This window comes from Bacillus sp. B1(2022), from assembly GCF_040259625.1.
GTDB lineage: Bacteria > Bacillota > Bacilli > Bacillales > Bacillaceae > Bacillus > Bacillus velezensis.
Genome location: NZ_JANIFO010000016.1, coordinates 1 through 55,235, shown reverse-complemented (window position 1 = coordinate 55,235; position 55,235 = coordinate 1). Strand labels below are relative to the sequence as shown.

Here is a 55,235-nt window from a genome sequence, read left to right as displayed (position 1 = left end):
GCCGAACCGGCCGCCTAATAAATACGCTTCAATTGCAAAATCTATGCATCCTTCACTCAGAATGCCGTTTTCGTCTTGAAGAAAGGGAAACAAAGGGGTAAGACATGCTTTTACGGACTGAATGATCTGCGTCAGTGACAGCTCCTTTAGTAAACTCTTCTCAAGCTCAAAATCCTTCTGCCGTTTCACGTCTGAAAAAGATAATACTTCTGCCATTGCCAGCCACGCTCCTTTTTACTGTTATTTTGAAAGGAAAAGGGAAAAAGCATGCTTTGTTGATAGTGGAAATCCTCCCAAATGAAGGAGTTTTATGTTAACTGGAAGAAGAAAGAGCTGAGGTGACGTTATGAAAAAGCTGTTTCAATACAATTGGACGGTGCGTGACGAGTGGTTTATGATATGTGAAAAGCTGAGCCGGGAGGAACTGACGAAAACCCGGACGGGCGGAATGAAGAGCATCTTGCGGACTTTATTTCATATCATTGATGTCGAGATCAGCTGGGCTCGTGCCATTTTAGGTAAAGATGATGTTTTACCTGCTGAGTCTGACTATACGAGCATTCAGGATCTCAGAAAACTGTCTGGACAGTATCGGGAGGATGTCATTCATGCGGTCTCCCGCAAAGGACCGGATCTTGTTAAGCCGGGCTGGATGGACCAAACCTTTCCTAAAGAAGATATTCTCCGCCACATCCTTGCGCATGAGATTCACCATATGGGACAACTGTCGGTTTGGGCCAGAGAAATTGGAGTAGAACCGGTTTCGGCTAATGTGATCAGCCGTCCGCAGGAAAAAGCCGCAAAAAAACAGCACCTCTGACGGGATGCCGTTTTTATATTTTAATGCTTCTTGTTACGGAGTATGTATTAATGTATTCATCCAGCACGAGGCCGCCTTTGTCCTCGTAAAAACCGGCAACCATGAAGCCTGCGTCAATCTGACCTTTAATTTGATCCTCCAGCGTATGGCCGAATTCAAGCGCTTCATGATTATCAATAAGTTCCTTTACCTTTTTCTTACTCAGATCTTTTTCATCCGAAAACGGAATGGAATACTTTACTTTTAGTACGCCTTCCTGCTCTAAATCCATATCAAATAAGAACACGACGGGATTTACAAAACCGGAGACTAAAGACCCGCCTTTTTTCAATACGCGATGAGCTTCTTTCCATACCGGAAGAACCGTATCAACAAAGCAATTCGATACCGGGTGCACGATAAAATCAAATGACTCATCATCAAAACAGCTCAGATCATTCATGCTGCCTTTGACAGTCCGAAGCGTAAGATCGTCCCGCTCGGCAACCATTCTGTCTTGCGCAAGCTGTTTTTCCGAATTGTCAAAGATGGTCACGTCCGCTCCTGCAGCAGCAAGGACCGGCCCTTGCTGTCCTCCTCCTGAAGCGAGACAAAGAACCTTCAGACCGTCTATGGGCGGAAACCAATCCGCCGGCACATCTTTTCCGGGGGTCATTCTGATGCTCCAATTGCCTTTTTTCGCTTCACCAATCGTATGAGAATCAACCGCAACCGTCCATTCATTGCCTGTTTCGACTTTTTTATCCCATGCCTTGCTGTTATGTATGACTAACTTATTCATTATAACTGCGCTCCTTATTGGTAATGAATAGAGTATAACAAACAATTCTAGAAAAACATCGGATAACCTCTTGAATATGAGAAAAAAATACAAAAAAACCACAACCAAGAAGTTGTGGTTTTTGCCATCCAAAACGATTAACGTTTTGAGAACTGAGGTGCACGACGAGCGCCTTTAAGACCGTATTTTTTACGTTCTTTCATACGAGCGTCACGAGTCAGAAGACCAGCACGTTTAAGTGTTGCACGGTATTCTGGATCTGCTTCAAGCAAAGCACGAGCGATACCATGACGGATTGCTCCAGCTTGACCAGATAAGCCGCCTCCATGTACGTTTACTAAAACATCATAAGTACCAGCTGTTTCAGTTAAAGTTAATGGTTGTTTGATATCTTCGATTAGAGCTGGAGATGGAATGTGCTCGCTGATTTCACGATTATTAACGACGATACGACCTTCACCTGGAACTAAGCGCACACGCGCTACAGAACTTTTACGACGGCCAGTACCGTAATATTGAACCTGTGCCAAATTGGTAACCTCCTTTTTAATTAACCGCGAAGTTCGTAAACTTCAGGTTTTTGTGCTTCATGTGGATGCTCAGAACCACGGTATACGTTCAATTTCTTGAACATTTGACGACCTAGAGAACCTTTTGGAAGCATGCCTTTGATAGCAAGCTCAAGCATTTTCTCAGGGTAGTTTGTACGCATTTCAAGAGCAGTTCTTGATTTTAATCCGCCTGGATGTTGAGTGTGACGGTAGTAGATTTTGTCAGTTAACTTTTTACCAGTTAACTCGATTTTTTCAGCGTTGATGATGATCACATGATCTCCAGTATCAACGTGCGGTGTGTAAGTCGGTTTGTGTTTCCCGCGAAGGATAGATGCAACTTCTGTAGAAAGACGTCCTAAAGTCTTGCCAGCAGCATCAACAACTAACCACTTGCGTTCAATAGTACTTGCGTTAGCCATAGGTGTTGTACGCATTGAATTTCCCTCCTAAATGATCTGTCATTTTCAATAATCTTCGATTACGTTCTATTTCACAACACAATAAGTTCCGGGGCTTATCGTGGGGTTGAAATACATACCATATGATATCTTATAACTTTATGCAGACTCTGTCAAGAAAATGTTACACCTGGTTTAGTTGTCATAGCAAACGCTCCATAAATACAGCCCGTGCCCCGGTGCGGTGCGCCCCGCGGCTTCGCGATCTTTCGCTTCGAGCATTGCTTTTACATCATCGGGAGAAAATTTTCCAGCTCCTGTATCCAATAACGTTCCGGCAATGATTCTGACCATATTATAGAGAAAACCGTTTCCGGTGATCCGCATCTGCAGGCCGTCTCCGGTCTCAGTCCAATCCAGCTCGTAAATCGTTCTGACTTTATCCTGAACCGCGGTATCAGCCGCGCAAAAGCTTGTGAAATCATGTGTCCCGACGAGGTGCCTTGAAGCTTCCCTCATTTTCTGCACATTAAGCGGATATGCAAAATGGTAAGCGTAATGTCGTTTAAATACGTCCGGGTGTTTCTCCGTATATACAAAGTAGCGATATTCCTTTTGGACCGCGCTAAATCGTGCATGGAACCCATCATCCGCAATCTCTGCTGTTTTGACGGCAATATCATCAGGCAGCAGGGCATTGAGCGCAAACGGCCATTTCTCACCCGGGATGGACAGCGGCGTATCAAAATGAATGACCTGCCCGGCAGCATGAACATCGCTGTCCGTGCGGCCGGATGAGTACACAGGCACTCTGCCGTCCGTTTTATGGATGACGGCCAGCGCTTTTTCCAATTCACTTTGAACGGTCCGTTTTCCAGGCTGAACCTGATATCCGTTAAATAAATGCCCGTCATAAGCAATGGTACATTTCACTCTCATTCAGCAGCACCTCTAACTTCTTAAGAAAAACAATAACACGGCTAATACGATGATGAGCAGAATAGCTCCGGTATCCTTTCCGGTCCAGACGAGCTTTCTGTATTTCGTTCTCCCCTCACCGCCCTGGTAGCCTCTCGCCTCCATGGCGACCGCGAGCTCTTCCGCGCGTTTAAAGGCGCTGACAAACAGCGGGACAAGCAGCGGAACAACCGCTTTGATTCTGTCTTTCACCGGGCCGCTTGTAAAGTCCGCACCCCTCGCCATTTGCGCCTTCATGATTTTATCTGTCTCTTCCATCAATGTCGGGATAAATCGCAATGATATCGACATCATCAATGCGAGTTCGTGTACGGGCAGCTTCACCTTTTTAAAAGGATTCAGGATCTGCTCCATTCCATCCGTTATTTCAATCGGCGTTGTTGTCAGCGTCAGCAGCGTCGTCATAAAGATAAGGTAAACGAAACGGAGAGAGATAAAAATCCCCTGTATAAGTCCGCCCTCATACACTTTAAACCAGCCAAGCTGAAAAATGACAGATCCTTCATGCGTCATGAAAATGTGTAATAAAAAGGTAAACGCCACAATCCAGATAATCGGCTTAAGCCCCTTCAGCAAAAAGCTGAACGGCACGCGAGTCAAGGCGATCACCCCGAATGTAAACAAACCGAGCAAAGCGTACGTCTGTACGTTGTTTGCCAAAAAAACGATACATACAAAAAGAAAGATGCTGACAAGTTTTGTTCGCGGGTCCAATCGGTGAATAAGCGATGATCCGGGAACATACTTTCCGATAATCATGCTGTCCATCATTGGTCCTTTTCCTCCTGAAAGAAAGCCTTAATTTCACTGGCGGCATCCTGCAGGGTCAGCATGGGTTTTTCATACTTGACTCCGAGAGCCTTCTCAAGCCGTCTCTGAAACTTCACCGATTCAGGAAGATCCAGTCCCATTTCGGCCATCTCTTCACCTTTTACAAACAAGTCACGCGGACTCCCCGTCGCTTTAATGGTTCCTTTGTGCATGACGATCATTTCGTCAGCATAGCGGGCGGCGTCCTCCATGCTGTGGGTGACGAGAACGGTAGTCAGGTTTCCCCGCTGATGAAGCGCATAGAACATGTCCATAATGTCCTGGCGCCCTCTCGGATCAAGACCGGCCGTCGGTTCATCCAAAACCAGCACTTCCGGCTCCATCGCGAGAACGCCGGCAATCGCCACTCTGCGCATCTGGCCGCCGCTGAGCTCAAATGGTGAACGATCCAAAATGTCTTCCGGAAGGCCCACAAGCCCCAGCATTTCTTTTGCTTTCCGTTCAGCGTCTTCTTTTTTTACACCAAAATTCATCGGCCCGAATGCGATGTCCTTCAGCACAGTCTCTTCAAACAGCTGATGTTCGGGAAATTGGAAAACGATTCCGACTTTTTTTCGCAAAGTCTTAAGGTCTTTATTCTTTTTACCGGCTGCCAGAATCGTGCTCCCGAGTTCAAGCTGTCCTTTAGTCGGTTTCAGCAACCCGTTTAAATGCTGCAGGAGCGTCGATTTGCCCGACCCTGTATGCCCGATGACGGCAACGTAGCTGCCCTCTTTTATCACGGCATTGATATCATACAGAGCCAGCCGTTCAAACGGTGTCTTCATTTGATAGCGGTGTTCTACATCTTTGATTTTAATGTCCACAGCTCATTCACCAGCCCTTCCTGAGTCAGATGGTTTTTCGTTAACGCCAGTCCGCTTTCTTTCAAAAGCAGGCTGAGCTGGAATGAGAAAGGCAAATCAAGACCGATGCGAACCAAGTCTTCGTTTAATTTAAAAATCTCTTCAGGCGTGCCCTCTGCATATTTCCTGCCGCCGTTCATCACAATGATCCTGTCCGCCCTTGCGGCTTCTTCCAGGTCATGTGTTATCGAAATGACGGTGGCCATGCCCTGATCTTTTAAGCGTCTGACAGTATCAAGGACTTCTTCTCTCCCAATCGGGTCAAGCATGGATGTCGCTTCATCCAAAATCATAATATCAGGACGCGCGGCAATAATCCCCGCGATCGCCACTCTTTGTTTTTGACCTCCGGAGAGATGGTGCGGCTCTTGATCAAGAAAATCCTGCATATTGACTTGTGTGACAGCCCAATCTACTCTCTCAATCATTTCTTCGCGCGGAACACCATTGTTTTCTAAACCAAAAGCCACATCATCGCGAACAGTCGTTCCGACAAATTGGTTATCGGGATTCTGAAAGACCATCCCTATTTTTTTTCGCACATCCCACACGGTATCCTCAGTCAGTTTGATGCCGCCGACTTCAATTTCTCCGGCCTCAGGCAAAATCAGCCCGTTCAGCGCTCTGGCCAAAGTCGACTTCCCTGAACCGTTGTGGCCTACGATAGCAAGCCATTCTCCTTCGTAAACCTCCAGACTCACACCGTCCAGCGCCGGTCTTTCTGCATCTTTGCGGTAGCGGAATAGAATGTCTTTTACGGATATAAGCTGTTTTTGATCCACGGGCGCCTGACCTCCTCTCAGCTATAGCTCTGCTTTTCTGTCTCATGATAAAAAGTTCTGATATCTAAAAAAAGGGCATAGATCCAGTTAGAAACTGTCCCGCCCTTCTTTAGATACACAAAAATATGTGATTAAACCAATTCGATGATTGCCATTGGTGCACCGTCACCACGGCGAGGACCAAGCTTCATAATACGTGTGTATCCGCCTTGGCGCTCCTCGTAACGAGTTGCAATGTCAGAGAATAATTTTTGAAGTGCATCTTGGTTATTTTCTTCATTAGCAACCTCGTTGCGAATGTATGCAGCTGCTTGACGACGAGCATGCAAGTCACCGCGCTTACCAAGAGTGATCATCTTTTCAACAACAGAGCGAAGTTCTTTCGCACGTGTTTCAGTTGTTTCAATTCTTTCGTTGATGATCAAATCTGTTGTAAGATCACGAAGCATAGCTTTACGCTGTGAACTCGTACGTCCTAGTTTTCTGTATGACATGTGATGTCCCCTCCTTTAATGGAATGCTGTTTCTAAATAAAAAACACACGAAAATCCTAGTTCACATGGAAACTAGATCAATCGTCTTTGCGAAGGCCGAGTCCAAGTTCTTCTAGTTTCGCTTTCACTTCTTCAAGTGATTTGCGTCCCAGGTTGCGAACTTTCATCATATCTTCTTCCGTCTTGTTCGCAAGTTCTTGAACCGTGTTAATGCCCGCACGCTTCAAGCAGTTGTAAGAACGGACAGAAAGGTCAAGTTCCTCAATCGTCATTTCAAGAACTTTTTCTTTTTGATCCTCTTCTTTTTCAACCATGATTTCAGCATGCTGAGCTTCGTCAGTTAAACCGACGAATATATTAAGGTGTTCAGTTAAAATCTTTGAACCGAGAGCAATTGCTTCCTTCGGTCCAGTGCTTCCGTCAGTCCAAACATCAAGTGTAAGTTTGTCATAGTTTGCAACCTGGCCTACACGAGTGTTTTCTACCTGATAAGATAAACGAGAAACTGGCGTAAAGATTGAATCGATCGGAATCACGCCGATTGGCTGATCGTCTCTTTTGTTCGAATCAGCAGGTGTATACCCACGTCCTCTTTGTGCAGTAAGGCGAACTCGGAAACTCGCATTCTCACCAAGAGTCGCGATATGAAGATCCGGATTAAGGATTTCAACATCGCTGTCGTGTGTAATATCAGCTGCTGTGACAGTTCCTTCGCCCTGTACATCAATTTCAAGCGTCTTCTCTTCATCAGAGTAGATTTTCAATGCAAGCTTTTTAATGTGCAAGATTATCGTTGTAACATCTTCCACAACGCCTTCGATTGTCGAGAATTCGTGCAGTACACCATCTATCTGGATCGATGTTACAGCGGCACCAGGGAGTGAGGATAAGAGGATACGACGTAAGGAGTTACCCAGAGTTGTACCATATCCACGCTCAAGCGGCTCTACGACAAACTTACCAAATTTGGCATCGTCGCTGATTTCAACCGTTTCGATTTTTGGTTTTTCAATCTCGATCATTACTTAAAACCCTCCTTCAAAACGTCGAAACCTCGAATAGAATCATATGAGATTCCATCCGAAATTCCCCATTGTTTAGTCCCGTATGTGCTCAGGCAACGAGTCGGTGCATTCGTTTCATAAATAACTGTATCATAACCCATTATTGACAGGGACACAAAATCTATACAAACAAATTACACGCGGCGACGTTTTGGTGGACGGCATCCATTATGAGGAACAGGAGTTACGTCTCTGATAGCTGTAACTTCAAGTCCGGCAGCTTGTAAAGCACGGATTGCAGCTTCACGGCCAGAACCTGGTCCTTTAACAGTTACTTCAAGAGTTTTAAGTCCGTGTTCGATTGAACCTTTAGCAGCTGTTTCAGCAGCCATTTGCGCAGCAAAAGGAGTAGATTTACGAGAACCTCTGAATCCTAGAGCTCCGGCACTTGACCAAGAAAGAGCATTACCATGAGTATCAGTGATCGTAACGATCGTGTTGTTGAAAGTTGAACGAATATGAGCGATTCCTGACTCAATATTCTTTTTCACGCGACGTTTACGCGTGTTTTGTTTACGAGCAGCAGCCATTGTTTAGGTACCTCCCTTACTTATTTTTTCTTGTTAGCTACAGTACGACGCGGACCTTTACGAGTACGCGCATTGTTTTTAGAGTTTTGTCCGCGAACAGGCAAACCTCTGCGATGGCGGATTCCGCGGTAGCTTCCGATTTCGATCAGACGCTTGATGTTAAGAGAAACTTCACGGCGAAGGTCACCTTCTACTTTCAGTTTGTCAATAACATCACGGATTTTACCAAGTTCTTCTTCAGTAAGATCACGCACACGAGTATCTTCAGAAACACCAGCCTCTTTCAAGACTTGCTGAGCCGTTGTGCGGCCAATTCCGAAGACATATGTTAAAGAAATAACAACACGTTTGTCACGTGGGATATCTACACCAGCAATACGAGCCATTCTCTGGGCACCTCCTTATTAATTATCCTTGTTTTTGTTTATGCTTTGGATTTTCACAGATCACCATTACTTTTCCTTTTCTGCGAATAACTTTACATTTCTCGCAGATTGGTTTAACTGATGGTCTCACTTTCATGTGTTTCCAACCTCCTTCAGTTTCCGGAGTGCTTTATTTGTAACGGTACGTAATCCTGCCACGAGTTAAGTCATATGGAGATAATTCTACCGTAACTTTGTCTCCAGGTAAAATGCGAATGAAGTGCATGCGGATTTTACCAGATACGTGAGCCAAAACCGTATGGCCATTTTCGAGTTCAACTTTGAACATCGCGTTTGGCAGTGTTTCGACAATCGTACCTTCCACTTCAATTACATCGTCTTTCGCCATTCAAGTGTTCTCCCTTCTTCAAATCAGTAACTTGCTCTCTGACAAATTTCAAAAGAGAAAATCTCAGTTATCCGTTTGTCACACGCCCTGTTTCGTTTATACTGTTCTGAACTTCCGGAGATACGCAATCATAAAGGGTAAATGATTGATATTCTTTTTCTAAGGAGAATGAAATGTACGCTTTTCTCCGTCTGCTTTAGTACACGATGATGAATCTTCATTCCGATGACAGCAGCTAGCCGGTTTTTCTTCCGACCAATTGTAAACCTACAATCTGCCCAGGTGCGGAATGAAAAACATGTGTCATGGAATTCATTTCATCATCTAGACTTTTGTCAGTATATCAAAACCCGTTTCCGTAATCGCAATCGTATGTTCAAAATGAGCACACTTTTTCCCATCTACCGTTACAACCGTCCAGTTATCAGCCAATGTTTTCACATATCGGCTGCCAGCGTTAACCATCGGTTCTATAGCGAGAACCATACCAGGCTTCAGCCTAGGTCCTTTGTTTGGCGGACCGTAATGAGGAATTTGCGGATCCTCATGCAAGTCTTGACCAACACCATGTCCGACATACTCCCTAACAACTGAAAACTGCTCATTTTCGACATACGTTTGTATTGCGTGGGAAATATTCGACAAACGTTCACCTGGTTTTGCTTCCTTCAAGCCTTTATATAAAGACTCCTCTGTTACTTCCAGCAGTCGTTTATCATCATCACTGATGTTTCCTACCGGATATGTCCAAGCAGAGTCACCATGATAACCATTTAATTTAGCACCGATATCAATGCTGATAATGTCACCGTCACGCAAAACCCTTTTACCGGGTATTCCGTGAACGAGTTCTTCATTAACTGATACACAGATGCTCCCGCGAAACCCATTATACCCCTTAAAAGATGGGATTGCACCCTGCTTCTCAATAAAACGTTCGGCAATTTGATCCAATTCTTTTGTCGAGATTCCTGGTTTAATGTGCTTTTTCATCTCTTCATGAGTCAAAGCCACGATTCGCCCTGCTTCCCGCATGATGCCAAGCTCACGAGGGGTCTTACAGATAATCATTTGCTCAATCCTCCAAGAAGCTCTTTCACATCTTTGTACACGTCGTTAATGTCCTGCTGGCCATTGACGTTGACAAGATACCCTTTCTCAGAATAAAAATCGAGTAAAGGCTGAGTCTGCTTCATGTTGACCTCAAGCCGTTTTGAGACGGTTTCCTCATTATCATCTGCCCGTTGATAAAGGTCTCCTCCGTCTTTATCACAAACACCCGGCGTTTTCGGCGGATTGAAAACCAAATGATAGGTTGTGCCGCAAACACTGCAAATTCTGCGTCCAGTCAAACGTTCCATTAAAGAGTCTTTGTCTACTTTAATGTTAATGACATAATCAATCGGCTTGCCGTATTCCTCAAGAATATTTTCAAGAGCTTCAGCCTGAGCGACTGTTCGCGGAAATCCGTCCAGAAGAAAACCTCTTTCACAATCATCTTTGCCGAGTCTTTCTTTGACAATGCCGATTGTGACTTCGTCCGGTACGAGCTCGCCTTTATCAATATAAGACTTTGCTTCGAGTCCGAGTGGTGTTTCTTCTTTCATAGCAGCACGGAACATATCTCCCGTTGAGATATGAGGTATCCCATAATCCTCAACAATTCGTTCTCCCTGTGTGCCTTTACCGGCTCCAGGAAGTCCCATTAAGACTAAGTTCATTCGGATTTCCCCCGTCCTCTCTTATTTAGAGGAATGGTTAAAACCAGTCCTCTAATTTTTCATAAATCCTCGGTAATTACGTTTCACTAACTGGCTCTCCAGCTGCTTCATTGTCTCCAAGGCTACCCCGACGACAATTAACAATGATGTTCCGCCAATCTGTGCACTTTGAGGCAATCCAGCGAATTGAATGAAAAAGATAGGAAGAATGGAAATCACGGCTAAGAATATAGAACCCACAAACGTAAGTCGATACAAAATGCTCGTAATTCTATCTTGAGTCATTTTCCCTGGACGAACCCCCGGGATATAGCCACCCTGTTTTTTTAGGTTATCAGCCATTTGTTCAGGGTTTACCTGCACAAAAGCATAGAAGTACGTAAAGGCGATAATTAATGCGACATAAACCGCCATGCCCACCGGATGTGTATTGTCAAAGTTGGCTTGAATCCACTTTGTCACATTGTTTTCTCCGAAAAATGACGCGATAGTACGCGGCGTAATAAGAAACGCAACCGCAAAGATTACCGGAATAACCCCTGCCGGATTCACTTTAAGCGGAAGGTGAGTTGACTGGCCTCCGCCAACAGGTGAACGACCTTGCCCTTTTGCATATTGAATCGCGATTTTGCGTACGGCCTGCTGAATGAAAATAACACCAACAATAACGGCCAAAATCGCAATCACCAGTAAAGCGATTTTTACAATATGAATAAACAGCTGATCGCTGCTGCCGACAAATTGAGTCTCATAAATCTGCCCAACAGTTTTCGGAATACTAGCCACAATCCCCGCGAAGATGATGATCGAAATTCCGTTACCTACTCCATTGGAAGTAATTTGTTCTCCCAGCCACATTAAAAAAGCAGTTCCTCCAGTGAGTACTAAAGCAATAATCAGATATGTCGATATGCCGGATTTTTCAATCAGCATACCGTTTGCCAGGTTGTTAAACCCGTAAGACATACCTAATGCCTGGATAAAACCAAGCACAATCGTAAAATATCTCGTGAACTGAGCTAATTTACGGCGGCCGACTTCACCTTGCTTAGACCACTCGGTAAACTTCGGCACAACATCCATCTGAAGCAGCTGAATGATGATTGAAGCAGTGATGTAAGGCGTAATTCCCATCGCAAAAATGGAGAACTGATAAAGCGCACCGCCGCCAAATGTATTAAGGAGATCAAAAACCCCCATCGAACTTTGTGTCTGCAACGCCTGAGCATTTACATATGGCACAGGGATAAATGCACCTATGCGAAAGACGATAAGCATGAGTAATGTAAAAATGATTTTATTCCGAATATCACTCACACGCATAAAGTTGGAGATTGTCTTAAACAAGTTAGATCACCTCAGCTGTACCGCCAGCAGCTTCAACAGCTTCTTTCGCAGAAGCAGAGAATTTATTGGCTTTTACAGTTAATTTTTTCTCTAATTTACCGTTGCCAAGAATCTTTACTCCTGCATTAAGTTTGCTAATAACACCAGTCTCAAGAAGAAGTTCAGGAGTGACTTCCGTTCCTTCCGCAAAACCGTTCAATTTGTCTACGTTCACAATAGCGTAATCCTTACGGTTGATGTTTGTAAAACCGCGTTTAGGAAGACGTTGGAATAAAGGCATTTGTCCCCCCTCGAATCCAGGGCGTACACCGCCGCCAGAACGAGCGTTTTGACCTTTGTGACCTTTACCAGCTGTTTTACCGTTACCAGAACCAATACCACGACCTACGCGATTGCGTACTTTACGTGAACCTTCTGAAGGCTTTAATTCATGAAGTTTCATTAGGACACCTCCTTAGCCTATAATATATTTTTATTGTTCTTTAACAGAAACTAGATGAGATACTTTATTAATCATACCGCGGATCGCAGCGTTATCTTCATGAACGACAGTTTGGTTTGTTTTCTTTAAACCAAGTGTTCTTACAGTAACGCGCTGATCTTCTGGGCGACCGATTACACTGCGTTTGAGGGTAATTTCTAATTTAGCCATTAATGTTCCCTCCTTATCCTAACAGTTCTTCTACAGATTTTCCACGAAGCTTCGCAACCTCTTCAGCACGTTTAAGCTCACTTAAACCTTGAAGTGTTGCACGGATCATGTTGATCGGTGTGTTAGAACCTAAAGACTTAGAAAGGATATCAGCAACGCCAGCAAGCTCAAGTACCGCACGTACAGGGCCTCCAGCGATAACTCCAGTACCTTCAGAAGCAGGTTTCAACAAGATATTGCCTGCACCGAAACGTCCGATGATTTCGTGTGGAATCGTAGTTCCAACCATTGGTACTTCAATCAAATTCTTTTTCGCATCTTCAACAGCTTTGCGGATTGCTTCAGGTACTTCTTGTGCTTTACCAGTACCGAAACCTACGTGACCGTTTTTGTCACCGACAACGACTAGAGCTGCGAAACGGAAACGACGACCACCTTTAACAACTTTCGCTACGCGGTTAACCGTAACTAAGCGTTCTTCTAACTCTAATTTGCTTGGGTCAATACGACGCATAATCATGTGTCCCTCCTTTTTTTATTAAAATTTCAGTCCGGCTTCACGAGCTGCATCGGCCAGAGCTTTTACACGTCCATGGTATAAGTATCCGCCGCGGTCAAATACTACGTCAGAAACACCTTTCTCAGAAGCGCGTTTCGCAACGAGTTCACCGACTTTAGCAGCAGCAGCGCTGTCACCAGTGCTTTCCACGTTCAAATCTTTATCGAGAGTAGAGGCACTAGCAAGTGTAACGCCATTTACATCATCGATGATTTGAGCATAAATGTGTTTGTTTGAACGGAACACATTCAGACGAGGTCTTTCAGCTGTGCCTGAAAGTTTAGCACGAACACGGGCATGTCTTTTTTGACGAGCAGCATTTTTGCTAGTTTTCGTAATCATCCTTAGGTCACTCCTTTCTTCACTTTAAGCGGTCTTACTTAGCAGATTTACCTTCTTTACGGCGAACAACTTCACCTTCGTAGCGGATTCCTTTACCTTTGTAAGGCTCTGGAGAACGTACAGCGCGGATGTTGGCAGCGATAGCTCCTACACGCTCTTTGTCTGTACCTTTTACAACTACTTTAGTTTGAGAAGGAACTTCGATTTCGATGCCCTCTTCAGGAACGATCTCAACAGGGTGAGAGTATCCAACGTTTAAAACAAGTTTGTTTCCGGATTTAGCCGCACGATAACCGACACCGACTAATTCCAAACCTCTTTCAAATCCTTTAGATACGCCTTCAACCATGTTTCCAAGCAGACTGCGAGTCGTACCATGCAGCGCACGGTGCTCTTTGTGATCAGAAGGACGAGTAACTGTAAGCACGTTGTCCTCAATTTTGATTTCCATATCAGGATGGAAAGTACGAGTTAATTCTCCTTTTGGTCCTTTTACAGCTACAGTGTTGCCTTCGTTCAGCGTTACTGTAACTCCAGAAGGGATCTCAAGCAGTTTTTTACCTACACGAGACATACTAAAACACCTCCATTCTTGTTAAACTTCTTACCAAACGTATGCTAGAACTTCTCCACCAGCTTGTTTTGCACGGGCTTCTTTGTCCGTTAAAACACCTTGTGATGTAGAAATAATCGCGATTCCAAGACCGTTAAGTACGCGAGGTACTTCATTTGATTTAGCGTATACACGCAAACCTGGTTTGCTGATTCTTTTAAGACCAGTGATAACGCGCTCGTTGTTTTGTCCGTATTTCAAGAAAACGCGGATGATACCTTGTTTGCTGTCTTCTACGAACTCAACGTCACGAATGAAACCTTCACGCTTTAAAATGTCAGCAATTTCTCTTTTCAATTTAGAAGCAGGAATTTCAAGCTTCTCATGACGTACCATGTTTGCATTGCGAATACGAGTCAGCATATCTGCAATTGGATCTGTCATAACCATTATATAATTACCTCCTTCCCATTCTTGGGGATTACCAGCTGGCTTTTTTCACGCCAGGAATTTGTCCTTTATATGCAAGCTCACGGAAACAAATACGGCAAAGTTTAAATTTACGAATGACTGAGTGCGGACGTCCGCAGCGTTCACAGCGAGTGTACTCTTGCACTTTAAACTTTGGTGTACGTTGTTGTTTCGCAATCATTGACTTTTTAGCCACGATTTCGCCTCCCTTTCATTGATTATTTCTGGAACGGCATACCTACTTGAGTTAATAGCTCACGAGCCTCTTCGTCAGAGTTAGCAGTCGTTACGATAACGATGTCCATTCCGCGAACCTTTGTTACTTTATCGTAGTCAATTTCAGGGAAGATTAACTGTTCTTTGATACCAAGAGTGTAGTTTCCGCGACCGTCGAAAGATTTCTTAGAAATCCCGCGGAAGTCACGTACACGCGGTAAAGATACAGAAATAAGTTTATCAAGGAAATCATACATGCGCTCTCCGCGAAGAGTTACTTTCGCACCGATAGGCATTCCCTCACGAAGACGGAATCCAGCAATTGATTTCTTCGCACGAGTAACGACAGGTTTTTGACCTGCGATAAACGTTAATTCTTCAACAGCACTGTCGATTGCTTTTGCGTTTTGAACAGCATCACCGACACCCATGTTGATTACGATTTTTTCGATTTTTGGCACCTGCATAACAGAGTCGTAGTTGAACTTCGTCATTAAAGCAGGTGAAATTTCTTTATTGTACTTTTCTTTAAGGCGGTTCATGAGATAGACCTCCCTTCCTTTAAATACTATTTATCTAAGACTTGCCCAGATTTTTTTGCAACACGAACTTTTTTGCCATCTTCCACTTTGTATCCTACGCGAGTCACTTCACCTGTTTTAGGATCGAGCGGCATAACGTTTGATACATGAATTGGCGCCTCTTGATTAGAAATACCGCCTTGAGGGTTTGCTTGAGTTGGTTTAGAGTGCTTCTTCACCATGTTTACGCCCTCAACTAGAACGCGGTCCTTTTTAGGGAAAGCAGCAAGGATCGTACCTTGTTTGCCTTTATCTTTACCAGAGATAACCATTACTTTATCGCCTTTTTTCACATGCATCCTGATCGCACCTCCTTGAGTAAGGCATTTATTTCATTAGATAACTTCTGGAGCCAGAGAAACAATTTTCATGAAGTTGTTTTCACGTAATTCACGGGCAACCGGTCCGAAGATACGAGTTCCACGCGGGCTCTTGTCGTCACGGATGATAACACATGCATTCTCATCGAAGCTGATGTATGATCCGTCAGTTCTGCGTGCTCCGCTTTTTGTGCGAACGATAACAGCTCTTACGACTTCACCTTTTTTGACAACGCCTCCTGGTGTTGCTTGTTTAACCGTGCAAACAATTACATCACCAATGTTAGCCGTTTTACGTCCAGAACCGCCAAGAACTTTAATAGTAAGTACCTCACGCGCACCGGAGTTGTCAGCAACTTTTAAACGAGTCTCTTGTTGAATCATTATTTGTTACCTCCCTTCGGAAAAAGAATTCCGAACTTTATTAGATAATAACAGCTTCTTCGACAACTTCTACTAGACGAAAACGCTTAGTTGCAGATAATGGACGAGTTTCCATGATCTTTACGATGTCTCCGATTTTAGCTTGGTTATTTTCATCATGTGCTTTGAATTTCTTTGAGTATTTTACGCGTTTACCGTAAATAGGATCCTTTTTGTATGTTTCAACAACAACAGTGATGGTTTTATCCATTTTGTCAGAAACAACACGGCCTTGGTAAACTTTGCGTTGGTTACGTTCGCTCATGCTCACGACCTCCCCTCAGTGATTATTTGTTGGCAGCAATTTCTCTTTCACGAATCACAGTTTTCATGCGCGCGATAGCTTTGCGCACTTCACGAATGCGAGCAGTATTTTCAAGTTGTCCTGTCGCTAATTGAAAGCGAAGATTGAAAAGTTCTTCTTTAAGAGACTTTACTTTTTGTTCAATTTCAGCAGTGGTAAGGTCACGAATTTCATTAGCTTTCATTTGATTCACCACCAATTTCTTCACGTTTTACGAACTTCGTTTTAATTGGCAATTTGTGAGATGCAAGACGAAGAGCTTCACGAGCTACCTCTTCAGACACACCAGAAATTTCAAATAAAACTTTGCCCGGTTTTACAACAGCTACCCAGCCTTCAGGAGCCCCTTTACCGGAACCCATCCGTACCTCAAGCGGTTTAGCAGTGTAAGGTTTTGAAGGGAAAATTTTAATCCAAACTTTACCGCCACGTTTCATGTAACGAGTCATCGCAATACGTGCAGCTTCGATTTGGCGGTTTGTGATCCAAGAAGCTTCAAGAGCCTGGATACCGTACTCACCAAAATGTACTTCAGTACCGCCTTTAGCGCGACCGCGCATTTTTCCGCGATGCTCTCTGCGATATTTAACGCGTTTTGGTAATAACATATTATTTTCCTCCTTCCTCAGTTTTCTTCTTAGTAGGAAGAACCTCTCCACGATAGATCCAGACTTTTACACCAAGCTTACCGTAAGTTGTGTCAGCTTCAGATGTTGCATAGTCGATGTCAGCACGTAAAGTGTGCAATGGAACAGTTCCTTCACTGTAGTATTCAGAACGAGCAATGTCAGCTCCGCCAAGACGGCCGGAAACCATTGTTTTCACACCTTGTGCTCCAGCACGCATAGTGCGTTGGATTTGTTGTTTCTGCGCACGGCGGAAAGAAATACGGTTTTCTAGTTGACGAGCGATGTTGTCAGCTACAAGCTGAGCATCAAGATCTGCTCTTTTGATTTCAAGAATGTTAATGTGTACACGCTTGCCAGTAAGGCTGTTAAGGGCTTTACGAAGTGCTTCAACTTCAGATCCGCCTTTACCGATTACCATACCAGGCTTAGCAGTGTGGATCGTAATGTTAACGCGGTTTGCTGCGCGCTCGATTTCTACTTTAGAAACAGAAGCGTCAGAAAGGCGTTTGCTAATGAATTCACGAATTTTTAAATCTTCGTGCAGGAAGTCAGCGTAATCTTTACCAGCGTACCACTTAGATTCCCAATCACGAATGACTCCGATACGAAGACCGACTGGATTTACCTTTTGACCCACTACTTATCCCTCCTTCTTTTCTGATACAACGATTGTAATGTGGCTCGTACGTTTGTTGATTTGGCTCGCACGTCCCATAGCACGCGGGCGGAATCTTTTTAACGTTGGGCCTTCGTCAACAAATGCCTGAGAAATAACCAGATTGTTAGCGTCCATCTCGTAGTTGTGCTCAGCATTTGCGATAGCAGATTTTAAAACTTTTTCGATGATCGGAGAAGCAGCTCTCGGAGTTAAGTTCAGGATAGATACTGCTTCGCCTACTTGCTTACCTCGAATCAGGTCCATTACTAGACGTGCTTTACGAGGAGCAATACGGACTGTTCTTGCAACAGCTTTAGCTTGCATTTAAAAGCCTCCTCTCTTAGCGTCTTGTTTTTTTATCGTCACTGGCGTGGCCTTTGTAAGTACGAGTCGGTGCGAATTCGCCCAACTTGTGGCCTACCATGTCTTCAGAAATGAATACAGGCACGTGTTTACGTCCGTCATATACTGCGATAGTGTGACCGATAAATTGTGGGAAAATAGTTGAACGGCGAGACCAAGTTTTTACAACTTGTTTCTTGTCCGTTTCATTTAATTTCTCGATTTTTGTCATCAAGTGTCCATCGACAAATGGTCCTTTTTTCAAGCTGCGAGCCATTTTGGAACCTCCCTTCGTGATTGCACTACGGTCCGAAATGAACCGTAGACAACCCCGTTATTTATTTTTACGACGACGTACGATAAATTTATCAGATTTGTTCTTTTTCTTACGTGTCTTGAATCCAAGAGTCGGTTTGCCCCAAGGAGACATTGGTGATTTACGTCCGATTGGCGCGCGACCTTCACCACCACCGTGCGGGTGATCGTTAGGGTTCATTACAGAACCGCGGACTGTAGGGCGGATGCCTTTCCAGCGAGAGCGTCCTGCTTTACCAACGTTGATAAGTTCGTGCTGCTCGTTACCTACTTGACCGATAGAAGCGCGGCAAGCAGAAAGGATCATGCGAACTTCACCAGAGTTAAGACGTACAAGAACGTATTTGCCTTCTTTACCAAGAACCTGAGCAGATGTACCAGCTGAACGTACAAGCTGTCCGCCTTTACCAGGTTTTAATTCAATGTTATGCACAACTGTACCAACAGGAATGTTGATAAGCGGAAGTGCGTTACCTACTTTGATGTCAGCTTCAGGGCCGGACATGATTTCAGTACCTACTTGAATTCCTTTTGGTGCAAGAATGTAACGTTTTTCTCCGTCTACATAGTTGATTAGTGCAATGTTAGCTGAACGGTTTGGATCGTACTCAACTGTAGCAACGCGTCCAGGTATACCATCTTTATCGCGTTTGAAGTCGATAACACGGTATTGGCGTTTGTGTCCGCCACCTTGGTGACGTACAGTCAATTTACCTTGGTTGTTACGTCCGCCTTTTTTGTGAAGGGGCGCAAGCAAGGATTTTTCCGGCTGGTCAGTCGTGATTTCAGCAAAATCTGAAGTTGTCATGCCACGACGTCCGTTAGAGGTCGGTTTATACTTTTTAATCGCCATTTTGAATTTCCCTCCTTCTTTTTACAGATAATTAAGCTTCAAAAATTTCGATTTCTTTGCTGTCTGCAGTAAGTTTTACGATCGCTTTTCTGCGACGGCTAGTCATACCAGTGTAGCGGCCGACACGTTTTGATTTCCCTTTGTAGTTCATGATGTTGACTTTGTCAACTTTCACTCCAAAGATACTTTCAACTGCATCTTTCACTTCTGTTTTGTTAGCTCTTACATCAACTTCAAAAGTATATTTTTTTTCAGTCATTAAATCAGCAGAACGTTCAGTAATGACGGGGCGCTTAAGAACATCACGAGGATCTTTCATTATGCAAGCACCTCCTCTACTTTTTCAACCGCAGCTTTTGTAATCAGAAGCTTCTCGTGGTTGACAACGTCTAACACGTTGATTCCGTTAGCTTGAACAACTGTAACTCCAGGGATGTTGCGTGCAGAAAGAGATACTGCTTCGTTTGCATCCGCAGTTACGATTAAAGCTTTTTTCTCAACAGATAATCCTTTAAGGATAGCTGCCATTTCTTTTGTTTTAACCGTATCAAGAGTAAGATCTTCAAGAACAATAATGTTGTTGTCGTTCACTTTAGAAGACAATACTGATTTGATTGCCAAGCGGCGAACTTTTTTAGGTAATTTGTAAGAATAGCTGCGTGGTGTTGGGCCGAATACGACACCACCTCCGCGCCATTGCGGTGAACGGATTGAACCTTGACGGGCACGACCTGTACCTTTTTGACGCCATGGTTTGCGACCTCCGCCGCGTACTTCAGAACGATTTTTTACTTTGTGAGATCCTTGACGTAAGGAAGCTCTTTGCATAAGAATAGCGTCGAATACTACGCTCTCATTTGGCTCAATTCCAAATACAGACGCGTTTAATTCGATATCACCAGCAGTAGAACCGTTTTGGTTGTATAATGCTACTTTTGGCATGATCAATTTCCTCCTTTCCTAAGAGACTTATTTAGATTTAACAGCACTTTTAACAGTGATTAAAGTTTTTCTCGCACCAGGTACGTTACCTTTAATCAAAAGAAGATTGCGCTCAGCATCTACTTTTACGATTTCAAGGTTTTGGACAGTGATTTGATCTCCGCCCATGCGTCCAGGTAATAGTTTACCTTTGAATACACGGTTAGGATCTACAGGTCCCATTGAACCAGGACGACGGTGGTAGCGTGAACCGTGAGACATAGGTCCGCGAGATTGTCCGTGGCGCTTGATTGCACCTTGGAAACCTTTACCTTTAGATACTCCTGTTACATCTACGATTTCTCCTGCAGAGAAAATTTCAACCTTGACTTCCTGACCAATTTCATACGCATCCATATCCACGCCGCGTAATTCTTTAACGAAGCGCTTAGGAGCAGTTTCCGCTTTTGCAACGTGTCCTTTTTCCGGTTTGTTTGAAAGCTTTTCACGCTTATCGTCAAAACCAAGCTGGATCGCTTCATAGCCATCATTTTCAGCTGTTTTCTTTTGAAGAACAACGTTTGGAGCTGCTTCAATAACAGTTACCGGGATAAGATCACCGTTCTCTGCGAATACTTGCGTCATACCAATTTTTCTTCCTAAGATTCCTTTGGTCATTCGTCACACCTCCTATTAAGATCATTCTATATTTTAGAATTAAAGTTTGATTTCGATATCGACACCAGATGGTAAGTCTAATCGCATGAGAGCATCAACAGTTTGTGGTGTTGGGTTCACAATATCGATTAAACGTTTATGTGTACGCATTTCAAATTGCTCACGAGAATCTTTGTATTTGTGCACCGCACGAAGGATTGTGTAAACTGATTTTTCAGTTGGCAACGGAATCGGACCAGATACGCTGGCACCAGAACGTTTTGCCGTTTCAACAATCTTCTCTGCAGATTGATCAAGGATTCTATGATCATATGCTTTTAAACGAATACGAATTTTTTGTTTTGCCATTATTTTCCCTCCTTTTCGCCTACATCACGTTAGACAGTTCTCCGTGAGAAAAACCTGATCACCTTGCCATGGCAAAGCGGCCGGGTGTGTCAGCAACCTCTCACTTCATCGCAGTCAAAGACCAACATACACTATTATACAGAAAATAGACGCATGTTGCAAGGTTTATTTAAAGAACCTTGTGGTTTTCACACTTTGATTATTATACAGGTGATACCATGATTAATCAAGGATATGCCTGTTTTCTTTCAGAGATGGAACGATGCGAACCGGCTGACAACTTCGGCAAAGCGATCCGGTTCCTCCAAGTGAGGCGAATGGGCTGAGTTCTCAAACCAATGCCATTCTTTATACGGCGCATCAACCTTCTGATAATATTCATAAGACGTCGTCCCCGGGACCGTCAAATCGTATCTCCCTGACATAAAACAGCACGGTATTATAATAGAAGAAACTGATTCTCCGGCATCAAAGAAAATGAGATCCTCCCACAGGTGTTTCAGGCTGAACATTTGTCCCCGCGCGGCTAAGAAACTCCCTCTCACACCGTACGGTTCACCAAACAGCATTCGCCCCCCTGCTTTAAGAGCACCGATCGGATGATGGGTAAAGCCCCCTCCCCTCATCTCGATACAAAGCAGAAACAACGTTCGCTGCAGCTGTTTCTCCCATGGAGGCGCTCCGATAAAGCTCAGCGTCTTTTCCAGCAGGAAATGTTTGCGTTGCCTGCTCCATTCCATCATCAGCCGGTAAGCTTCCGTTTCTTCCTTTTGAATATTAACCACCTGACTGATACCGATATACGCATAATACAAATCAGGCCTCTCTTGAAGAACATGAAGCGCCAGAACTGAACCCCACGAATAGCCGGCGATATATATTTTTTGCCTGCTGAATTGCTTGCATAGGCGTTCGGTCAAATGAATGGTATCGGCTGTCAGCTGATCCAAGGTCATAGATGAACCCGGAATTTCCTTTGAATAAGAGAGACCCGCCCCTCTCTGATCCCAGTTCACAACGGTGAAATGCTTTTCCAGCTTATTCTGGTATTTTCTCGCATAGCCGATTTGAGGCGTGCCGGGACCGCCGTGCAAAAACAAAAGCAGCGGATTACTCCTGTCATCACCATTAATCATAATGGTTTGTTCACTGCCATTAATCAGCAATTGCTGAAGCATTGAAATACGATTGGTTTTCTTGAAGTTATCGTTCATCGCTCTGCTCCTAAAATTTGTATACGTTCTATTATACATGGAATCAGCGGGGAAACAAAAAAACGAGGCCCCATAAGGGACCCCGCATTAATGAACGAGTCGATTACTCAGTGATTGTAGAAACAACGCCTGAACCAACTGTACGTCCGCCTTCACGAATAGAGAAACGAGTTCCTTCTTCGATAGCGATTGTAGAGATAAGTTCAACGATCATTTCAGTGTTATCTCCAGGCATAACCATTTCTACGCCTTCTGGAAGATTGATGATACCAGTTACGTCAGTTGTACGGAAGTAGAACTGAGGACGGTAGTTAGAGAAGAATGGAGTATGACGTCCACCCTCTTCTTTAGAAAGAACGTAAACTTCAGCTTTGAATTTGCTGTGTGGAGTGATTGTACCTGGTTTAGCAAGTACTTGTCCACGTTGGATGTCTTCACGAGCTACACCGCGAAGAAGTGCACCGATGTTGTCTCCAGCTTCAGCATAGTCAAGAAGCTTACGGAACATTTCAACACCTGTAACAGTTGTTTTGCTGTTTTCTTCTTGAAGACCGATGATTTCAACTTCGTCACCGACTTTAACTTGTCCGCGTTCTACACGGCCAGTAGCAACTGTACCACGACCAGTGATTGAGAATACGTCCTCAACTGGCATCATGAATGGTTTGTCAGTGTCGCGTTCTGGAGTTGGGATGTACTCGTCAACTGCAGCCATAAGTTCAAGAATTTTTTCTTCGTACTCAGCGTCACCTTCAAGAGCTTTAAGAGCAGAACCTTTAACAACTGGTACATCATCACCAGGGAAGTCGTATTCGCTAAGAAGATCGCGAACTTCCATTTCAACAAGCTCAAGAAGCTCTTCGTCGTCTACCATGTCGCATTTGTTAAGGAATACTACGATGTATGGTACACCAACGTTTTTAGAAAGAAGGATGTGCTCACGAGTTTGTGGCATTGGGCCATCAGCAGCAGATACTACAAGGATAGCTCCGTCCATTTGCGCAGCACCAGTGATCATGTTTTTAACATAGTCAGCGTGTCCTGGGCAGTCAACGTGTGCATAGTGACGAGTGTCAGTTTCGTACTCAACGTGTGCAGTAGAGATTGTGATACCGCGCTCACGTTCTTCTGGAGCACCATCAATTTGATCGTACGCCATAGCTGTACCTTTACCAGATTTCTTATGAAGTACTGTTGAGATAGCAGCAGTTAATGTTGTTTTACCATGGTCAACGTGTCCAATTGTACCGATATTGGCATGTGATTTGGAACGGTCGAATTTTTCTTTAGCCATTCTAAAATCCTCCTTAAGAGCTTTTAATTAGTAATGTATAGAGTGATAGAAAGTGAAAGCAAGCTTTCACTTCCTCATCTTACAATAGTAGTTATACTTGAGTTAAGTGGCAAAATCAATTATTCGCCTTTATTTTTTTTGATAATTTCTTCAGCGATGCTCTTCGGCACTTCTTCGTAGTGATCCATGAACATTGTGAACGTACCGCGTCCTTGCGTGTTAGAACGAAGGGCAGTAGCGTAACCGAACATTTCAGCAAGAGGTACCATCGCACGCACAACTTGAGCGTTACCGCGAGCTTCCATACCTTCTACGCGTCCGCGACGAGAAGTAACATCACCCATGATGTCTCCCATGTATTCTTCAGGAATAACAACTTCAACTTTCATGATTGGTTCAAGAAGAACTGGGTTACATTTGCTGACTGCATTTTTCAATGCCATAGAAGCAGCGACTTTAAACGCCATTTCGTTTGAGTCAACATCATGGTAAGATCCATCAAAAAGTTTCGCCTTGATGTCGATTAGCGGGAATCCGGCTAGGACACCATTTTCAAGAGAGTCTTCAAGACCTGCTTGTACGGCTGGGATGTATTCACGAGGAACAACACCACCGACGATTGCGTTTTCGAATTCAAAGCCAGCGCCTTCTTCGTTCGGTTCAAATTCGATCCAAACGTGACCGAACTGACCGCGTCCGCCTGATTGACGTACGAATTTACCTTCAACTTTTGCACCGGTACGGAATGTCTCACGGTACGCAACTTGAGGAGCACCAACGTTAGCTTCAACTTTGAACTCACGCTTCATACGATCAACAATGATATCAAGGTGAAGCTCACCCATACCAGAGATGATTGTTTGACCCGTTTCAGGGTTTGTTTGTGTACGGAATGTAGGATCTTCTTCAGCAAGTTTCGCTAAAGCGATACCCATTTTATCTTGGTCAGCTTTTGATTTAGGCTCAATCGCTACGTCGATAACAGGCTCTGGGAATTCCATTGATTCAAGGATTACAAGATCCTTCTCATCACATAGAGTATCTCCAGTAGAAGTATCTTTTAGACCTACAGCAGCTGCGATGTCTCCAGCGTAAACAGTAGAGATCTCTTCACGGCTGTTAGCGTGCATTTGAAGGATACGTCCTACGCGCTCACGCTTGCCTTTTGTAGAGTTCTTTACATATGAACCGGAATCAAGTGTACCGGAATATACGCGGAAGAATGTCAGCTTACCGACATAAGGGTCAGTCATAACTTTAAATGCAAGTGCAGAGAACGGCTCTTCATCAGAAGAATGACGAACGATCTCTTCATCTGTGTCAGGACGTACACCTTTGATTGCAGCAACATCAGTTGGCGCAGGAAGGTAGTCAAGAACAGCATCAAGTACAAGCTGAACACCTTTGTTTTTGAAAGCAGAACCAACAAGTACAGGGTAGAATTCAACATTCAGTGTACCTTTACGGATAGCAGCTTTCAGTTCAGGGATAGTGATTTCTTCACCTTCAAGGTACTTTTCCATAAGCTCTTCATCAAGCTCAGCTACAGCTTCAATCAAACTGCTGCGAAGCTCTTCAGCTTGCTCTTTGTACTCTTCAGGGATTTCTTTCGCATCTGAACGAGTTCCAAGGTCATCTTCGTAGAAATACGCAACGTTTTCTACTAAGTCAATGATACCTTCGAAGTTGTCTTCAGCGCCGATCGGCAATTGAATTGCGTGAGCGTTAGCTTGAAGACGGTCTCTTAAAGTGCCTACAGAGTAAAGGAAGTCTGCGCCGATTTTGTCCATTTTGTTGACAAATACAACGCGCGGCACTCCGTAAGTTGTTGCTTGGCGCCATACTGTTTCTGTCTGAGGCTCAACACCTGATTGAGCATCAAGTACGGCAACCGCACCATCAAGTACACGGAGTGAACGTTCAACTTCAACTGTGAAGTCTACGTGTCCCGGTGTATCGATGATGTTTACACGGTAACCTTTCCACTGTGCAGTCGTTGCTGCAGAAGTGATTGTGATACCGCGTTCTTGTTCCTGCTCCATCCAGTCCATTTGCGAAGCACCTTCGTGAGTTTCGCCAATTTTGTGGATACGGCCTGTGTAGAACAAGATCCGTTCTGTAGTAGTCGTTTTACCGGCATCGATGTGAGCCATGATCCCGATATTACGAGTTTTTTCTAAGGAGAACTCTCTTGCCATTGGGTAATTTCTCCTTCCTTATTAGGGAATTATTATTTTGATTATATGAATCCTACCAGCGGTAGTGAGCAAATGCTTTGTTCGCTTCTGCCATCTTGTGAGTGTCTTCACGTTTCTTAACGGCAGCACCAGTGTTGTTAGCTGCATCAAGAATTTCGTTAGCCAGGCGCTCTTCCATTGTTTTTTCTCCGCGAAGACGCGCATAGTTAACCAACCAGCGAAGACCAAGAGTTGTACGGCGTTCAGGACGAACTTCTACAGGCACTTGGTAGTTAGCTCCACCTACACGGCGTGCTTTTACTTCAAGTACAGGCATGATGTTTTTCAATGCTTGTTCGAAAACCTCCATTGCATCATTGCCAGTGCGTTCTTTAATGATATCGAATGACTTGTATAGGATTGTTTGAGATTTACCTTTTTTACCGTCGATCATCATTTTGTTGATCAGGCGGGATACCAGCTTAGAGTTGTAAAGCGGATCAGGTAAAACATCTCTTTTTGCTACAGGACCTTTACGTGGCATCTGAATATCCTCCCTTCATAGTTTTAATGATTTATTTGATTACTTTGCTTTAGGACGTTTCGTACCGTATTTAGAACGGCCTTGCGCACGGTTTTCAACTCCGGCAGTATCAAGCGCGCCACGAACGATGTGGTAGCGTACCCCCGGTAAGTCTTTTACACGTCCGCCGCGGATCAGTACAACGCTGTGCTCTTGCAGGTTGTGACCGATACCAGGAATGTAGGCAGTAACCTCGATTCCGTTAGTCAAACGAACACGAGCATATTTACGAAGTGCTGAGTTCGGTTTTTTCGGTGTCATTGTACCCACACGAGTACATACCCCGCGTTTTTGTGGAGAAGATACGTTAGTGTGCTCTTTTTTAAAGCTGTTGTATCCTTTGTTTAGTGCAGGTGACTTAGAGTTTTCAACTTTGCTCACGCGTCCCTTGCGAATTAGCTGATTAATTGTAGGCATGTTGTGTTCCTCCCTTCATTACGTTTTATAACCCACATACCCAGGTGGTTCATCATTAGGCAAAAAACAATGTCTTTACACAAGATTGATATCTTATATAAAAACAAAAAGTACGCTATAACATAATGGCAACAGCTGCTGCTCCCACTTCAATTCCGCAGGCTTTGCCGAGCTTTTTCATGGAATCCACCATACAGACAGCGGTATTTTGGTTCTTTGCAAGCTGGATAACGCCAGCTGTAAGAACTGAATCCGCGTCTTTTGCCACGACGACTTCCTTCACTGAACCTCGTTTTAGAGCTTTCACTGTTTGCTTCGTACCAATAATAATTGATTTGGCCTGTGATACTTTATCATAAGACATAAACATATCCTCCAAAGTAACAGGTTTTATTTCGAGCACCTTGGTTATATTATCACTCTGCGGGACGGATGTCAACAACGTATGACATTTTTTAGTGCAGTCCACCGCCAGAATAATTGTAATACTGAGGAAAAGCTGTCGAAACAGCCTTTCCTGCAGCAGTTTCTATTATTCAGCCGGAACCATATCTTCCGAAGGCTGAACGTTTGAAACAGGTTTTACTTTTCTGTAATTCATCATACCGGTACCGGCCGGAACCAGCTTACCGATGATAACATTCTCTTTCAGGCCGAGAAGTTCATCGCGCTTGCCTTTAATCGCAGCATCTGTAAGAACGCGTGTTGTTTCTTGGAATGATGCGGCAGACAAGAATGAATCCGTCTCGAGTGAAGCTTTTGTGATACCGAGAAGGACAGGACGGCCTGTAGCAGGTCGATTGCCTTCAAGCAGCACTTTTTTGTTCGCTTCTGTGAATTGGTGAATATCAAGCAATGTGCCAGGGAGAACATCAGTATCTCCGGCATCGATCACACGGACTTTGCGAAGCATCTGGCGAACCATTACTTCTACGTGTTTATCGCCGATTTCAACCCCCTGCATACGGTAAACTTTCTGAACCTCATGCAGAAGATATTCCTGAACCGTTGTCAGGTCAGTGACTTTAAGAAGTTCTTTCGGATCGATTGAACCTTCTGTCAGCACTTGACCGCGGGTAATCTGATCACCCTCAGCCACTTTCAGGCGTGAGTTGTAAGGTGCCGTGTATGAACGTGTCTCAACAGCGCCCTGAACAACAATCTCCTGCTGTTTGTCGCGGACTTCATTGATTTCGGCAATTGTACCGTCAATCTCAGAAATCGTCGCTTGACCTTTCGGATTACGCGCTTCGAAAAGCTCTTGGATACGCGGAAGACCTTGTGTGATATCGTCTCCGGCAACCCCGCCTGTGTGGAACGTACGCATTGTTAACTGTGTTCCAGGCTCACCGATAGATTGAGCGGCGATAATACCTACTGCTTCGCCGACTTCAACATCAGTTCCGGTTGCAAGGTTACGTCCGTAGCATCGTTTACATACACCATGAGGAGTGTTACATGTGAACGCAGAACGGATCCACACTTCTTCGATTCCGGCTTCAACGATTTCCAGCGCTTTATCTTCATCGATCAATTCATTTTCGTTAATGAGCACAGCACCCGTTTCAGGATGTTTGATCTGTTTTCTGGCGAAACGTCCGATCAGACGCTCTTCCAGACGCTCGATGATTTCCGTGCCTTCTTTGAGCGGTTTTGCAAGAATACCGCGGTCTGTTCCGCAATCTGTTTCACGAATGATAACATCCTGCGCAACATCAACAAGACGGCGTGTAAGGTAACCTGAGTCAGCTGTTTTCAGGGCGGTATCGGCAAGACCTTTACGCGCACCGTGAGTGGAGATAAAGTACTCCAATACTGTCAGACCTTCACGGAAACTTGATTTAATCGGCAATTCAATGATTCGTCCAGCCGGGTTGGCCATCAGACCGCGCATACCCGCAAGCTGTGTAAAGTTAGATGCGTTACCACGGGCTCCTGAGTCACTCATCATGTAGATCGGGTTGACTTCGTCTAATGATTTCATCAGTTTGCCTTGGATAACATCTTTCGCTGAACTCCAAATTGAAATGACTCTTTCATAACGTTCTTCTTCGGTGATTAAACCGCGTCTGAACTGTTTCAGGACATTATCAACTTTGCTTTGTGCTTCTTCTAGGATTTCCTGTTTGTCATCGAGAACGACGATATCAGAAACCCCTACTGTGATGCCGGCTTTCGTTGAATATCTGAAACCGAGGTTTTTCATGCGGTCAAGCATTTTAGACGTTTCCGTGATATGGAATCGTTTAAAGATTTCCGCGATGATTTTACCGAGAATGCCTTTTTTAAACGGTGCGTTGATCGGCTGCTCAGCAATCACAGCTTTTACGTCAGCACCTTTATCTAAGAAGAAACGGTCAGGTGTCTTCTCTTCAATGTTGCTCTTCGTTGGTTCATTCATGTAAGGGAATGATTCCGGAAGAATTTCATTGAAGACGAGCTTACCGACAGTTGTAATTAACAATTTTGAACGCTGTTCTTCAGTAAATGTCACATTCTTAAGGGAGTTCGCTGCAACAGCAACTCTCGTATGAAGGTGAACATAACCGTTTTGATAAGCAAGAAGCGCTTCGTCCGTATTTTTGAAAACCATACCCTCGCCGACTGCTCCGGCGCGCTCAAGCGTCAGGTAGTAGTTTCCTAATACCATATCCTGAGACGGCGTAACAACCGGTTTACCATCTTTAGGGTTCAAGATGTTTTGGGCCGCAAGCATCAGAATACGCGCCTCAGCTTGAGCCTCAGCTGATAAAGGTACGTGAACCGCCATTTGGTCACCGTCAAAGTCAGCGTTATAAGCTGTACATACTAACGGGTGAAGACGGATGGCGCGTCCTTCAACAAGCGTCGGTTCGAAAGCCTGGATACCTAATCTGTGAAGAGTAGGGGCACGGTTCAGTAAGACCGGATGCTCCTTAATGACAGATTCAAGTACATCCCATACTTCAGGCTGCACGCGTTCGATTTTGCGTTTTGCGCTCTTGATATTGTGAGCAAGGCCTTTTTCAACAAGCTCTTTCATGACGAAAGGCTTGAAGAGCTCAAGCGCCATTTCCTTCGGCAAACCGCACTGATACATTTTCAGATGCGGACCTACGACGATAACGGAACGTCCTGAGTAGTCTACACGTTTACCGAGAAGGTTCTGACGGAAACGCCCTTGTTTCCCTTTCAGCATGTGAGAAAGAGATTTAAGCGGACGGTTACCCGGTCCGGTAACCGGACGGCCGCGGCGTCCGTTGTCAATCAGAGCATCGACTGCTTCCTGAAGCATACGTTTTTCGTTCTGAACGATGATGCTTGGCGCGCCGAGGTCTAACAGACGTTTTAAACGGTTATTACGGTTGATGACACGACGGTAAAGGTCGTTCAGGTCAGACGTTGCGAAACGTCCGCCGTCAAGCTGAACCATCGGTCTTAATTCAGGCGGAATAACCGGAAGCACGTCGAGGATCATCCAAGACGGCTTGTTTCCTGAATTACGGAAGGCTTCAAGCACTTCAAGGCGTTTGATCGCACGTGTACGGCGCTGTCCTTGAGAAGTCTTCAGCTCTTCTTTTAACATATCAACTTCTTTGACAAGGTCGATGTCCTGCAGAAGTTTATTAATGGCTTCCGCACCCATAGAGGCTTGGAATTTGTTTCCGTACTTATCCAGATACGCACGGTATTCCTTTTCAGATAAAAGCTGTTTCTTTTCGAGCGGTGTATTGGCCGGGTCAGTTACGACGTAAGAAGCAAAGTAAATAACTTCTTCCAGCGCACGCGGTGACATATCCAATACAAGACCCATACGGCTCGGAATACCTTTGAAATACCAAATGTGAGAAACCGGGGCAGCCAGTTCAATATGCCCCATTCTCTCACGACGGACCTTAGCCCGCGTTACTTCAACTCCGCAACGGTCACAAACTACGCCTTTATAACGAACCCGCTTGTACTTGCCGCAATGACATTCCCAGTCCTTAGTCGGTCCGAAAATGCGTTCGCAGAACAGGCCGTCCTTTTCAGGTTTCAATGTACGATAGTTTATCGTTTCAGGCTTTTTCACTTCACCAAAAGACCATGAACGGATTTTATCCGGTGAAGCAAGACCGATGTTCATATACTCAAAATTGTTCACATCTAGCAAGGGGCCTACCTCCCTTTTTATCTTCGGATTAACCGATGTCACTTGCCTTTATCAATCAGAGACTATTCTTTCGTTACTGCGTCACGTTCAACGTCTGGAGATGCTGTTTCTTCCGGCGCTTCATCACCTGATAATGCAAGGCCGTCAGCTTGTTTCGCATCTTCCTCGTCTTCTAGATCTCTCATTTCTATTTCTTCTTCATCGCCTGAAAGGATTTTCACGTCCATACCTAAGCTTTGAAGCTCTTTGATCAATACTTTGAATGATTCCGGAACACCAGGCTCTGGAACATTGTCGCCTTTGACGATGGCTTCATATGTTTTCACACGTCCGACCACGTCATCGGACTTCACAGTCAGGATTTCTTGAAGCGTGTAAGCTGCGCCGTAAGCTTCAAGCGCCCAAACCTCCATCTCACCGAAACGCTGTCCGCCGAATTGGGCTTTACCGCCGAGAGGCTGCTGCGTAACAAGTGAGTAAGGACCTGTAGAACGGGCATGAAGTTTATCATCAACCATGTGTGCCAGTTTGATCATGTACATGATTCCGACAGATACACGGTTGTCAAACGGTTCTCCCGTACGGCCGTCATAAAGAACTGTTTTAGCGTCTCTTGACATGCCTGCTTCTTCAAGTGTTTCCCACACATCTTCTTCACGCGCGCCGTCAAATACAGGTGACGCGATGTGAATGCCGAGGTAGCGGGCAGCCATACCCATGTGAAGTTCTAATACCTGACCGATATTCATACGTGATGGTACACCCAGCGGGTTAAGCATGATATCGATCGGCGTGCCGTCAGGAAGGTAAGGCATATCTTCTTCAGGAAGAATCTTCGAGATAACCCCTTTGTTTCCGTGACGTCCGGCCATTTTATCACCTTCAGAAATCTTACGTTTCTGAACGATATATACGCGTACAAGCTGGTTCACTCCCGGAGGAAGTTCGTCGCCGTCTTCACGGTTGAAGACTTTTACGTCGTGGATAATTCCGCCGCCGCCGTGAGGCACACGGAGAGAAGTATCACGGACTTCACGCGCTTTTTCTCCAAAGATCGCATGCAGAAGGCGTTCTTCAGCCGTAAGCTCAGTTACACCTTTAGGCGTTACTTTACCTACGAGAAGGTCTCCGTCGTTGACTTCCGCACCGATACGGATAATTCCGCGGTCATCAAGATTGCGAAGCGCGTCTTCCCCTACGTTTGGAATATCACGGGTGATCTCTTCCGGCCCAAGCTTTGTATCACGTGCTTCTGATTCATATTCTTCAATGTGAATAGATGTGTATACATCATCTTTCACAAGGCGTTCACTCATGATGATGGCATCCTCATAGTTGTAACCATCCCATGTCATGAAGCCGACCATTACGTTGCGGCCGAGAGCAAGTTCACCAAGCTCCATTGAAGGTCCGTCAGCAAGGATTTCTCCTTTGACTACTTCATCGCCGACACTGACGATCGGACGCTGGTTGTAGCACGTACCTTGGTTGGAGCGGACAAATTTCAGCAAGCTGTACTTATCCAGGTTGCCTTTTACTTTTTGGCCGTCAATTTCTTCATAGCGGCGCACCCATACGTTTTTCGCTTCCACCCGTTCAACGATACCAGGGTGTTTACAAATAACGGCTGCACCGGAGTCTTTACCGGATACGTATTCCATACCCGTTCCGACGATCGGAGCTTCCGGCTGCATCAAAGGCACAGCCTGACGCTGCATGTTCGCTCCCATGAGGGCACGGTTCGAGTCATCGTTTTCCAAGAACGGAATACATGCTGTCGCAGCAGATACAACCTGTTTAGGAGATACGTCCATGTAATCCACGCGGTTGCGGGCTACAACGGTGTTTTCCCCTCTGAAACGCGCTACGATGCTGTCATCCAAGAAAGAACCGTCATCGCTCAGCTTAGCATTCGCTTGGGCTACGACATAGTTATCCTCTTCATCAGCAGTCAGGTAGTCGATTCTAGGCGTTACTTTTCCTGTTTCAGGATCAACGCGGCGGTATGGCGTCTCAATGAAACCAAAGCGGTTTACTTTCGCAAATGATGACAATGAGTTGATCAAACCGATGTTCGGGCCCTCAGGCGTTTCAATCGGACACATACGGCCATAGTGAGAGTAGTGAACGTCACGTACTTCCATACCTGCGCGCTCACGTGTCAAACCGCCCGGTCCGAGAGCTGACAGACGGCGTTTGTGCGTCAATTCAGCAAGCGGGTTCGTCTGATCCATGAATTGAGAAAGCTGTGAGCTTCCGAAGAACTCTTTAATAGACGCAATAACAGGTCTGATGTTAATCAGCTGCTGCGGCGTAATTGTATTCGTGTCTTGAATAGACATTCTTTCACGTACGACACGTTCCATCCGGCTTAAACCGATACGGAATTGGTTTTGCAGGAGCTCACCTACAGAACGCAGACGGCGGTTTCCGAGATGGTCGATATCATCAGTGTCGCCTACTCCGTGCAGGAGGTTGAAGAAGTAGCTGATAGAAGAAATAATATCAGCAGGCGTAATGTTTTTAATCGCCTCTTCGATGTAAGCATTGCCGATCACATTGATCGTCTGCTCTCCTTCTGCATCGGTAGGAGCATAGATTTTAATGGATTGAAGCATCACTTCATCCTCGACAACGCCGCCGTTAGGATAAAGTTTTCTGAAGCCGATTCCATTTTCTAAGTATGGCAGTACTTTATCAAGTGTTCTTCTGTCAAGAATCTGCCCTTTTTCAGCGAGAATTTCACCGGTTTCCGGATCCACCAGTGTTTCTGCAAGGCGTTGGTTAAACAGGCGGTTCTTGATATGAAGCTTTTTATTAATTTTATAGCGTCCTACATTCGCAAGGTCGTATCGCTTCGGATCGAAGAAACGGGAATCCAGCAAGCTTTTTGCGTTTTCTACTGTAGGCGGCTCTCCGGGACGAAGGCGCTCATAGATTTCAAGAAGCGCTTTGTCACTGTTTTCAGTGTTGTCCTTATCCAGTGTATTGCGGAGATATTCGTTCTCACCAATGAGATCGAGAATCTCTTGGTCGGAACCGAAGCCGAGAGCACGCAAAAGAACCGTAACCGGCAACTTACGTGTGCGATCAATGCGGACATACACAACATCTTTCGCATCAGTTTCGTATTCTAACCATGCGCCACGGTTTGGAATGACAGTCGCGGTAAAACCTTTTTTACCGTTCTTGTCTACTTTACCACTGAAATATACACTTGGAGACCGAACAAGCTGAGATACGATAACACGTTCTGCACCGTTGATGATAAAAGTACCGGTATCTGTCATAATAGGGAAATCACCCATGAAGACATCCTGGTCTTTTACCTCTCCAGTTTCTTTGTTAATTAAACGAACCTTCACTCTCAGCGGAGCTGAGTAAGTCACATCACGTTCTTTTGACTCTTCAACGGGATACTTAGGATCTCCTAAACTGTAGTCAATGAACTCTAGAGAGAGGTTACCAGTGAAATCCTCAATTGGTGATATGTCTTGAAACATCTCTCTAAGACCCTCATCAAGAAACCACTGATAAGAAGAGGTTTGAATTTCAATGAGATTTGGTAATTCTAACACTTCGCTAATGCGAGCATAGCTTCTGCGCTGGCGGTGTCGTCCATACTGAACTAGTTGACCTGTCAACTGATTCACCCCTCAAATCATGCGTATTATATGTGTAATAAGCATCTCTTACGATAAAGAAATACTTTTACAAGACAAAAGAAAAAAGGGTTTCTAATTAAGAAAACCACATCCAAAAACAAATACCGATTTTATTAGCATTTCCATGTTTGTATAATTTATACATGCACTATGATTATTTCAGCATATCATGCAAAATATATACATTGGCATTTTACAATATTAACATAGCTGAAAATTCAAGTCAAACTTTTTTTGCTTTTATGATATAATAGCCTTTCTTTTTTTGAACCACAGAAACTTCGTCAAAAAGCTCCTTCAGTTTTTCAATGGCAGAAGGCCCGCCCTGTTTTTTCTGTATAACGATCCACAATTCACCTGAAGCCCTTAAATGCTCAGCGCTTTTTTCAAAAATGGCATGGACAACTTTTTTTCCGGCGCGGATTGGGGGGTTTGTAATAATAGAAGCAAATGTTTGAGCAGAATCAATATTTGAAAATAAATCACTCTGATAAATTCGAACGTTTTTTATTCCGTTTTTTTCTGCATTTTCATTTGACAGCTCTACGGCTCTTTCATTCACGTCAATCATGTGCACGGTCCGGTCTGTAAATTCACCGGCGAGTGACAGACCGATCGGGCCGTAACCGCAGCCTGCATCCAGGAAGTCACCATCGATCTCCGGCTCTTCAAACGCTTCAATTAAGACACGCGAACCGAAATCAACTTCCTTTTTCGAGAAAACGCCGCTGTCACTTGTGAATGTATAAGATCTGTTCCGCAGTGTAAATGACCATGTCTGTTTATCGCTTTTAACTGAAGGTTTTTCTGAATAATAGTGATCACTCATTATTAGAACCTCCTTTTATAATGGCACTTAAAGAAAAGCAAAGAAAAAGCCCGCCTCATAAAAGCGAGCTTCCCCTACAGGCAAGTGAAGATTACTTAACTTCTACAGAAGCGCCAACTTCTTCAAGTTTAGCTTTAAGCTCTTCAGCTTCTTCTTTCGCAATACCTTCTTTAAGTGGTTTTGGAGTGTTGTCAACAAGTTCTTTAGCTTCTTTCAAGCCAAGACCAGTGATTTCACGAACAACTTTGATAACTTTGATTTTCTGAGAACCTGCACCAGCAAGGATAAGGTCGAATTCGCTTTGCTCTTCAGCAGCGCCGCCAGCAGCAGCTCCGCCAGCTACAGCTACAGGAGCAGCAGCAGTTACGCCAAATTCTTCTTCGATTGCTTTTACTAGGTCGTTCAATTCAAGTACAGTTGCTTCTTTAACGGAAGCAATGATTTCTTCGATATTTAAAGCCATTTGAAATTCCTCCATTTGTTTTATTTTAGGGTAAAATCAGATTAAGCGCCTTGTTCTTCCTTTTGGTCTGCAACTGCTTTAGCTGCAAGTGCAAGGTTGCGAACTGGAGCTTGAAGTACGCTAAGCAACATAGAAAGTAAGCCATCGCGTGAAGGAAGTTCAGCAAGAGCTTTCACTTCTTCAACAGAAGATACTTTTCCTTCGATAACGCCCGCTTTGATTTCCAGAGCTTCGTGATTTTTCGCGAACTCGTTAAGAACTTTTGCCGGAGCGATAACATCTTCAGTACTGAATGCGATCGCATTCGGTCCAGTTAAGACATCATTCAAACCATCAAGTTCAGCTTGTTCAACCGCACGGCGAGTCATTGTGTTTTTGTACACTTTGAACTCTACGTTAGCTTCGCGAAGCTGTTTACGGAGTTCAGTTACTTCAGAAACGTTAAGTCCGCGGTAGTCAACGATGATCGTTGATTTGCTTTCTTTCAGTTTAGAAGCAATCTCTTCAACAACAACTTTTTTTGTATCAATTGCGCTGCTCATGGTTACACCTCCTGTAGATTTTGTGTAACACTTATACCGCTAGGTGATCACGACTGTGACGACGATTTCATATAAAAAGCCTCCATGTGGACATGGAGGCTGTATATACAAGCATACGTAACGTAATAGCTGTGATATATATACACCTCGGCAGGATATTAAGCCTCAACGGCCCCTGCTGTCTACGGTATAAATGACATATTATATTTTACAACATTTTGAATCATATCAGAATGCTGATCTAAAGTCAAATATTATTTTACGTTGAAAGTAGAAGCGTCTACTTTGACACCAGGGCCCATAGTAGAAGTAACGGCAACGTTTTTCACGTAAACACCTTTAGCCGCAGCCGGTTTTGCTTTCAGGATTGTATCATACATTGTTGTGAAGTTCTCAACAAGTTTTTCATCCTCGAAAGAAACTTTTCCGATCGGAACATGGATGTTACCAGCTTTGTCAACGCGGTATTCTACTTTACCAGCTTTGATTTCGCCGATTGCTTTTTCTACTTCGAATGTAACAGTTCCTGTTTTAGGGTTTGGCATAAGACCTTTTGGTCCAAGCACACGGCCGATTTTACCGACTTCACCCATCATGTCAGGAGTCGCAACGATTACATCGAATTCGAACCAGCCTTGCTGGATTTTCGCGATGTAATCAGAATCGCCAACGTAGTCTGCACCGGCAGCTTCAGCTTCTTTTGCTTTTTCGCCTTTAGCGAATACTAGCACGCGCTGAGTTTTACCAGTTCCGTTAGGAAGTACAACTGCACCGCGGATTTGCTGATCGTTTTTACGAGGGTCAACCCCTAAACGAAAAGCAACTTCAACTGTAGCGTCGAATTTAGCTGTGTTTGTTTTTTTAGTAAGCGCCACTGCTTCAGCGACGTCGTAAGCTTTCGCACGGTCTACAAGCTTCGCAGCTTCAACGTACTTTTTACCTTTTTTAGCCATTTTAAAATTTCCTCCTTATGTGGTTATAGCGGAATAACCTCCCACGAATAAGGGTTGCGAACTTGTGAAAACTCGCAACCCGACAAGAAACAAATTAATCCTCGATAACGATACCCATACTGCGGGCAGTACCTTCAACCATGCGCATTGCCGCTTCAACGTCTGCTGCGTTTAAGTCAGGCATTTTCGTTTCAGCGATTTCGCGAACCTTATCGCGCTTAACGGTTGCCACTTTATTACGGTTTGGTTCACCAGAACCAGACTCAATTCCAGCTGCTTTTTTAAGCAATACTGCAGCAGGCGGAGTTTTTGTAATAAATGTAAATGAACGGTCTTCGTAAACCGAAATTTCAACAGGAATGATTAAACCAGCTTGGTCAGCTGTACGAGCGTTAAACTCCTTACAGAATCCCATGATATTTACACCGGCTTGACCTAGTGCAGGTCCAACTGGCGGCGCTGGGTTAGCTTTTCCAGCAGGAATTTGCAATTTTACAACTTTTACTACTTTTTTAGCCACGAGACACACCTCCTTAAGTCCGTGATGTGGTAATAGGGTAAACCCTCCCACTCAAGGTTTCATTCTTTATATGAATGACGAAATATCAAGCTAGCTGCCTTGGATTAGTCCAAGACGTACCTTTGCTATATTATCATTAATATATAGCAATTTCAAGTTTTTTCACATTACAATTTGTCGATCTGGGTAAATTCCAGTTCAACCGGCGTTTCACGGCCGAACATGTTAACGAATACTTTCACTTTGCTCTTATCATAATCAATCTCTTCAATTGATCCTGTAAAGTTGGCGAAAGGTCCGTCTATGACTTTGACTGTCTCATTCAATTCAAAATCAATGTCGGTTTTCCGCTCATCCATGCCCATGCGTTTTAAGATGGTTTCCGCTTCGCCAGGAAGAAGCGGAGTCGGCTTTGAGCCTGAACCGGCTGATCCGACGAATCCGGTAACGCCCGGCGTGTTGCGGACCACATACCAGGAATCATCAGTCATGACGATTTCAACAAGCACATAACCCGGGAACACTTTCTTTTTGACTACTTTTTTCTTGCCGTTCTTAATATCAGTCTCTTCTTCTTCAGGGACGACAACGCGGAAAATTTTATCCTGCATTCCCATTGATTCCACACGTTTTTCAAGGTTCGCTTTTACTTTGTTTTCATAACCGGAATACGTATGAACAACATACCAATTCTTTTCCATTCTATCAGGACTCTGCAGTCCTTCCCTCCCCGCATTTAAAAATGAAGTGTAAAACAAAAAATAGGCTCAGGGCCTATGAATCCTTTTTTCAACAACACAATAAAAAACCCGCTGAACGGGTTTTGGCAAACGATATTATGATCTATTATAGCACGTATTGCTGATCATTATTCAACTATTAAACGAATTAATTGAGAAATTCCTGTATCAAGGAGGGCAAAAAAGATAACAAAAAAGATAACCGTTGAAATCACCGTGATCGTATAGCGCGTTAACTCTTTGCCTTTAGGCCAGCTAACCTTTTTCATTTCTTTCCCAACATCTTTAAAGAAACTCATCATGCGCATGTAAAAGACCTCCACAATTTAAAAAGCGAACACTATTTTGTTTCTAAATGAGCTGTATGTGAATTGCAAGTGCTGCAGTACTTCTTAACTTCTAACCGCTCAGCCGCTGATGCAGAGCTTTTCATTGTCGTATAATTACGATTTCCGCATGTTTTGCATGCCAGCGTAATCTTTTTTCTCATGTCGTTACACCTTTTCCTAAACATTCATTTATCTTAATAAAATAGCACAGTCAGAAAAATTCTGTCAATATGACACAGAAACCTGCTACAGGCTGATCTCTCTTATTTCTAAATACTTTTCAAGCTTGCGCTTCACGCGCTGCAGGGCATTATCGATTGATTTTACGTGTCGGTTTAAGTCATCTGAAATCTCTTGGTAACTTCTTCCGTCCAAGTACAAAACAAGCACCTTTCTCTCCAGATCACTCAGCAGTTCTCCCATTTTCATTTCGATATCATCAAATTCTTCCTGATTAATAATCATCTCTTCAGGATTTAACGTTTTAGCGCCTGAAATGACATCAAGCAGTGTTCTGTCAGATTCTTCATCAAAAATAGGTTTGTCTAAAGAAACATAGGAATTTAAAGGAATGTGTTTCTGACGGGTAGCTGTCTTTATTGCGGTAATAATCTGGCGGGTAATGCATAATTCTGCAAAAGCTTTAAATGAAGTAAGCTTGTCCTCTCTAAAGTCTCGGATAGACTTATATAAGCCTATCATCCCTTCCTGTACAATATCTTCTCTGTCGGCCCCTATTAAAAAATAAGACCTTGCTTTCGCCCGTACAAAATTACGGTACTTCGTAATCAAGTAATCTAACGCATCACTATCCCCAACATGAACCTTTTCAATGACCTGCTCGTCCTCCAACTGGCAAAATTGCACTTTGTTGAACTTTCCCTTGCTGTTCTGTAGATTCACTGCGATCCCCCCGGCGCACGTAGATAGAAATATTATACATTAATGGGCGAAAAAGCGTCAACCTAATCCAGACCGCCTCGGCGCCACTTTTCAAACGTTTTCAAAACCTCTTCGGACAGCTCTATTTTACCCGGTGGTTTTTCAGAAGTGATCTTTGAAACCCGCCTTTGAATCCGGCGTTCTATCGTATCCACTTCCCTCAGGAGCTCCCGGGCGGATTTACGGAGAGCCCCTTGTCCGAAAATCGCCCACTGCTCCGTATAATCGGAGGTTGCGACATGAATCTGTGTCGCAATATTATTCAGTGCCTGGGCAAGCTTCTCGATCCGCTCATCCGCCGTTTCATTCTCCCGTGTGAAAATCACTTCGACTCTGTGATTCGTTTGTTTTTTCTCTATGCCTTTTACCAGGTGTGCGTCAAACACCACAATGACTCTGATTCCCGTGTAGGACTGATATTCCGCCATCTTCTGGATCAGTACATCTCTCGCTTCTTCAAAACTGTTCGCTTTTAAATCCTTTAGCTGCGGCCAAGCTCCAATCATGTTGTATCCGTCTACTAACAGGATGTCCATCTGTCTTCATTCCCCTAAAGGATTGCGCTTCCGGTAGACTTCATACATGAGAAGGCCGGCCGCTACCGACGCATTCAGAGACGTGACTTTTCCGGCCATCGGAAGCTTAATGAGAAAATCACATTTCTCTTTCACAAGCCGGCCCATTCCTCTGCCTTCGCTTCCGATAACGAGCACCAAAGGCATCTTGCCGTCCATAGAGCGGTAGTCTTCCCGGGCGGATGCATCCGTTCCGACGACCCAAATCCCCCGCTCCTTCATTTCATCAAGTGTCCGGGCAAGGTTGGTCACCTTCACGACGGGAATGTGTTCAATCGCACCGGTCGAAGCTTTTGCGACCGTCGAAGTCAGTCCGACCGCTCTGCGTTTCGGAATCACGATGCCGTGTGCACCGACAGCGTCAGCCGTTCTCATGATGGAACCGAGATTATGAGGGTCTTCCAGCTCGTCCAATATGAGAAAGAAAGGCTGTTCGTTTCTCTCTTCCGCTCTTTTATATAATTCGTCTAATTGTGCATATTCATATGCCGCCACCTGGGCGACAACACCCTGATGCTGCCCCTCCACCATCTGATCGAGTTTTTTCCTCGGTACAAATTGAATGGTGACGCCGCGCTTTTTAGCAAGCTCCATAACTTGCTGCGCCTGTCCTTTTACTGTGTTTTCCGCCATCCATAACTTATACAGCTTGCGATCTGACTTTAACGTCTCAATCACAGCGTTTTTTCCTATGACGTAATCATGTTGCTGACTCATTTGTTTTCCTCCCTGACGTCCCGACTTGTATAGCCTCAGCAATCAGCTGATTCAGTCTTTCTTCTCTTTTCTCAAGAAAAAGGTATCCGAGTAAAGCCTCAAAAGCTGTACTATGGCGGTACGTCTGTACATCTGTGTTTTTAGGCGTCGTCCCTGATTTCGCGTTTCTGCCTCTTCTCAGCACGGCTTCCTCTTCCTCCGTGAAAAAGGATTCGTCCTGAAGGCGGAACAATATGTCTGCCTGTGATTTTGCCGATACAATCCGGCTCGCCTTCTTATGAAGGTCATTCGGTTTCGTAAAGCCCTGCTTAAGCAGGTGATGCCGGACGTATATTTCAAAAATGGCATCACCCATATAAGCGAGCGCAAGACCGTTTAACTGCTTTGAATCTTTGATTTGTTCAAATTGAAGCATCCGCTTACTCTCCCCGCTTCCAGCGAGTTCCCTGGGCCGTATCTTCAAGAATGATATTCATGCTTTTCAGCTGATCGCGAATCTGGTCTGACAAAGCAAAATCGCGATTGCGGCGGGCTTCATTTCTCTTCTCAATCAACTCTTCAATCTCTTCGTCGACAAGCTCTTCTTCGCCGAGCGTAAGTCCGAGAACAGATCCGATTCTGTCAAACATGCTGATAAAGGCTTTAATGACGTGATCCGCCGTATTGTCTTCCTGCATGTAGTAATTGGCGAGCTTCGCCAGATCAAACCAAACGGAAATCGCATTCGCCGTATTAAAATCATCATCCATTGCTTCTTCAAACGCAGTGCGGTGCTCTTCGATTTTAGCGAGCCATTCCTCATCATTGTCAGTCAGATTCGTGCTGCTAATCAAACGATGGTTTAAATTACTGTAGGCCGTCTTCAGGCGGTTAAACGCGTTTTTTGTTTTCTCAAGCAGCTCTTCCGAATAGTTGATCGGGTGGCGGTAATGAACGGACAGCATGAAAAATCTCAAAAGCTGCGGGTCATATTGCTTAATGATATCGTGCACCAAAACAAAGTTGCCGAGCGATTTTGACATTTTCTCATTATCGATATTGATATATCCGTTGTGAAGCCAGTATTTTGCGAATGTCTTGCCTGTTAATGCTTCAGATTGGGCGATTTCGTTTTCATGGTGCGGGAATGTCAGGTCCTGACCGCCGGCATGAATATCGATTTCGTCACCCAAATACTTTTTCACCATTGCGGAGCATTCAATATGCCAGCCCGGGCGGCCTTTTCCCCAAGGGCTATCCCATGAAATTTCTCCGTCCTTAGCAGCTTTCCAAAGAGCAAAGTCCAGCGCATCCTCTTTCTTCTCGCCGACACGGATACGCGCGCCTGATCTGAGTTCATCAATTGATTGCTGAGATAGCTTTCCGTAGCCTTCGAAGGCTCTTGTTTTGAAATAGACGTCGCCTTCTGATTCATAAGCGTAGCCTTTTTTAATCAGCTCGCTGACAAATTCAATAATGGCGTCCATATTTTCCATGACCCGGGGGTGAAGATCCGCTTTCCGGCATCCGAGGGCCCCCACGTCTTCAAAATACGCTTTAATGAACCGTTCAGAAACGGTCGGGACGTCCTCACCGAGCTCGTTGGCCGCCTTAATCAGTTTGTCGTCAACATCGGTGAAATTCGATACGTATTGAACATCGTATCCTTTATACTCTAAATAGTTGCGTACGGTATCATACACAATCGCCGGACGGGCGTTTCCGATATGAATATAGTTGTATACAGTCGGTCCGCACACGTACATTTTTACTTTGCCTTCCTCAAGAGGAACGAATGTTTCCTTTTTCCGTGTCAATGTATTATAAAGTGTAATGGTCATTTTTGGTTGATCCTTTCTTTTTTATCTTCCAGTTCAGCCTGCAGTTCAAAAATCTGCTGCTCCAATGCTCTAAACCGGTCAGCAACCGGATCGGGCAAGTCTTGGTGATTGAGATCGCGTTTGATTTTTCTTCCGTTCTGAATGACGACTTTCCCCGGTATGCCGACAACGGTCGAAAAGTCGGGAACATCACGAAGCACAACGGAGCCGGCCCCTACTTTAGAACCCTGCCCGACCGTAATAGAGCCGAGCACCTTCGCTCCGGTTGCAATTAAAGCATCATCTTTTATGGTCGGATGCCGCTTCCCCTTTTCTTTTCCCGTTCCCCCGAGAGTGACACCTTGGAATACCGTCACGTTATTGCCGATTTCACATGTTTCCCCTATGACGACCCCCATACCGTGGTCAATGAAAAACCTTCTCCCGATGGTCGCGCCGGGATGGATTTCAATTCCGGTAAAGAAACGGGCAATCTGTGATATCAGGCGCGCCAGGAAGAAAAATCTCCGTTTATATAAAGCATGTGCAATCCGATGCGCCCATATAGCATGTAAACCAGAATAAGTTAAAACAACTTCGAAATAGCTTCTTGCTGCCGGATCTTGATCGAACACTGTATCTATGTCTTCTTTTAGCATTTTAAAAAACACATGCTTCCCCCCATTCTCTCCCCGCTCCAGTCTGTTTTTCCGCCTATAAAAAAAGCGCCTCTGCATGTAAACATGACAGAGACGCTTTTACCGCGCGGTTCCACTCTGTTTGAAAAACAAGTCACTGTTTTCCCAACTTAAAAGCCGGTAACGGCGGCGGCCGCCTTTAAATACTGATTTCCGCAGAAATGTTCTTCAAAGGTCTTAAGGGCGCACTTCTAAAACATGACGCATGAATCTCTCTCAGCCGATGAAGATTCTTTCTGTAATGGTCATTGTTTTATACTCTTCCCTGTCAACAATCGTATATTTAAATGCTTTTCAGGCGTCTGACGGCTGTTTCTCTGCCGATCAGCTCAATGGCCTGCGGAAGCTCAGGACCGTGTGTCTGACCGGTAACCGCTACACGAATCGGCATGAACAGCTTTTTGCCTTTATGGCCTGTTTCTTTCTGAACAGCTTTGATTGAGGCTTTGATCAGCTCAGGCGTAAATTCTTCAAGCTCTTCAAGCTTCGCAGCAAATACGCTGAGCACTTCAGGCACCTGTTCCTCTTCCAGAACGGCTTTTGCCTCTTGATTATACTCGATCTCATCTTTAAAGAACAAATCAGTCAGCTCGACAATTTCAGCGCCGTAGCTCAATTGCTCATGGTAAAGAGAGATTAATTTACGAACCCATTCCTGCTCCTCGGCAGAAAGCTCAGTGCCGACTTTTCCTGCTTTTTGCAGGTGCGGCAGGGTCAGCTCAACCACTTGATCAAGATCCAGCGCTTTGACGTATTGGTTGTTGACCCATTTCAGTTTATGCATATCAAACAGAGCCGGTGACTTAGACAAACGATTTACATCAAAAATTTCAATGAATTGTTCTCTTGTGAAAAGCTCTTCTTCACCGACGGGAGACCAGCCGAGAAGTCCGATAAAGTTAAACAGCGCTTCAGGCAGGTAACCCAGCTCATCATACTGCTCAATAAACTGGATAATTGATTCATCACGTTTACTTAATTTTTTGCGGCTTTCGTTTACGATAAGCGTCATATGTCCGAAGACAGGAACATCCCAGCCGAATGCCTGGAAAATCATGATCTGTTTCGGTGTATTTGAAATGTGATCCTCACCGCGGAGCACGTGCGTCATTTTCATTAAGTAATCGTCAATCGCGACGGCAAAGTTATACGTCGGTGTTCCGTCTTTTTTGACGATGACAAAGTCGCCGATGCCGTCTGATTCAAAAGAAATCTCGCCTTTTACGATATCGTTAAATGCGATGATTTTCCCTTCCGGCACGCGGAAACGGATGCTCGGCTGTCTGCCTTCGGCTAAAAACTGCTCCTGCTCTTCCTGAGTCAGGTTTCTGTGTTTGCCGGAATAGCGCGGCATTTCCCCGCGGGCGATTTGCTCTTCACGTTCTTTCTCAAGTTCTTCTTCCGTACAGAAACATTTATAAGCAAGCCCTTTTTCAAGAAGCTCTTCATAGTACTTTTTGTAAATGTCGTTACGCTCAGACTGGCGGTACGGGCCGTATTCTCCCCCGATATCCACACTTTCATCCCAGTCCATGCCGAGCCATTTCAAATAGTTGAGCTGGCTTTGCTCTCCGCCTTCAATATTTCGCTTTTTGTCCGTATCCTCAATCCGGATAATAAACTTTCCGCCTTGGCTGCGGGCAAATAAATAGTTAAAAAGCGCCGTTCTGGCGTTACCGATATGCAAATGTCCGGTCGGACTCGGTGCATAACGAACGCGTACTTCATTTCCCATGTTCAAATACTTCCTTTCATCTCGTCTGTAGCCTCTAGCCGAATATATGTATCTATTCTACCACCAAATAGACCGGGCATCAAAACAATGATCAGGCTTTTTGGATCAGAACGGTCGCCTGAGCGGCAATTCCTTCGGCTCTTCCGGTAAACCCGAGCTTTTCAGTCGTCGTCGCTTTTACGTTTACTTGAGAGACGTCCGCCTCAAGGCCTTCCGCTATCCGTTTTCTCATAGCATCAATATGCGGCGCCATTTTCGGCTTTTGCGCAATAATCGTGCAGTCTATATTTCCGAGTACGTATCCTTTTTCTTTAACAATGTTCCAGACATGCTGAAGAAGCTTAAAAGAATCCGCATCCTTGAATTCCGGATCAGTATCCGGGAAATGCTTGCCGATATCTCCTTCACCTGCCGCTCCGAGACACGCGTCTGCGACTGTATGCAGCAATACATCAGCATCTGAATGTCCGAGCAGCCCCTTTTCATAAGGAATTTCAATTCCGCCGATGATGAGAGGACGGCCTTCCGTTAATTGATGCACATCAAATCCTTGTCCGATTCTAAACATTATGATTCCCACTTTCCGCTTTCATGATTGCTTCCGCAAATATCAGGTCATCCGGCGTTGTCAGCTTAATATTGGTATAGCTGCCTTCAACGATACTCACCTGATATCCATCAAGACGCTCGACGAGGCTGGCGTCATCCGTCCCTAAGAAGCCTTTGTTTTCCGCTTCCATATGCGCCGTCTTCAATAAAGAAAGACGAAAAGCTTGCGGCGTTTGAACGGCCCACAAGCTTGAACGATCAAAGGTCTCCGCAACCCGGGAGCCTTCCGCCCGTTTTATCGTGTCTTTCACAGGAACAGCCAGGACAGCCGCTCCCGCCTCCTCTGCTGTTTCCACGAGCTTATCGATATGCTGATGTGTGACAAACGGGCGCGCTCCGTCATGAACAAGGACGACCGATTCCTTATCAATCACTTTCAGTCCTTCGTATACACTGTGCTGACGCTCCGCACCCCCGGTAACAAGCTCAATTTCCGTCTGAATCGGAAATTGGGCCAGCAGCTGTCGAAAATCTTCCCGTTCACTCTCGTTTATCACCAAGATTATTTTCTGACAGGGTGCGTGGCTTTCAAAAACCCGCAGTGTGTGTATAATAACAGGCGCACCTTTTAAGCTGATGAACAGCTTATTTTTCCCGGCCTTCATTCTTTTTCCTTGTCCGGCAGCCGGAATAACGACAACATACTCCATATAAACTCCCTCTTAAAGAGCTTTCTCAAGCAGCTTGGGCTTGGCAAAAATCATTCGTCCCGCCGCTGTCTGCAGTACGCTGGTTACGAGCACATCAATATGTTTCCCTATATAATTGCGGCCTTCTTCCACAACAATCATCGTCCCGTCATCCAAGTAAGCCACACCTTGATTATGCTCTTTCCCGTCCTTAATCACCTGCACATTCATCTCTTCGCCCGGAAGCACAACCGGCTTCACCGCGTTTGCAAGGTCATTAATATTCAGTACCGCAACCTTCTGAAGCTCACATACTTTATTTAAATTAAAATCATTCGTCACAACGACGCCGGATGTCAGCTTCGCAAGTTTGACAAGCTTGCTGTCAACCTCCTGAATGTCTTCGAAGTCGCCTTCATAAATTTCAACCGTAATATCCAGTTCCTTTTGAATGCGATTCAAGATATCCAGTCCGCGGCGCCCTCTGTTACGTTTTAAAACATCTGAAGAATCAGCGATATGCTGTAATTCCTCCAGCACAAATTGAGGAATGACAATGACGCCTTCTAAAAAGCCCGTCTGACAAATATCTGCAATTCTCCCATCAATAATAACACTTGTATCCAAGATTTTCAGCCTTTTATCCTGTTCCTCCTGCTCCTCATCAGCACTTCCCTTTTTCTTCTGCATTCTTGCAGAAATGGAGAAAAGACTGATCAGTTCATCCTTTTTCTTAAATCCGACTTGGAAGCCCAGGTAACCGAGAAAGAAAGCCAGAAAGACCGGAATGATGGTGCTGAATATACGGTACGGAATATTGTCCAGCGGAATCACGTTTACAATGAGATATGCGATGATAAGTCCAAAAACCAATCCGAGACTCCCGAATAACAGATCCGGCACCGGAGCTCTCAGCAAAGAATCTTCAATCCATTTTACCCAATTAATCACATATTCTGTCGTCCATATACTGATGAGAAAAAAGATAATAGCACCAATTGCAGCAGACGTATATGCGTTTGTTATTAAAGGTATGTCCTGTATATTTGACAGCACAAACAATTCAGGTATTAAAAAGATACCGACAACGCCGCCCACAATAATGAAGAACGCCTGAACTATTCGTTTTAACATACCTCCACCTCCTTTTAAGTAGCATTTTTTCAGCAGACTGTCAGAGCCTACAAATTCAGAATAAACAAAAACTAACAATAATATACCCGGATTCCGACAGGTTTAAGCGATTCTTAAAGCTGTCTATCTATATAGTGTTTTTCCTGAAGGCGTTTTAAGCCTTTTTTGATTTTTTTGGCGCGCACTTCGCCGATACCCTCAACATCATCAAGCTCTTCTACAGTGGCTTCCGTTATGCTTGGCAAAAATCCGAACGCCTCAACCACATTTTCAACAATCGGCATCGGCAGACGCGGAATTTTGTTCAGCAGCCTGTATCCTCTCGGGAGCACATAATCATCAAGATTGGTAGAAGCCGGATATCCAAGCAGCTTAAACAGAATGGAATCATCAAGCAGATCATAGCTGGACATATCCTGAAGCTCTTTTAACAGCACGAACGGATCTTTGATTTTTTCTTTGACATAGTCTTTGATGAAAAGTGCCGCCTCTTCTTCCATGTCCGTAATCAGTTCAATCACCTGCAGACGGATTAAGTGGCCTTCCGTTCCGAGTTCTTTAATATACATATTGATTTCATTTTTTATTCGGAGCACCATTTCATATCGATGCATGACGGACAGCACGTCACTGAATGTCACAAGCTCCTCAAACTCTAATGCGTTTAAAGCCGTAATCGTTTTGTCTAAAATGGTTTTATACTTCTCAAGCGTTTGAATGGCCTGATTTGCCTTTGTTAAAATAAATCCTATGTCCTTTAGTGTGTACTTCATGCTGTCCTGATATAACGTAATGACATTTCTGCGCTCAGAAATGGCGATGACGAGACAGCCGGTCTGCTTCGCCACCCGTTCCGCCGTACGGTGCCTCATTCCCGTTTCTGAAGAAGAAATGGTCGCCTCCGGCATAAGCTGCGTATTCGCATAAAGAATTTTCTGGCCGGAATCACTTAAAATAATGGCACCGTCCATTTTGGCCAGCTCGTATAAGTGAGCGGGCGCAAATGATGTATTAATATGAAAACCGCCATCCACGACTTGCTTTACCTTATCATTGTATCCGACAACAATCAGGCCGCCTGTATTTGCCCGAAGTACATTCTCTATCCCGGCTCTGAGCGGGGTGCCCGGTGCAACGAACTGCAGAATTGCAGACAGGTCAAGCTCTTGTTTCGCCCCTTTTTTCTCTTTTTCCATCTATTATGATCCTCCTAATGAAGTACGAAGCGCTTCTGCAACATTTGCTACTCCGACAACCTCAATCCCTTTTGGTATTGTCCACCCGTCTGCATTCGCCTCAGGTATAATCATGCGCTTGAAGCCGAGTTTTGCCGCTTCTTTTACGCGCTGTTCGATTCTTGACACCCTGCGGACTTCTCCTGTCAGACCCACTTCACCGATAAAGCAATCTGCGGGATTCGGCGGTGTATCTCTGAAGCTTGAGGCAATGCTGACGGCTACTGCCAAATCAATCGCCGGTTCATCCAGTTTGACCCCGCCGGCGACCTTTAAATACGCATCTTGATTTTGAAGCAAAAGACCCACCCGCTTCTCAAGCACAGCCATAATTAACGATACCCTGTTGTGGTCAATGCCTGTAGCCATGCGGCGCGGGTTTCCAAAACTGGTCGGTGATATGAGCGCCTGAATTTCAACCAGGATCGGTCTCGTTCCTTCCATTGACGCAACGATACTCGAACCCGATGCCCCGGCAGAACGCTCTTCCAAGAAAATTTCAGAAGGGTTCAGCACTTCCGTAAGCCCCTCTTCCCGCATTTCAAAGATGCCCATTTCATTTGTGGAGCCGAAACGGTTTTTTACGGCCCGCAAAATACGGAATGTATGGTGCCGCTCTCCTTCAAAGTATAGAACGGTATCGACCATGTGCTCAAGCAATCTCGGCCCTGCGATCGATCCTTCTTTTGTGACGTGCCCGACGATAAAAATAGGTATGCCGTTTGTTTTCGCGATTTTCATCAATTCGGCCGTACACTCTCTTACTTGTGATACACTGCCGGGAGCTGAGGTGATATCACTTTGGTAAACGGTCTGAATGGAGTCTACGACAACAAATGCGGGTTTCATCTCTTGTATAGCAGACGAAATATACTCCATATCGGTTTCAGATAAAACATGTAACATTTGGCTGTTGATTCCAAGTCTGTCGGCGCGCAGCTTCGTTTGCTTCACGGATTCTTCCCCTGAAATGTAAAGCACGCTGCCGGCCGTATCAGCTAATTGTGCGGATACTTGGAGAAGGAGCGTTGATTTTCCGATCCCGGGATCGCCGCCGATTAATACTAACGAGCCTTTCACAACGCCGCCGCCAAGCACTCTGTTGAATTCTTCAAGCTTTGTGTGAACGCGGGGTTCTTCCGATGTTTCAATTGATGTAATGGGTGATGGTTTCTGGACGGTTTGAACGGAGTGGGAGAAAGCCGCCCGCCGATTCGCCGGCGCTTTTTTTATGGTTTCTTCCACCATTGTATTCCAAGCCCCGCAGCCCGGGCACTTTCCCATCCACTTTGCGGATTCATAACCGCATGAGTGGCAGATGAATTTTGTTTTTGATTTAGCCATATATGTTGTAAGACCTCTTCCTTATCGAATATTTCTCTATATAACAAAGTGAGGCATACACTTACTTACGTATGCCTCATGTTTGTCACTATATTAGTTCGTTTTAGCAGTTGTTTTTACGACAAATTCGCCGTCCTCAACATCAAGAACAATGTGCTGGCCTTTATCAATATTGCCTCTGAGGAGTTCTTCTGATAACCGGTCCTCCACATGCTTTTGAATCGCTCTTCTTAACGGACGTGCGCCGTATTCCAAATCGACGCCCTCTTCTGCCACTTTTGCTTTTGCAGCATCCGTCAGCTCGATAGAGAGATCTTGTTCTTTCAGACGTTTTGTTAACTGATCAGACATAAGCGACACGATGTCTGTAAGGTGTTTTTTCTCAAGGGAGTGGAAGACGATAATTTCGTCAATCCGGTTGATAAACTCAGGTCTGAAGGCACGCTTCAGCTCTCCCATGACTTTGTCTTTCATGTCTTTATGGTTTTGTGATTCATCCTGCACATTGAAGCCCACATATTTGTTGCGTTTCAGCTCGCTCGCTCCGACGTTTGACGTCATAATCAGGATCGTGTTGCGGAAATCCACAGTGCGTCCTTTTGAATCAGTCAAGCGTCCGTCTTCAAGCACTTGCAGGAGTATGTTAAACACATCAGGGTGCGCTTTTTCAATTTCATCAAGCAGTACGACAGAGTAAGGTTTTCTTCTCACTTTTTCTGTCAGCTGGCCGCCTTCATCATAGCCGACATATCCCGGAGGAGAACCGACAAGACGTGAAGTTGAGTGTTTCTCCATGTATTCGGACATATCCACTCTGATCATCGCTTCCTCATCACCGAAAATGGATTCCGCCAGCGCTCTTGCCAGCTCTGTCTTCCCAACGCCTGTAGGGCCTAGGAAGATGAATGAACCAATCGGGCGTTTCGGGTCCTTCAGACCGGCTCTTGCACGTCTGACAGCCTTTGCAACAGCTACAACAGCTTCATCCTGGCCGATGACGCGGGAGTGCAGAATGTTTTCCATATTGAGAAGCTTATCTGTTTCCGTTTGGGCAATTTTAGATACAGGCACCCCGGTCCAGCTGGATACAACCATCGCGATATCCTCTACAGAAACTTCGGAGTTCTCCTGGCCTTGTTTTTCTTTCCATGTTTTTTTCGTGTCTTCCACCTGTTCTCTCAGGCGCTGCTCCGTATCACGAAGGGAAGCCGCTTTTTCAAACTCCTGGCTCTGAACGGCAGCGTCTTTTTCCTTGCGAACTTCATCGAGTTTCTGCTCAAGCTCTTTTAAGTTCGGAGGTGTTGTGAACGAACGGAGACGCACTTTTGAACCGGCTTCATCAATTAAATCGATCGCTTTATCCGGAAGGAAGCGGTCAGAAATATAACGGTCGGACAATTTTACCGCCGCTTCAATCGCTTCATCGGTAATGGATACGCGGTGATGCGCTTCATAGCGGTCACGGAGCCCTTTTAAAATTTGAATGCTTTCATCGGCTGACGGCTGATCCACCTGAATCGGCTGGAAACGGCGCTCCAGAGCGGCGTCTTTTTCGATATATTTACGGTATTCATCAAGCGTTGTCGCACCGATGCATTGGAGCTCTCCGCGGGCCAGTGAAGGTTTTAAGATATTCGATGCGTCAATCGCACCTTCTGCTCCCCCCGCTCCAATCAGTGTATGCAGTTCGTCAATGAATAAAATAATATTGCCGGCCTGACGTATTTCATCCATTACTTTTTTCAAGCGGTCTTCAAATTCTCCGCGGTATTTCGTACCGGCTACAACCGTCCCCATGTCTAATGTCATTACGCGTTTATCACGTAAAATTTCCGGCACTTCATTATTGATGATCTGCTGTGCGAGGCCTTCAGCAATCGCAGTTTTACCTACACCCGGTTCTCCGATAAGAACGGGGTTATTCTTCGTTCTGCGGCTTAATACCTCAATAACACGCTGAATTTCTTTGCTTCGGCCGATAACCGGATCAAGACTGTCTTCCTTCGCAATCGCAGTTAAATCACGCGCCAGACTGTCCAGCGTCGGCGTGTTTGCATTGCTGTTCGTACCGGATGCAGAAGATCCCGTCTCATTGCTTCCCAGAAGCTGCAGCACTTGCTGTCTCGCCTTATTCAAGCTGACACCGAGATTATTCAGAACTCTCGCCGCTACGCCTTCTCCTTCACGAATCAGTCCGAGAAGTATGTGTTCTGTTCCCACATAAGAATGTCCTAGCTTTCTGGCTTCATCCATGCTGAGCTCAATGACTTTTTTTGCTCTTGGCGTATAATGAATCGTTTGAGACATTTCCTGTCCCCGTCCGATTAAGCTCTCCACTTCTTTCTGAATTTTATCCGAACCGAGTCCGAGTGCTTGGAGTGCTTTAGCCGCAATCCCTTCTCCTTCACGAACCAGACCTAATAAGATATGTTCAGTTCCAATATTGTTATGGCCTAAGCGCAGTGCTTCTTCCTGTGCCAGTGCCAATACCTTTTGAGCTCGCTCTGTAAACCTTCCAAACATCATATCGAATCATCCTCCTGTCTATTTGCACTCATTTCTAAATGCAGCCTTTCCCTGATAAGAGCCGCTCTTCTCGCGTCTCTTTCGTTCGGCCGTAATGCACCGCCCGAATATTGCTGGAGAAAACCCGGCTGTGTCAAAATCATCAGTTCATTAAGTATATTGCTTGATAGCCCTTTAATGATCCCCAGGTCTATCCCCAGCCGAACGTCAGAAAGGCATTTCGCCGTTTCCTTTGATTCAATCATACGGCAGTTGGATAAAACACCGTAAGACCTGAATACCCGGTCCTCCAATTCAATTTTCGAGGTTTGGTAAAGCGCTTCTCGGGCTGAACGTTCCTGCTCAATCAGCTGGGCAGCCACACTGTTTAAATCATCTACAATGTCCTGTTCTGATTTTCCGAGTGTGATTTGATTTGAAATTTGAAAGATATTTCCTAATGCTTCGCTGCCTTCACCGTAAATTCCTCTAACAACTAAACCTAATTGGTTAATTGCCGGTATAATTCGATTCATTTGCCTAGTTAATACAAGGCCCGGCAAATGCATCATGACTGAAGCCCTTAGTCCCGTCCCTACATTTGTAGGACAGCTTGTTAAGTACCCTCTTTTCTCTCCAAAGGCGTAATCCACTTTCTCCTCAATCCAGTCATCAACCTGGTTCGCCGCTTTTATGGCATTGAGAAGCTGGAAGCCGGGGAAGAGGCATTGAATTCTGATATGATCTTCTTCATTTAACATAATGCTGACTTCTTCATTTTCAGAAAGCAAACAGCCGCCAAAAGGGGATTCCGTTAAATTCGGGCTGATCAGATGTTTCTCCATCAGCACCCGTTTTTCCAAAGGCTGAGCTTCACTCATTCTGATTAAATGAAATTGACCGATATCAGGCAGTTCTTTTCCTGAAAAATGATCTTCGAATTGCTGAATGATGGATGAGGCTTCTTCATTCGTATACCGGGCGGGAAACTTTATATTTTCAAAGTTTCGGGCCAACCGTATACGGCTGCTGAGTACAATGTCACTTTCAGGTCCCTTTTGCTTCATCCAATTGCTTAGTGCGTCCTGAATAAAATGCTTGAGCGACATTACCCTTGTTCCCCCTCACTGTCTTTACTTTTTAACTTCTGCTCTAACGATCGGATCTGATCCCTGACCTCCGCTGCTCTTTCAAACTCTTCGTGGTGTATTAAAGATTCAAGTTCTTTTTTTAACATTTCCATTTGCCGTCTTACATGCAGGTTTCCGCCTATTCGTTTTGGAATTTTCCCAGCATGCACCGTATTCCCGCTGTGAACTTTTCGCAAGATCGGCGTAATTTGGCTGTAGAACGTATCGTAACATTCCGCACAGCCGAAACGCCCTGTTTTTCTCAGCTGCTGAAACGTCATACCGCATTTCTTACAAGCTGTCCCTTGCTCTGAATAGCCGAACATTTGAGAACCGGTGTTTTGAAATGAAGACTCCATATTCAGCAGTCCTGATAATAAATTATGGATCGAGAACCCTTGGTTTCCACTTATACTGTATGAATCGCTATTTTCTTTTGCACATTGTTCACAAATATGAACTTCTTGTTTTTCTCCATTAACAACTTTCGTAAAGTGAAAAGTGGCCGGTCTCTCATTGCATTCTTGACAAATCAATCTTTTCACCCGCTTACTTTAGTTTTAAAGATGTGAGCATTGCTTTCATCATTCTGGCTCTTAGTTCATCCCGTTCGGGCAAATCAATATATAGAACTGAACGATCCATTACACTCACCATCATTTTAGCTTCTCTTTCCGAAATAACTCCGTCCTCTAACAGTCTGAGAATAATGTCATCAGAGGCTGCCTGGGACAAGTGGGTATGAATCTGCGAAATAATATTATTGATGAGGACGACTTCGTTATTCATTTTAATTTTGATAATACGAATATAACCGCCGCCTCCCCGTTTACTTTCAACAATATATCCTCTTTCACTTGTAAATCTGGTGTTGATGACATAATTTATTTGGGAAGGAACACATTGAAATTTATCAGCGATTTCACTGCGTTTGATCTCTAAAATTTCTTTGCCATTTTGATCTAATACTTGTTTCAAGTACTGTTCAATGATGTCAGAAATATTATGTCCCACTCAACCCCCTCCTTCATTGACTTTGACTATATTTGACTTTAACCTTACTATAAGGTGTTTCGCAAAATTTTTCAACTGTATCGCTCTATCTCTATTATTTCCACTTTGCACAAGCATAAAACCTGCTTTTGCAAAAAGGCATATCGTTACGTTTCTCATATTATATAATGTATGCAGAAAAACACAAAAAAGGCAGCTCATAATGAGCTGCCTTTACCGTAATGCTA

General features: G+C 44.6%; 71 protein-coding genes, 1 pseudogene and 2 other annotated features (1 of these 74 running past the window's edge). Of the genes and pseudogenes, 1 reads left to right on the top strand and 71 read right to left on the bottom strand.

Features of this window, described 5'->3' with window-relative positions; translation table 11 throughout:
* Positions 1-216: the beginning of a DUF2521 family protein gene (locus NQS30_RS20450; RefSeq protein ID WP_011996201.1), read on the bottom strand. It extends 228 nt beyond the left edge of the window; only the first 216 of its 444 coding nucleotides appear in the window; it begins with the start codon at positions 214-216; its stop codon lies off the left edge, out of view.
* Between the two features lie 130 nt (positions 217-346).
* On the opposite strand from NQS30_RS20450, the gene NQS30_RS20445 reads away from it, so the two are divergent.
* On the top strand, positions 347-820 hold the full coding sequence (locus NQS30_RS20445; RefSeq protein WP_122503660.1) for a DinB family protein: 474 nt from the start codon (positions 347-349) through the stop codon (positions 818-820).
* 13 nt (positions 821-833) lie between these two features.
* On the opposite strand, the gene NQS30_RS20440 is transcribed toward NQS30_RS20445, so the two are convergent.
* The 70 genes and pseudogenes from NQS30_RS20440 to ctsR form a co-directional block, all read right to left on the bottom strand.
* Positions 834-1,601 carry a class I SAM-dependent methyltransferase gene (locus NQS30_RS20440; RefSeq protein ID WP_007410414.1) on the bottom strand — a complete coding sequence of 256 codons (768 nt, stop codon included), beginning with the start codon at positions 1,599-1,601 and terminating at the stop codon, positions 834-836.
* A 137-nt stretch (positions 1,602-1,738) separates the two neighbouring features.
* On the bottom strand, positions 1,739-2,131 hold the full coding sequence (gene rpsI / locus NQS30_RS20435; RefSeq protein WP_003225846.1) for a 30S ribosomal protein S9: 393 nt from the start codon (positions 2,129-2,131) through the stop codon (positions 1,739-1,741).
* Between the two features lie 20 nt (positions 2,132-2,151).
* Positions 2,152-2,589 (bottom strand): 50S ribosomal protein L13, encoded by a 438-nt coding sequence (gene rplM / locus NQS30_RS20430; RefSeq protein WP_003225844.1) that lies wholly within the window; start codon positions 2,587-2,589, stop codon positions 2,152-2,154.
* A 159-nt stretch (positions 2,590-2,748) separates the two neighbouring features.
* Positions 2,749-3,492 carry a tRNA pseudouridine(38-40) synthase TruA gene (gene truA, locus NQS30_RS20425; RefSeq protein ID WP_032870974.1) on the bottom strand — a complete coding sequence of 248 codons (744 nt, stop codon included), beginning with the start codon at positions 3,490-3,492 and terminating at the stop codon, positions 2,749-2,751.
* A 12-nt stretch (positions 3,493-3,504) separates the two neighbouring features.
* Complete coding sequence (locus NQS30_RS20420) at positions 3,505-4,302, bottom strand: energy-coupling factor transporter transmembrane component T family protein (RefSeq protein WP_059366897.1); 798 nt, start codon at positions 4,300-4,302, stop codon at positions 3,505-3,507.
* Positions 4,299-5,168, bottom strand: a complete 870-nt coding sequence (locus tag NQS30_RS20415; protein ID WP_014416754.1) for an energy-coupling factor ABC transporter ATP-binding protein — start codon at positions 5,166-5,168, stop codon at positions 4,299-4,301. The genes NQS30_RS20420 and NQS30_RS20415 overlap by 4 nt, the downstream gene beginning before the upstream one ends.
* Positions 5,144-5,989, bottom strand: a complete 846-nt coding sequence (locus tag NQS30_RS20410) for an energy-coupling factor ABC transporter ATP-binding protein (protein WP_007615256.1) — start codon at positions 5,987-5,989, stop codon at positions 5,144-5,146. The genes NQS30_RS20415 and NQS30_RS20410 overlap by 25 nt, the downstream gene beginning before the upstream one ends.
* A 131-nt stretch (positions 5,990-6,120) precedes the next feature.
* A complete protein-coding gene (gene rplQ, locus NQS30_RS20405) occupies positions 6,121-6,483 on the bottom strand; it encodes a 50S ribosomal protein L17 (RefSeq protein ID WP_003156550.1) in 363 nt (120 codons plus the stop codon).
* Between the two features lie 77 nt (positions 6,484-6,560).
* Entirely contained in the window at positions 6,561-7,505 is a 945-nt protein-coding gene (locus NQS30_RS20400; RefSeq protein WP_003156549.1) for a DNA-directed RNA polymerase subunit alpha, read from the bottom strand.
* Between the two features lie 176 nt (positions 7,506-7,681).
* Positions 7,682-8,077 carry a 30S ribosomal protein S11 gene (rpsK, locus tag NQS30_RS20395; RefSeq protein WP_007410409.1) on the bottom strand — a complete coding sequence of 132 codons (396 nt, stop codon included), beginning with the start codon at positions 8,075-8,077 and terminating at the stop codon, positions 7,682-7,684.
* A gap of 20 nt (positions 8,078-8,097) precedes the next feature.
* The gene (gene rpsM, locus NQS30_RS20390) at positions 8,098-8,463 is read right to left on the bottom strand and encodes a 30S ribosomal protein S13 (RefSeq protein ID WP_003156545.1); all 366 of its coding nucleotides are present in this window, start codon (positions 8,461-8,463) and stop codon (positions 8,098-8,100) included.
* Positions 8,464-8,485: 22 nt separating this feature from the next.
* Positions 8,486-8,599: a 50S ribosomal protein L36 gene (rpmJ, locus tag NQS30_RS20385; protein WP_003156543.1), complete on the bottom strand. Its 114-nt coding sequence runs from the start codon at positions 8,597-8,599 to the stop codon at positions 8,486-8,488.
* 33 nt (positions 8,600-8,632) lie between these two features.
* Positions 8,633-8,851, bottom strand: a complete 219-nt coding sequence (infA, locus tag NQS30_RS20380) for a translation initiation factor IF-1 (RefSeq protein WP_003156508.1) — start codon at positions 8,849-8,851, stop codon at positions 8,633-8,635.
* Positions 8,829-9,111, bottom strand: a pseudogene (locus tag NQS30_RS20375) (KOW domain-containing RNA-binding protein). The gene infA and the pseudogene NQS30_RS20375 overlap by 23 nt, the downstream one beginning before the upstream one ends.
* A gap of 64 nt (positions 9,112-9,175) precedes the next feature.
* On the bottom strand, positions 9,176-9,922 hold the full coding sequence (gene map, locus NQS30_RS20370) for a type I methionyl aminopeptidase (protein WP_007410408.1): 747 nt from the start codon (positions 9,920-9,922) through the stop codon (positions 9,176-9,178).
* A complete protein-coding gene (locus NQS30_RS20365; protein WP_007410407.1) occupies positions 9,919-10,572 on the bottom strand; it encodes an adenylate kinase in 654 nt (217 codons plus the stop codon). Before NQS30_RS20365 ends, map begins: the two co-directional genes overlap by 4 nt.
* A gap of 51 nt (positions 10,573-10,623) precedes the next feature.
* Entirely contained in the window at positions 10,624-11,919 is a 1,296-nt protein-coding gene (secY, locus tag NQS30_RS20360) for a preprotein translocase subunit SecY (RefSeq protein ID WP_007615246.1), read from the bottom strand.
* A gap of 1 nt (position 11,920) precedes the next feature.
* Positions 11,921-12,361 carry a 50S ribosomal protein L15 gene (rplO, locus tag NQS30_RS20355; protein ID WP_007410405.1) on the bottom strand — a complete coding sequence of 147 codons (441 nt, stop codon included), beginning with the start codon at positions 12,359-12,361 and terminating at the stop codon, positions 11,921-11,923.
* 30 nt (positions 12,362-12,391) lie between these two features.
* Positions 12,392-12,571, bottom strand: a complete 180-nt coding sequence (gene rpmD / locus NQS30_RS20350; RefSeq protein WP_003156497.1) for a 50S ribosomal protein L30 — start codon at positions 12,569-12,571, stop codon at positions 12,392-12,394.
* A 13-nt stretch (positions 12,572-12,584) separates the two neighbouring features.
* Positions 12,585-13,085, bottom strand: coding sequence for a 30S ribosomal protein S5 (gene rpsE / locus NQS30_RS20345; RefSeq protein WP_003156493.1), 501 nt, complete (start codon positions 13,083-13,085; stop codon positions 12,585-12,587).
* Positions 13,086-13,109: 24 nt separating this feature from the next.
* Positions 13,110-13,472 carry a 50S ribosomal protein L18 gene (gene rplR / locus NQS30_RS20340; protein ID WP_003156492.1) on the bottom strand — a complete coding sequence of 121 codons (363 nt, stop codon included), beginning with the start codon at positions 13,470-13,472 and terminating at the stop codon, positions 13,110-13,112.
* A 34-nt stretch (positions 13,473-13,506) separates the two neighbouring features.
* Positions 13,507-14,046: a 50S ribosomal protein L6 gene (rplF, locus tag NQS30_RS20335; RefSeq protein ID WP_003156490.1), complete on the bottom strand. Its 540-nt coding sequence runs from the start codon at positions 14,044-14,046 to the stop codon at positions 13,507-13,509.
* 30 nt (positions 14,047-14,076) lie between these two features.
* The gene (gene rpsH, locus NQS30_RS20330) at positions 14,077-14,475 is read right to left on the bottom strand and encodes a 30S ribosomal protein S8 (protein WP_003156489.1); all 399 of its coding nucleotides are present in this window, start codon (positions 14,473-14,475) and stop codon (positions 14,077-14,079) included.
* A gap of 31 nt (positions 14,476-14,506) precedes the next feature.
* Positions 14,507-14,692, bottom strand: a complete 186-nt coding sequence (gene rpsN, locus NQS30_RS20325) for a 30S ribosomal protein S14 (protein ID WP_003156488.1) — start codon at positions 14,690-14,692, stop codon at positions 14,507-14,509.
* Positions 14,693-14,714: 22 nt separating this feature from the next.
* A complete protein-coding gene (rplE, locus tag NQS30_RS20320) occupies positions 14,715-15,254 on the bottom strand; it encodes a 50S ribosomal protein L5 (protein ID WP_003156487.1) in 540 nt (179 codons plus the stop codon).
* 26 nt (positions 15,255-15,280) lie between these two features.
* Positions 15,281-15,592, bottom strand: coding sequence for a 50S ribosomal protein L24 (rplX, locus tag NQS30_RS20315; protein WP_003156486.1), 312 nt, complete (start codon positions 15,590-15,592; stop codon positions 15,281-15,283).
* Between the two features lie 36 nt (positions 15,593-15,628).
* Positions 15,629-15,997 (bottom strand): 50S ribosomal protein L14, encoded by a 369-nt coding sequence (gene rplN / locus NQS30_RS20310; RefSeq protein WP_007410404.1) that lies wholly within the window; start codon positions 15,995-15,997, stop codon positions 15,629-15,631.
* Between the two features lie 40 nt (positions 15,998-16,037).
* Positions 16,038-16,301, bottom strand: a complete 264-nt coding sequence (gene rpsQ, locus NQS30_RS20305; RefSeq protein ID WP_003156484.1) for a 30S ribosomal protein S17 — start codon at positions 16,299-16,301, stop codon at positions 16,038-16,040.
* A 22-nt stretch (positions 16,302-16,323) separates the two neighbouring features.
* Positions 16,324-16,524: a 50S ribosomal protein L29 gene (gene rpmC / locus NQS30_RS20300; RefSeq protein ID WP_003156482.1), complete on the bottom strand. Its 201-nt coding sequence runs from the start codon at positions 16,522-16,524 to the stop codon at positions 16,324-16,326.
* Positions 16,514-16,948: a 50S ribosomal protein L16 gene (rplP, locus tag NQS30_RS20295; RefSeq protein WP_003156478.1), complete on the bottom strand. Its 435-nt coding sequence runs from the start codon at positions 16,946-16,948 to the stop codon at positions 16,514-16,516. Before rplP ends, rpmC begins: the two co-directional genes overlap by 11 nt.
* Before the next feature lies 1 nt (position 16,949).
* A complete protein-coding gene (gene rpsC, locus NQS30_RS20290; protein ID WP_003156476.1) occupies positions 16,950-17,606 on the bottom strand; it encodes a 30S ribosomal protein S3 in 657 nt (218 codons plus the stop codon).
* 3 nt (positions 17,607-17,609) lie between these two features.
* Positions 17,610-17,951, bottom strand: a complete 342-nt coding sequence (gene rplV / locus NQS30_RS20285; RefSeq protein WP_003156475.1) for a 50S ribosomal protein L22 — start codon at positions 17,949-17,951, stop codon at positions 17,610-17,612.
* Between the two features lie 16 nt (positions 17,952-17,967).
* Complete coding sequence (gene rpsS, locus NQS30_RS20280; protein WP_003156472.1) at positions 17,968-18,246, bottom strand: 30S ribosomal protein S19; 279 nt, start codon at positions 18,244-18,246, stop codon at positions 17,968-17,970.
* Positions 18,247-18,303: 57 nt separating this feature from the next.
* Positions 18,304-19,137: a 50S ribosomal protein L2 gene (gene rplB, locus NQS30_RS20275; RefSeq protein ID WP_003156470.1), complete on the bottom strand. Its 834-nt coding sequence runs from the start codon at positions 19,135-19,137 to the stop codon at positions 18,304-18,306.
* Positions 19,138-19,168: 31 nt separating this feature from the next.
* Entirely contained in the window at positions 19,169-19,456 is a 288-nt protein-coding gene (rplW, locus tag NQS30_RS20270) for a 50S ribosomal protein L23 (protein ID WP_003156467.1), read from the bottom strand.
* A complete protein-coding gene (rplD, locus tag NQS30_RS20265; protein WP_007615239.1) occupies positions 19,456-20,079 on the bottom strand; it encodes a 50S ribosomal protein L4 in 624 nt (207 codons plus the stop codon). Before rplD ends, rplW begins: the two co-directional genes overlap by 1 nt.
* Positions 20,080-20,106: 27 nt before the next feature.
* Positions 20,107-20,736: a 50S ribosomal protein L3 gene (gene rplC / locus NQS30_RS20260; RefSeq protein WP_007410402.1), complete on the bottom strand. Its 630-nt coding sequence runs from the start codon at positions 20,734-20,736 to the stop codon at positions 20,107-20,109.
* A 39-nt stretch (positions 20,737-20,775) separates the two neighbouring features.
* On the bottom strand, positions 20,776-21,084 hold the full coding sequence (gene rpsJ / locus NQS30_RS20255) for a 30S ribosomal protein S10 (protein WP_003156464.1): 309 nt from the start codon (positions 21,082-21,084) through the stop codon (positions 20,776-20,778).
* Positions 21,085-21,332: 248 nt separating this feature from the next.
* Positions 21,333-22,298, bottom strand: a complete 966-nt coding sequence (locus tag NQS30_RS20250; protein WP_085341675.1) for an alpha/beta fold hydrolase — start codon at positions 22,296-22,298, stop codon at positions 21,333-21,335.
* Between the two features lie 103 nt (positions 22,299-22,401).
* Positions 22,402-23,592 (bottom strand): elongation factor Tu, encoded by a 1,191-nt coding sequence (gene tuf / locus NQS30_RS20245; RefSeq protein WP_007410400.1) that lies wholly within the window; start codon positions 23,590-23,592, stop codon positions 22,402-22,404.
* A gap of 119 nt (positions 23,593-23,711) precedes the next feature.
* Entirely contained in the window at positions 23,712-25,790 is a 2,079-nt protein-coding gene (fusA, locus tag NQS30_RS20240) for an elongation factor G (protein ID WP_007410399.1), read from the bottom strand.
* Between the two features lie 52 nt (positions 25,791-25,842).
* Positions 25,843-26,313 carry a 30S ribosomal protein S7 gene (rpsG, locus tag NQS30_RS20235; RefSeq protein ID WP_003156447.1) on the bottom strand — a complete coding sequence of 157 codons (471 nt, stop codon included), beginning with the start codon at positions 26,311-26,313 and terminating at the stop codon, positions 25,843-25,845.
* A gap of 39 nt (positions 26,314-26,352) precedes the next feature.
* On the bottom strand, positions 26,353-26,769 hold the full coding sequence (gene rpsL / locus NQS30_RS20230; RefSeq protein WP_003156445.1) for a 30S ribosomal protein S12: 417 nt from the start codon (positions 26,767-26,769) through the stop codon (positions 26,353-26,355).
* 115 nt (positions 26,770-26,884) lie between these two features.
* Complete coding sequence (locus tag NQS30_RS20225; RefSeq protein WP_003156443.1) at positions 26,885-27,133, bottom strand: 50S ribosomal protein L7ae-like protein; 249 nt, start codon at positions 27,131-27,133, stop codon at positions 26,885-26,887.
* A gap of 168 nt (positions 27,134-27,301) precedes the next feature.
* Positions 27,302-30,901, bottom strand: coding sequence for a DNA-directed RNA polymerase subunit beta' (gene rpoC / locus NQS30_RS20220; protein ID WP_007410398.1), 3,600 nt, complete (start codon positions 30,899-30,901; stop codon positions 27,302-27,304).
* Positions 30,902-30,963: 62 nt separating this feature from the next.
* Positions 30,964-34,545: a DNA-directed RNA polymerase subunit beta gene (gene rpoB, locus NQS30_RS20215; RefSeq protein ID WP_003156440.1), complete on the bottom strand. Its 3,582-nt coding sequence runs from the start codon at positions 34,543-34,545 to the stop codon at positions 30,964-30,966.
* A gap of 244 nt (positions 34,546-34,789) precedes the next feature.
* Positions 34,790-35,395: a class I SAM-dependent methyltransferase gene (locus NQS30_RS20210; RefSeq protein ID WP_007410397.1), complete on the bottom strand. Its 606-nt coding sequence runs from the start codon at positions 35,393-35,395 to the stop codon at positions 34,790-34,792.
* 91 nt (positions 35,396-35,486) lie between these two features.
* Entirely contained in the window at positions 35,487-35,858 is a 372-nt protein-coding gene (gene rplL / locus NQS30_RS20205; protein ID WP_003156436.1) for a 50S ribosomal protein L7/L12, read from the bottom strand.
* A 41-nt stretch (positions 35,859-35,899) separates the two neighbouring features.
* Positions 35,900-36,400 (bottom strand): 50S ribosomal protein L10, encoded by a 501-nt coding sequence (rplJ, locus tag NQS30_RS20200; protein WP_007410396.1) that lies wholly within the window; start codon positions 36,398-36,400, stop codon positions 35,900-35,902.
* Between the two features lie 63 nt (positions 36,401-36,463).
* Positions 36,464-36,606 (bottom strand) — a sequence feature (ribosomal protein L10 leader region).
* A 48-nt stretch (positions 36,607-36,654) separates the two neighbouring features.
* The gene (rplA, locus tag NQS30_RS20195; protein WP_003156431.1) at positions 36,655-37,353 is read right to left on the bottom strand and encodes a 50S ribosomal protein L1; all 699 of its coding nucleotides are present in this window, start codon (positions 37,351-37,353) and stop codon (positions 36,655-36,657) included.
* A 94-nt stretch (positions 37,354-37,447) separates the two neighbouring features.
* The gene (rplK, locus tag NQS30_RS20190) at positions 37,448-37,873 is read right to left on the bottom strand and encodes a 50S ribosomal protein L11 (RefSeq protein ID WP_003156430.1); all 426 of its coding nucleotides are present in this window, start codon (positions 37,871-37,873) and stop codon (positions 37,448-37,450) included.
* Positions 37,874-38,040: 167 nt separating this feature from the next.
* The gene (gene nusG / locus NQS30_RS20185; protein WP_003156423.1) at positions 38,041-38,574 is read right to left on the bottom strand and encodes a transcription termination/antitermination protein NusG; all 534 of its coding nucleotides are present in this window, start codon (positions 38,572-38,574) and stop codon (positions 38,041-38,043) included.
* A gap of 167 nt (positions 38,575-38,741) precedes the next feature.
* Positions 38,742-38,921: a preprotein translocase subunit SecE gene (gene secE / locus NQS30_RS20180; RefSeq protein WP_003156422.1), complete on the bottom strand. Its 180-nt coding sequence runs from the start codon at positions 38,919-38,921 to the stop codon at positions 38,742-38,744.
* A 32-nt stretch (positions 38,922-38,953) separates the two neighbouring features.
* A complete protein-coding gene (gene rpmG, locus NQS30_RS20175) occupies positions 38,954-39,103 on the bottom strand; it encodes a 50S ribosomal protein L33 (RefSeq protein WP_003156421.1) in 150 nt (49 codons plus the stop codon).
* 85 nt (positions 39,104-39,188) lie between these two features.
* Entirely contained in the window at positions 39,189-39,845 is a 657-nt protein-coding gene (gene sigH / locus NQS30_RS20170) for an RNA polymerase sporulation sigma factor SigH (protein WP_003156415.1), read from the bottom strand.
* Positions 39,846-39,907: 62 nt separating this feature from the next.
* The gene (rae1, locus tag NQS30_RS20165) at positions 39,908-40,420 is read right to left on the bottom strand and encodes a ribosome-dependent mRNA decay endonuclease Rae1/YacP (RefSeq protein ID WP_003156414.1); all 513 of its coding nucleotides are present in this window, start codon (positions 40,418-40,420) and stop codon (positions 39,908-39,910) included.
* A gap of 6 nt (positions 40,421-40,426) precedes the next feature.
* Complete coding sequence (rlmB, locus tag NQS30_RS20160) at positions 40,427-41,176, bottom strand: 23S rRNA (guanosine(2251)-2'-O)-methyltransferase RlmB (protein ID WP_218791443.1); 750 nt, start codon at positions 41,174-41,176, stop codon at positions 40,427-40,429.
* Positions 41,160-41,591, bottom strand: a complete 432-nt coding sequence (locus tag NQS30_RS20155; protein WP_003156412.1) for a Mini-ribonuclease 3 — start codon at positions 41,589-41,591, stop codon at positions 41,160-41,162. Before NQS30_RS20155 ends, rlmB begins: the two co-directional genes overlap by 17 nt.
* A gap of 4 nt (positions 41,592-41,595) precedes the next feature.
* Entirely contained in the window at positions 41,596-42,996 is a 1,401-nt protein-coding gene (gene cysS, locus NQS30_RS20150; RefSeq protein ID WP_003156411.1) for a cysteine--tRNA ligase, read from the bottom strand.
* Positions 42,993-43,646, bottom strand: a complete 654-nt coding sequence (cysE, locus tag NQS30_RS20145; RefSeq protein ID WP_003156410.1) for a serine O-acetyltransferase — start codon at positions 43,644-43,646, stop codon at positions 42,993-42,995. The genes cysS and cysE overlap by 4 nt, the downstream gene beginning before the upstream one ends.
* Before the next feature lie 74 nt (positions 43,647-43,720).
* Positions 43,721-43,954 (bottom strand) — a binding site (T-box leader).
* A 2-nt stretch (positions 43,955-43,956) separates the two neighbouring features.
* Complete coding sequence (gene gltX / locus NQS30_RS20140; protein ID WP_007410392.1) at positions 43,957-45,408, bottom strand: glutamate--tRNA ligase; 1,452 nt, start codon at positions 45,406-45,408, stop codon at positions 43,957-43,959.
* Positions 45,409-45,499: 91 nt separating this feature from the next.
* The gene (gene ispF, locus NQS30_RS20135) at positions 45,500-45,976 is read right to left on the bottom strand and encodes a 2-C-methyl-D-erythritol 2,4-cyclodiphosphate synthase (protein ID WP_003156407.1); all 477 of its coding nucleotides are present in this window, start codon (positions 45,974-45,976) and stop codon (positions 45,500-45,502) included.
* On the bottom strand, positions 45,969-46,667 hold the full coding sequence (gene ispD / locus NQS30_RS20130) for a 2-C-methyl-D-erythritol 4-phosphate cytidylyltransferase (RefSeq protein ID WP_015239038.1): 699 nt from the start codon (positions 46,665-46,667) through the stop codon (positions 45,969-45,971). The genes ispF and ispD overlap by 8 nt, the downstream gene beginning before the upstream one ends.
* Positions 46,668-46,679: 12 nt before the next feature.
* A complete protein-coding gene (locus NQS30_RS20125; RefSeq protein ID WP_003156403.1) occupies positions 46,680-47,780 on the bottom strand; it encodes a PIN/TRAM domain-containing protein in 1,101 nt (366 codons plus the stop codon).
* A gap of 113 nt (positions 47,781-47,893) precedes the next feature.
* Positions 47,894-48,976, bottom strand: a complete 1,083-nt coding sequence (disA, locus tag NQS30_RS20120; RefSeq protein WP_007410390.1) for a DNA integrity scanning diadenylate cyclase DisA — start codon at positions 48,974-48,976, stop codon at positions 47,894-47,896.
* Positions 48,977-48,979: 3 nt separating this feature from the next.
* Positions 48,980-50,359, bottom strand: coding sequence for a DNA repair protein RadA (radA, locus tag NQS30_RS20115; RefSeq protein ID WP_014416742.1), 1,380 nt, complete (start codon positions 50,357-50,359; stop codon positions 48,980-48,982).
* A 93-nt stretch (positions 50,360-50,452) separates the two neighbouring features.
* The gene (clpC, locus tag NQS30_RS20110) at positions 50,453-52,885 is read right to left on the bottom strand and encodes an ATP-dependent protease ATP-binding subunit ClpC (protein ID WP_015239036.1); all 2,433 of its coding nucleotides are present in this window, start codon (positions 52,883-52,885) and stop codon (positions 50,453-50,455) included.
* Complete coding sequence (gene mcsB / locus NQS30_RS20105) at positions 52,882-53,973, bottom strand: protein-arginine kinase McsB (RefSeq protein WP_003156398.1); 1,092 nt, start codon at positions 53,971-53,973, stop codon at positions 52,882-52,884. Before mcsB ends, clpC begins: the two co-directional genes overlap by 4 nt.
* Entirely contained in the window at positions 53,973-54,530 is a 558-nt protein-coding gene (mcsA, locus tag NQS30_RS20100) for a protein-arginine kinase activator protein McsA (protein WP_007410387.1), read from the bottom strand. Before mcsA ends, mcsB begins: the two co-directional genes overlap by 1 nt.
* A gap of 13 nt (positions 54,531-54,543) precedes the next feature.
* Positions 54,544-55,008: a transcriptional regulator CtsR gene (ctsR, locus tag NQS30_RS20095; protein WP_003156396.1), complete on the bottom strand. Its 465-nt coding sequence runs from the start codon at positions 55,006-55,008 to the stop codon at positions 54,544-54,546.
* Positions 55,009-55,235: the final 227 nt, after the last annotated feature.

Bases quoted from the DNA above. Each gene is read 5' to 3' on its own strand.
- rpsG (WP_003156447.1), bottom strand. From the start codon at position 26,313: ATGCCACGTAAAGGTCCTGTAGCAAAAAGAGATGTTTTACCTGATCCG.
- tuf (WP_007410400.1), bottom strand. From the start codon at position 23,592: ATGGCTAAAGAAAAATTCGACCGTTCCAAATCACATGCCAATATCGGT.
- rplA (WP_003156431.1), bottom strand. From the start codon at position 37,353: ATGGCTAAAAAAGGTAAAAAGTACGTTGAAGCTGCGAAGCTTGTAGAC.
- disA (WP_007410390.1), bottom strand. From the start codon at position 48,976: ATGGAAAAAGAGAAAAAAGGGGCGAAACAAGAGCTTGACCTGTCTGCA.
- rplN (WP_007410404.1), bottom strand. From the start codon at position 15,997: ATGATTCAACAAGAGACTCGTTTAAAAGTTGCTGACAACTCCGGTGCG.
- rpsL (WP_003156445.1), bottom strand. From the start codon at position 26,769: ATGCCTACAATTAATCAGCTAATTCGCAAGGGACGCGTGAGCAAAGTT.
- rplL (WP_003156436.1), bottom strand. From the start codon at position 35,858: ATGGCTTTAAATATCGAAGAAATCATTGCTTCCGTTAAAGAAGCAACT.
- rpsQ (WP_003156484.1), bottom strand. From the start codon at position 16,301: ATGAGCGAACGTAACCAACGCAAAGTTTACCAAGGCCGTGTTGTTTCT.
- rpsS (WP_003156472.1), bottom strand. From the start codon at position 18,246: ATGGCTCGCAGCTTGAAAAAAGGACCATTTGTCGATGGACACTTGATG.
- rpsJ (WP_003156464.1), bottom strand. From the start codon at position 21,084: ATGGCAAAACAAAAAATTCGTATTCGTTTAAAAGCATATGATCATAGA.
- rpmD (WP_003156497.1), bottom strand. From the start codon at position 12,571: ATGGCTAAATTAGAAATTACCCTCAAACGCAGTGTAATCGGTCGCCCA.
- NQS30_RS20155 (WP_003156412.1), bottom strand. From the start codon at position 41,591: ATGCTTCAATTTGAACAAATCAAAGATTCAAAGCAGTTAAACGGTCTT.
- rpsK (WP_007410409.1), bottom strand. From the start codon at position 8,077: ATGGCTGCTGCTCGTAAACAAAACACGCGTAAACGTCGCGTGAAAAAG.
- rplF (WP_003156490.1), bottom strand. From the start codon at position 14,046: ATGTCTCGTGTAGGTAAAAAACTGCTTGAGATCCCTTCTGGAGTTACA.
- mcsB (WP_003156398.1), bottom strand. From the start codon at position 53,973: ATGTCGCTCAAGCATTTTATTCAGGACGCACTAAGCAATTGGATGAAG.
- ispF (WP_003156407.1), bottom strand. From the start codon at position 45,976: ATGTTTAGAATCGGACAAGGATTTGATGTGCATCAATTAACGGAAGGC.
- gltX (WP_007410392.1), bottom strand. From the start codon at position 45,408: ATGGGAAATGAAGTACGCGTTCGTTATGCACCGAGTCCGACCGGACAT.
- NQS30_RS20225 (WP_003156443.1), bottom strand. From the start codon at position 27,133: ATGTCTTATGATAAAGTATCACAGGCCAAATCAATTATTATTGGTACG.
- NQS30_RS20440 (WP_007410414.1), bottom strand. From the start codon at position 1,601: ATGAATAAGTTAGTCATACATAACAGCAAGGCATGGGATAAAAAAGTC.
- rlmB (WP_218791443.1), bottom strand. From the start codon at position 41,176: ATGAGTCAGCAACATGATTACGTCATAGGAAAAAACGCTGTGATTGAG.
- radA (WP_014416742.1), bottom strand. From the start codon at position 50,359: ATGGCTAAATCAAAAACAAAATTCATCTGCCACTCATGCGGTTATGAA.
- clpC (WP_015239036.1), bottom strand. From the start codon at position 52,885: ATGATGTTTGGAAGGTTTACAGAGCGAGCTCAAAAGGTATTGGCACTG.
- truA (WP_032870974.1), bottom strand. From the start codon at position 3,492: ATGAGAGTGAAATGTACCATTGCTTATGACGGGCATTTATTTAACGGA.
- rplE (WP_003156487.1), bottom strand. From the start codon at position 15,254: ATGAACCGCCTTAAAGAAAAGTACAATAAAGAAATTTCACCTGCTTTA.
- rplP (WP_003156478.1), bottom strand. From the start codon at position 16,948: ATGTTATTACCAAAACGCGTTAAATATCGCAGAGAGCATCGCGGAAAA.
- NQS30_RS20210 (WP_007410397.1), bottom strand. From the start codon at position 35,395: ATGAGTGATCACTATTATTCAGAAAAACCTTCAGTTAAAAGCGATAAA.
- rae1 (WP_003156414.1), bottom strand. From the start codon at position 40,420: ATGGACATCCTGTTAGTAGACGGATACAACATGATTGGAGCTTGGCCG.
- nusG (WP_003156423.1), bottom strand. From the start codon at position 38,574: ATGGAAAAGAATTGGTATGTTGTTCATACGTATTCCGGTTATGAAAAC.
- NQS30_RS20125 (WP_003156403.1), bottom strand. From the start codon at position 47,780: ATGTTAAAACGAATAGTTCAGGCGTTCTTCATTATTGTGGGCGGCGTT.
- rplD (WP_007615239.1), bottom strand. From the start codon at position 20,079: ATGCCAAAAGTAGCATTATACAACCAAAACGGTTCTACTGCTGGTGAT.
- rpmG (WP_003156421.1), bottom strand. From the start codon at position 39,103: ATGAGAAAAAAGATTACGCTGGCATGCAAAACATGCGGAAATCGTAAT.
- rpmJ (WP_003156543.1), bottom strand. From the start codon at position 8,599: ATGAAAGTGAGACCATCAGTTAAACCAATCTGCGAGAAATGTAAAGTT.
- NQS30_RS20250 (WP_085341675.1), bottom strand. From the start codon at position 22,298: ATGAACGATAACTTCAAGAAAACCAATCGTATTTCAATGCTTCAGCAA.
- rplV (WP_003156475.1), bottom strand. From the start codon at position 17,951: ATGCAAGCTAAAGCTGTTGCAAGAACAGTCCGTATTGCTCCTCGTAAA.
- rplX (WP_003156486.1), bottom strand. From the start codon at position 15,592: ATGCATGTGAAAAAAGGCGATAAAGTAATGGTTATCTCTGGTAAAGAT.
- rplQ (WP_003156550.1), bottom strand. From the start codon at position 6,483: ATGTCATACAGAAAACTAGGACGTACGAGTTCACAGCGTAAAGCTATG.
- rpmC (WP_003156482.1), bottom strand. From the start codon at position 16,524: ATGAAAGCTAATGAAATTCGTGACCTTACCACTGCTGAAATTGAACAA.
- NQS30_RS20400 (WP_003156549.1), bottom strand. From the start codon at position 7,505: ATGATCGAGATTGAAAAACCAAAAATCGAAACGGTTGAAATCAGCGAC.
- rplB (WP_003156470.1), bottom strand. From the start codon at position 19,137: ATGGCGATTAAAAAGTATAAACCGACCTCTAACGGACGTCGTGGCATG.
- NQS30_RS20365 (WP_007410407.1), bottom strand. From the start codon at position 10,572: ATGAACTTAGTCTTAATGGGACTTCCTGGAGCCGGTAAAGGCACACAG.
- rplM (WP_003225844.1), bottom strand. From the start codon at position 2,589: ATGCGTACAACACCTATGGCTAACGCAAGTACTATTGAACGCAAGTGG.
- rplO (WP_007410405.1), bottom strand. From the start codon at position 12,361: ATGAAACTTCATGAATTAAAGCCTTCAGAAGGTTCACGTAAAGTACGC.
- map (WP_007410408.1), bottom strand. From the start codon at position 9,922: ATGATTATCTGTAAGACCCCTCGTGAGCTTGGCATCATGCGGGAAGCA.
- NQS30_RS20420 (WP_059366897.1), bottom strand. From the start codon at position 4,302: ATGATGGACAGCATGATTATCGGAAAGTATGTTCCCGGATCATCGCTT.
- rplW (WP_003156467.1), bottom strand. From the start codon at position 19,456: ATGAAAGATCCTCGTGATGTTCTTAAGCGCCCCGTCATTACTGAACGT.
- secE (WP_003156422.1), bottom strand. From the start codon at position 38,921: ATGCGCATGATGAGTTTCTTTAAAGATGTTGGGAAAGAAATGAAAAAG.
- ispD (WP_015239038.1), bottom strand. From the start codon at position 46,667: ATGGAGTATGTTGTCGTTATTCCGGCTGCCGGACAAGGAAAAAGAATG.
- rplJ (WP_007410396.1), bottom strand. From the start codon at position 36,400: ATGAGCAGCGCAATTGATACAAAAAAAGTTGTTGTTGAAGAGATTGCT.
- fusA (WP_007410399.1), bottom strand. From the start codon at position 25,790: ATGGCAAGAGAGTTCTCCTTAGAAAAAACTCGTAATATCGGGATCATG.
- rplR (WP_003156492.1), bottom strand. From the start codon at position 13,472: ATGATTACGAAAACTAGCAAAAATGCTGCTCGTCAAAAAAGACATGCC.
- rpsH (WP_003156489.1), bottom strand. From the start codon at position 14,475: ATGGTTATGACAGATCCAATTGCAGATATGCTGACTCGTATTCGCAAT.
- cysS (WP_003156411.1), bottom strand. From the start codon at position 42,996: ATGACCATTACACTTTATAATACATTGACACGGAAAAAGGAAACATTC.
- rpsM (WP_003156545.1), bottom strand. From the start codon at position 8,463: ATGGCTCGTATTGCTGGTGTAGATATCCCACGTGACAAACGTGTTGTT.
- rplC (WP_007410402.1), bottom strand. From the start codon at position 20,736: ATGACCAAAGGAATCTTAGGAAGAAAAATTGGTATGACGCAAGTATTC.
- infA (WP_003156508.1), bottom strand. From the start codon at position 8,851: ATGGCGAAAGACGATGTAATTGAAGTGGAAGGTACGATTGTCGAAACA.
- rpsE (WP_003156493.1), bottom strand. From the start codon at position 13,085: ATGCGTCGTATTGACCCAAGCAAATTAGAGTTAGAAGAACGCTTAGTT.
- NQS30_RS20445 (WP_122503660.1), top strand. From the start codon at position 347: ATGAAAAAGCTGTTTCAATACAATTGGACGGTGCGTGACGAGTGGTTT.